The organism is Cohnella mopanensis, assembly GCF_022352055.1.
Classification (GTDB): domain Bacteria; phylum Bacillota; class Bacilli; order Paenibacillales; family Paenibacillaceae; genus Cohnella; species Cohnella mopanensis.
In genome coordinates, this window is sequence record NZ_JAKRWM010000001.1 from 57,672 (window position 1) to 115,342 (window position 57,671).

Genomic DNA, 57,671 nt, shown 5'->3' on the forward strand with positions numbered 1-57,671 from the left:
AGGTTCTATGGGATAGCTTCCAGTTCAAAAATCTGTTAAATAATGCGCTGAGCGGTTTTTCCGGATTGAGTAACTACGCCGAGGTAGTCAAAAACGAGTATTTCGGGACGGCGCTTAAGAATACCGTCGTCTGGACGGTACTATCCGTGGCTGGCGAATATGCGCTTGGAATCGTATCCGCCATCGCGCTGAACCAGCAAATCAAAGGACGTACTTTTTTTCGCGGGATTATTATTATTCCTTGGGTCGTCCCGATCGTCATCGCGGGAATGACTTGGACTTGGATGCTTACGCCGGATTACGGAATTCTTAATCTCTGGATGGTTAAGCTGGGCATCCTCGACGAGCCCTACTATTGGTTGGGAGAATTGAATACGGCTTTGTTGACCGTCGTATTCGTTAATATTTGGAGAAGCTTTCCTTTCTTTACGATAAGCCTATTGGCGGCGCTGCAATCCGTATCCAAAGATATTCTGGAGGCAGCGGCTATTGATGGGGCAGGCGTTCGGCGCCGGTTCTGGCATATCGTGCTTCCGCAACTGAAAACCGTCTCGTTAACGATGATATTCATTCATATTATTTGGACGGCCATTAATTTCGATTTTATTTGGGTAATGACCGAAGGCGGACCGCTTCATTCCTCCGAAACGTTGCCTATTATGATATACCGTTACGCGATGCAAGAATACAATTTCGGCAACGCGTCCGCGCTTGCTTCGATGATGCTAGGCTTTATGATCAGCGGATTTATTTTATATTACTATTTCAGCGTCCGAAAGAACCGGGGGTGATGGCATGCTGATGAGCCGACGCAAACAACGCTTTTTCAAACTATTGACCTACGCCGTCTTGCTTGGGTTTTCCGTATACTGTCTGCTGCCGTTTCTATGGATGTTCGTCACGTCCATTAAACCTACCGATCAGATTCGGACGTTGAATCCGAGCTTCTGGGTCGACAAGCCGACCTGGAAACATTTCGATAACGTACTCAACGGTTCCGCTTTCCTTACGTTCTTCAAGAACAGCTTGTTCGTCGCGCTGGCTACGACGGTCGCATCCTTGATCATCTCTATTTTCGCCGGGTATGCGCTTAGCAGATATGTAAGATTCAAGGGCGTGAAGCTGTTCAGTGTAGCTATGCTGCTGTCGCAGATGATTCCGGGCGTGCTGCTGCTGATTCCGTTATATTTGGTCATGAAAAACCTTTCTTTAATCAACACTTACGCTTCCTTGATTTTGGCCTATACGACGTTCACCGTCCCGCTCTGTACTTTCATGATGAAGAGCTTCTTTGACACGATCGCCTACGAGATGGAAGAGTCGGCGGAAATCGATGGCTGCAGTAGAATCGGCATTATTTTCCGTATTTTGCTCCCGGTTTCGTTGCCGAGCCTCGTCGCTACTTCCTTGTTCGCCTTCTTGAACGCTTGGAACGAGTTTATGTTCGGATTCGTGTTCATTAACGATGAAGCCCATCGGACGCTCACGCCGGGGATCAGCCTATTCAAAGGGCTCTATCAGACGGATTGGGGCAGCATGATGGCGGCTTCGGTGCTTAGCGTTCTGCCGATTGTCATCATCTTCGTATTCTTGCAACGGTTCCTTATCGAGGGCATGACAGCTGGCTCAGTGAAAGGGTAGGGGGATAGGCATCATGAGTGAGAGCAGATGGATTAAACTATCGGAAAATGGCTTGCATCTCCTGTTTGAAGTGACGGAGGCCGGGGATGTCCGGTTGCTCCACTTCGGCGCGAACGAGCCGGAGGGCATCGAGGGATGGCCGGACAAGAAGAGAGCCAAGTACCGATTGCTGGAAGTGCACGCGAGCGGCGAAAATCATGACGACCATCACGGCTCGAAACATACGGGAACTTTGCCGGGCAAACGGCTGACGTTGACTAAGGAAGAAGACGGACGTAATGCGGAAGGCAGGCACGTTTGCTTCTATTTGAAGGATGACCGGACAGGATTGATCGTTCGTTACCGGCTGCAGTTTTACGATGGCATTCAGGTCGTCCGTACGTGGACGGAGCTTGAAAACACCGGGGAAGAGCCGATTGGCCTGGAATATGCGTCTACCTTTGTCCTGCATGGAATAGATAAAGAGGGAACGATGTCCAGGGATCACAAAATGCGGTTGCATGTGCCGCATAATACCTGGTACGGCGAAGCGCAGTGGCGAAGCTACCGATTGCCGGAGCTCGGATTGGAGCAGGTTAACGAATTCTCCATGAAACGTCTGAGCTACGCGAGTACGGGAACATGGTCTAGCTCGCAATTCGCGCCCATGGGATTTCTTGCGAACGAAGAGACGAATACCGGCATCGTGTGGCAAATCGAACATAATGGTTCTTGGCATTGGGAATTGAGCGACATGGCGGATCAACTATACTTGCAATTGAGCGGTCCCACCGAGAACGAAAGCCATTGGTGGAAGGAGCTTGCGCCGGGGGAGACCTTCGTCACGGTGCCGGCTGCGATCGGCGCAGTGCAAGGGGGAATTCAGCAAGCCATCGGCGAGATGACCCGATACCGCAGAGCGATCCGGCGCTTCAATGAAGACAACGTGAAGCTGCCGGTTATCTTCAATGATTACATGAACTGCCTGTTCGGGGATCCGACGACGGACAAGCTGCTTCCGCTTATCGACGCGGCGGCTGCCGCGGGATGCGAGATTTACTGTATCGATTGCGGCTGGTACTCGGACGGCGAATGGTGGGATGGCGTCGGAGAATGGCTGCCTTCGAGGGCGCGTTTTCCGGGCGGAATCGAGGAAGTACTGGCCTATATTCGTTCCAAAGGCATGGTCGCGGGATTGTGGCTGGAAATCGAGGTCATGGGCATCCAATGCCAGCTAGCGGATAAGTTGCCGGATGACTGGTTTTTCGTTCGGCACGGCAAACGGGTGATCGATCATGCCCGATATCAACTCGATTTCCGCAATGCCGATGTGAGAGCTTACGCTGACCGTATCATCGACCGGATAGTGAATGACTATGGGGTCGGTTACATTAAAATGGATTACAACATTAACGCGGGCATCGGTAACGAATTCGAGGCGGACAGCGCGGGCGACGGTTTGTTGGAACATAACCGCGCTTACCTCGAATGGATAGACGGAGTGTTCGGAAGATATCCGGCGCTCGTGATCGAGAATTGCGGCAGCGGCGGGATGCGAATGGACTATGCGTTGTTAAGCAGACATAGCATCCAATCGACGAGCGACCAGACGGATTATCTCAAAAATGCCGTCATTGCCGCGGCTAGCGCTTCCCTTGTGACGCCGGAGCAGGCTGCGGTCTGGTCTTATCCGTTAAAGGAAGGCGATAAGGAAGAAGTCGTCCTCAATATGGTGAACGCCATGCTCCTTCGCATTCACCAAAGCGGGCATTTGGCGGAGATTAGCGCTGACAGACTGGAACTTGTAAAGGAAGCCATCCGGTATTACAAGGAAATTCGCGGCCATATTGCTATCGGTTTGCCGTTCTGGCCGTTAGGATTGCCTAACTTCGAGGATCCGTGGTTTAGCTTTGGCATTCAGGATGAGGGGATATGCTTATTGGCCGTTTGGAGAATGGACGAGTCCGACGCAACGTGTACCATCCCTATGAATCTATTTAAACAGAAACCCATCCAGATTAGAGTCGCCTATCCGGTTCAAGACGAAACCGTCTGGACTTGGGATTCATCCGCGGGCATTCTGGAAGTCTCGTTATTGTCGCCTCGTACGGCTAGGTTGTTCGAGATTATTTATTAATGATCAAGTGAGAATAAAGTGCTTACGCGATGGGTTGTACCAATGATTTCCTATTGGTACAGCCTTCTTTTGTTAGTTCTGACAATTAGTTGGCATAACTGATTATTCTTATGATTTCCCTTACTTTTGTTTATGTCTTTCGCTTCTGTCCTATCCTACAATGAAAAGGCATTCAAACATTAAGGAGGGTTCGCTTCATGTTTAACAAAAAGACAATTACTATGGTTCTACTTGCTTCGATGACAATGTTAGCGGCTTGTTCGAAGAGCGCAGACAACACGAACAAGGAAAGCGCGGCATCGCAGCCAGCAGCTACGTCGTCAGCGGCTAGCGGCAAAAAAGTAGAACTTCGCATGTCCTGGTGGGGTTCGGATGAGAGACATGAAAGAACGCAAAAAGTAATCGAACTGTTCGAACAGAAAAATCCAGGCGTTACAATCACGGGAGAGTATTCCGGATTCGACGGATATATGGATAAGCTGAACACTCAGATTGCTGCGGGCAACGCCCCTGATTTGATTCAAATGGGCGGAAATATTAAAGAATACGTAGACAAAAAAGCATTGCTTGATCTGACACCGTATGTAGGAAACGTCTTGCACGTGGATGACTTTAACGGCGGTTTGGTGAAGGCGGCCACTTTTGAAGATAAGTTATATGGCGTCACGTTAGGCGTCAGCTCATCTTCGTTGTTATACAACGCAAGCATGTTCGAGAAAGCGGGCGTACCGCTTCCGGCAGATAACTGGACTTATGACGATTTCAAAACATCGGTCCTCCAGATCGCGCAGAAACTGGGCAAAGGCAATTATGGTTCGTACGATCTTTCGAGCGATGCGGCTTCACTAGCTTCCTACCTTGGAAGCATTGGCAAGGAAGTCTATCGTGATGGCGAGCGTCACTTCGACAATCAAGATTTGATCAACTGGTTCGCGATGTGGGATGAATTGAGAAAAGCGGGAGCAATCGTGCCTGCGGACGTTCAAGTAGCGAACCCGCCGACTGCCGTTGACAAATCCCTTATCGTTAAAGGACAAGTTGCGATTCAAAGCGCATCGGCTTCCCAGATCTTCGGATTCCAGGAGCTGACTCAAGATAAATTGGGATTGACCGTATACCCGAACGGTCCAGCAGGAAGCGGTATGGTTCCGCCTATCTCCGGACAATTCATTACTTCGTACTCCGGTACCGAACATCCTGAAATCGTCGCGAAATTCATGGACTTCATGGTAAATGATCCTGAAGCAGGCGTCATCTTAGGTAGCACTAGAGGTGTTCCGCCTTCCGGTAAAATTCGGGATGCATTGGCCGCGCAGTCTACGCCGGTGGATAAAGTTCTCTTTGATTTCATTTCGTTAGTGAGCGACACCGCGCCTCCAGTCGTATTTCAACAATTCCCATTGGACAACGAATACATTAAGTTGTTGCAGTTGACAAGCGAGAAAATCGCGTTCGGCGCTAAACCGATCGATTCTTCGGTAGAAGAGTTCATGAAGGAAATGGACAAATTGCTTCTCAAAGCAAAAGCGCAATAATCGTAAATACAATAAGTGCAATATAACGCAACATAAAGAGAAATCGGGATATCGGGGAGCTCATTCACGGCTCCCTTTTCCTAAGATAGGAGAGCTAATCTTATGCAGAAATACAAAACCTATGCAGCCGGGTATTTGTTTCTGTTGCCATGGTTGATCGGATTGATTTTTCTTTACTTAAGCCCGATCTTCGCATCTTTGTATTTGTCTTTTACGAAGTATGACTTGCTTACGGCACCGAAATGGATCGGCTTCGACAACTATAAGACGATGTTTACGGACGATTACCGACTGGGCGATTCAATCAAAGTTACTTTCCAATACGTGTTGATATCGGTTCCTTTCCGATTGGCATTCGCACTCGGACTAGCTATGTTGCTTAATCAAGGCATGAAGTTTCTCGGTGTTTACCGCACGATCTATTACATTCCTTCCCTTCTTGGAGGAAGCGTTGCTATATCCGTACTATGGAAACAAGTATTCGATAAAGACGGAATTTTCAACCAGGGTCTGGCACTTATGGGGATAGAGGGACCTAACTGGATTGCAGATCCGAAATACGCGATTTATTCGCTGATCGGATTATCGGTATGGCAGTTCGGGTCTGTTATGATTATTTTCCTAGCCGGGCTCAAGCAAATACCTCAAGAGTTATATGAGGCGGCTACCGTAGACGGGGCCGGCATTTTCCGGAAATTCTCGCGGATCACAATGCCGCTGCTTACGCCCGTCATCTTCTTCAATCTGACTATTACGTTGATTCAGTCGTTCCAAACGTTCACCAAAGCTTTCATTATAAGCGGTGGTTCTGGAGGTCCGATCAACTCGACTTTGCTTTATTCTTTGTACTTGTATATTAAAGGCTTTACTTTCCTGGACATGGGATATGCTTCCGCAATGGCTTGGCTGTTATTGATCATCATCGCAGCTTTCACCGGCTTATTGTTCCTGACATCCCGTTACTGGGTTTACTATTCGGATGGGAGGAATTGAACGATGGTTATTAATCGACAATTCAAGTCGGTACTCTTCCATGTGATCGTGTTGGGTTGCGGGCTCTTGATGCTGTACCCGGTATTCTGGCTGTTGAGCGCCTCGGTGAAACCGACTACGGAAATCTTTACTTCGCAGGGTCTATGGCCTTCCAACTTTACGTTAGATCATTATTCCGAAGGCTGGTTCGGCTTACGTAACATTCAGTTCGGACGATTTTTCCTGAATTCCATTTTATTGTGCTTGGTTGCAGTCTTCGGGACGGTTCTCAGTTCATCTATGGCGGCCTTTTCGTTCGCCCGTATCGATTTTCCTTTGAAAAACATCCTTTTCGCGCTTATGCTGGGCACGATCATGTTGCCGGGACATGTTACGCTGATCCCTCAATATATTATGTTTCATAAGCTTGGATGGGTCGATTCCTATCTTCCTTTGATGACGCCGAAATTCGTTGGAGACGCCTTCTTCGTCTTCCTGATCGTACAATTCATCAGGGGAATTCCGAAAGAATTGGACGAGAGCGCGAAGATCGACGGCTGCGGCTGGTTTACGCTCTATTTCCGCATCATCATGCCGCTTAGCTTGCCTGCTCTGATGACGGCCGCTATCTTTACGTTCATGGGTACATGGGACGATTTCTTCGGTCAATTGATCTACTTGAGCGATATCAAGAAATTTACCGTTCCGCTCGGTTTGCGTCTCTTCTTGGATTCCAGCGGTAGCTCTAACTGGGGAGCCGTGTTCGCTATGTCGGTTCTGTCCATCGTACCAAGTCTTGTCATTTTCTTCATAGGTCAAAAATACTTTACCCAAGGCATCGCGACAACCGGATTGAAAGGTTAAAATAGTCGTAAAGACTTTTCATGAAGAGGACAATACGCAATGCGCAGACTGCTGAAATATCCGACTAAACTTTTTACGCTTATGGTGCTTTGTTTCATCGGTTTCAATAGCCTTTTACTTCTTGTATCGGGCATCGTGTATTATGAGACTTATTCTAATGTTGCTTACCGCGAAATTCGAGAGACCAAAAAAGAGCTGCTCGATGAGACATCCCAGAAGCTCTCGAATTACGTGGCGGGCATCCAAGATACGGCTCGATTCTTAGTCACGAATACGATGGTCCAGCAAAACTTGTCGGAAGAACCGGAGAACGAGTATGACTTCATAACGAAGAGCCGGGAAATGTACGAAGAATTTCAGAAGCTAGCCACGGTGAAAGAAGGCTTGTATTCGATTGAATTGTATAGCAATTGGTTAGAAGGCCATCCGTCCTTCCTTGGGCAAGTCATGCATACGATGGCCGACGCGCAAACCCAAGGTTGGCTCGGGCGCATGGACAGAACGGACGGGTTCTGGATCGCTTCTCACGACTATTCGGTTTCCGGAGGCTCCATCCGAATGGTCAGTTACGTTCATCGAATCATTGGTAACCGAGGAGAAATCCTTGGTATTGTGAAGCTCAACATTCCCGACAAGAAGCTGTTCGACATCCTGAGCAAACGCGATGCGAATATGGAAACCGCCAACTACTACGTGGTGTTGGACTCCGGCGGCAACTATATCGCTTCCGTCCTTCCGGAAGGCATCGAAGTACTCGGTAATGTGGACGAAATGGTGAGCAAAGTATCGGGCTCGAAATATAGCGTCATTCAATCGGATAAGAACAAACAGTATTGGATGCTCATGCAGCTCATATCCAAAGACGTGCTCAAGCAAAGCGGCAAAGAGATCCGGTTGCTCATTATCGGGCTTTTATTAGCGCTGATTATACTATCCATTCCGCTCGCCTTATGGGTCTCAAGGAAACTGACTTCTCCTATCTATAGGATTGTCGATGGTATGCGAACCGTAGAAAAAGGGGACTTCAACGTTCGGATGGGGACGTCCGGCATTCAGGAGTATCTTCATCTTACGACGCATTTTAACCGAATGGTCCATCGGCTTAAGGCATTGATCGGACAGTTGAATCAGGAGCACCGAGATCGCCGCGAAGCCGAAATTCAATTGTTGCATGCGCAAATCAAACCCCATTTTCTATATAACACCTTGGATCTGATTCACTGGCGAGCGCTCGATTACAATGCGCACGAAATTAGCCAGATGGTCCAGCAATTGTCCAAGCTGTTCCGTATTGGGCTCAGCAATGACAAATGGTACGTTCCCGTGCGGGATGAATTGGCTCATGCCCGTTGTTACATGGCCATTCAGGAATTCCGGCAAAATTTCAGCATCGAATATGTTGAGAACGTAAAGAGCGATTTGTTGGACATTGTGATCCCGAAAATCGTTCTGCAGCCATTCCTGGAAAATGCGGTTATTCACGGGTTTCAACACCGAAGCTACGAGAAAGCGGTTATCCTTGTAACGATTGAACAGCGGGAAGAAGCCGGAAGCGAGCAATTGATCATCACGATTACTGACAACGGAAGCGGGTTGCCGGAAGGATTCGACATCCAAACGACCGGAGGAATCGGAATTCGTAACGTCTTGGACAGGATACAATTGTATTGCGGTCCGAAGTACGGAGTGAAGGTTGTTCCGGGGGAACGGGGGGGCACGCAGGTGATCATGAATTTGCCGCTGATCGGCCATGAGGCGGAAATGGAACAACTGACAAGGAGCCTATCCCATGAATACGATTCTTTTGGTAGATGATGATGACTATGTAATAAACGGGCTGCTTAAGCACATCCCATGGAAGGAAATGGGCGTAAGCATAGTCGGAACGGCCGCGGACGGGATGGAAGGATTGAACAAATTCCGCGAACTGCGGCCGGATTTCATCATTACCGATGTCTATATGCCTGTAATGGACGGTTTCCAGTTAACCGAAGCGATCCATAAGATCGATCCTAACGTCCCGGTCGTCATCCTAAGCGGGTATGACGATTTGGCGAATGCGAGGAAAGCCGTATCCACGGGTATTCACCATTTTCTACTCAAGCCGCCTAGCATATCGGAACTCGAGTTCGTCGTGCGCGAAGTGTTGCAGCAGCTGAATGAATCGCAAGAGCAGGACGAACTACTATCCAGCTATCTGCAACAGCAAGATATTGTACGGAGATCGATGAAAGACGCGTTCTTCCGAGATTTATTATCCACCCGGTATAGGCTAGACGAGCTACCCGGCAATCGAATCGCGTTTATGGGTATGCCTGAGCGGTCATCCGTTCAGGCATTAACGCTTAGTCTCGTCCGATCGGACGTCTCCGCGCGAAGAGAAGAAAGGGATTGGCAGCTGCTGCGTTTCGGGACGGGGAACATTATTCGCGAAATGCTAAATGCCCAATTGGTTAGCCATCCGATCTTGTCCGCGGAAGTGCTGGAATATTCCGACCAAGAGTTTGTCGTTATTTTACTAGGTGCTCAGTCACAGGACGAACAGTTGCAGGAGTTACAGGAATTCATCGTAAAAATGTCGGATGCGATCTTGGAAAATATTCTTCAATATATGAAGCTTTCCGTTCTTGCGGGGCTCGGGACCGTTCGCGAAGGGTACCATGAATTGATGGATTCCTACTTGGAAAGCCGCTACGCGGTAGAGATCGCGGAAATGAACGACTGGAATCGCGTATACGTATATGCGGAATCGAACGAAACGGAGCCTGGCAAGATCGTCTCGATGGATGCCGTTCGTTATCTTCACGATGCGATCTTCCAAAAACAATGGCAAAACGCTTATGATCTATGGAACGTTCTTAGCAAGGATATGGCGGGCGGCAACGTTTCGCTCCCGGTTTGCAGAGGGGTTTGCTCCGGGATCGTTAGCGCCTTGTGGACAGCCACGCAAACCTCCGATATACAGGAGGAATCGGCGGTGCCCGGCCTTGAAGGCCTGCTGCTTAAACTAAACCGATCCAGCTCCGCTAGGCAAATGCTCGAGGGGATGGATGATACGGTAGCCCGACTGATCTCTCAGAATAAGGAAGATCAGGTCGGCAAGAAGAGCAATGCCTTGGTTGAAAGAGTGATTAAGGAATATATAGAAAAATGCTATCACGAGGATATTTCGCTGGAACAGATTGCGGCGAATCTCCACGTGAACCGCAATTATTTGAGCCAACTATTCAAACGGGTTACAGGCGAACCTTTCGTAACCTATTTCAACAAATATCGAATTCGCAAAGCGATAGAATTGATCGGAACGGGCAAATATATGGTCTACGAAATTAGCGAGAGAGTAGGTTTTCAGAACTCGACTTATTTCAGCCAAGTATTCAAATCGATTACCGGATATAGTCCGTCCGAATATAATCGCTAGCGAATCGGACAATGGAGTGTGCGCATATGACTACAGTATTGCGGAAACTGCGGGACAAGGATGCGCTTGGCAAATCAAGGCAACTAAACTCGGGGCTCGCGCAATCGTTTCACGCGGAATTTGCCCGATCGGGTGTTAAATTCGCTGCGTCTCCCGATGGTCTGGAGAATGTATATGATTACGCTGTCGGCAAGTTGGCGGAATGCGTCAAGCCAAACGATCAGGGCAAGCTTATTTTGCAAGAGGGCGGCGTTTATCACGGTTGCTGGCTAGAAAGCACAGGAACGATCAATGCGGAAATTCTTGCACGATTTTGCCCGGATACGGCTCAGTCCACATTCGCGCAGTTTGCGGATCTGCAACGCGAAGACGGATTGATTCCTTACAAAGTAACGGGGGATGGCGCGGTCTTCAAGCAAATTCAATTGGTCACGCCTCCGGCTAGAAGCGTATGGAATCATTACAGGATGAACGGTCAAGACCGCACGTTCTTGAGCAAAATGTATGAAGCGCTTGCGCGATTCGACGACTGGCTGGCGCAATACCGCAATACCCGGGGAACGGGCTGCGTCGAAGCATTCTGTACTTTCGATACCGGGCACGACTTGTCGCCGAGATTCTGGCACGTGCCGGATACGCCGGAGCAAGACGATCCTAAGCGTTATGATCCGAATTCGCCGATCTTGCCTTTCCTTGCACCGGATCTTACGGCCAGCGTCTATTGCAGTCGTACCTATCTGTCGCAGATGGCGGACGAATTGGGACAGGACGACATGGCACGGGTATGGAAAGATAAGGCCGCGGAGACGCTGCAAAGCCTGTACGCTAATTGTTTCGATGAGTCGGATGGCTTCTTCTATGATCTGGACAACAACGACAGATTCAATCGAATTCAGTCCGACGTCCTATTGCGGGTGCTTGCAAGCGAGGTTGGAGATGACGACTTCTTCGCTTCCTCGCTCTCGCGTTATTTACTGAATACGCGTAAATTTTTCTCAAAATATCCATTTACGTCGATCGCCATGGATGATCCTCGTTTTGATCCGTTTACGAGCTACAACACTTGGGGCGGTGCTGTTAATTTCTTAAGCCTGATCCGGACTCCGCATGCATTCGAAAGCCATGGGCGCCATGTTGAGCTGACTTGGGTCATGCAGCCGATTATTTCGGCAATATCGCGAATGACCCGGTTCGGTCAATGCCTTAGCCCTTGGACGGGCGAAGAAGGATATACGGAGACGTATTCGCCGGCCATTCTGTGCGCACTGGATTATATAGAGCGATTGTGCGGGATCGTACCTACTCCGAACAACGAGCTCTGGTTTACCGGCTTGTTGCCGCAGACGTTGGATCATGGACAGAAGATAGCGGATGAAACGGCGTACAGCCGCATTGTCGACGGAACGTTATATGAACTTCACAATACGCGGGAACAATGTTCGATCTATCAAGACGGCCGATTGCTATGCAGCTTTCCGGCAGGCGTTCGCATCGTGACGGATCGTTCAGGAAACGTGGTCAAAATCATCGGCATGTCCGTTCGACCTGTGGAAGGAATCGTGCGATTGAATGAGCAGGACATTCCGTTCCGCGTCGCGGGCAACGAGACGTTGCGATTCGAGAATGGAAGCTTCACGGTCGAATCGACCCCGGGCGTCATTCTCCCAACATACGAATAGTAGTTTAATAGGAAAGGAAAGATTGCCGTGGCGTTGGCCAAAGAACAAATTCAGATGCGCGACCCTTTCGTACTCAAGCAGGAGAGCGAAGGTTGCTATTATTTATACGGTTCTACCGATCCCGATATCTGGAAGGGCAAAGCGATCGGGTTCGACGTATACAAGAGCCGGGACTTAGAGGAATGGGAGGGACCGTTTCCCGCCTTCCGTCCCGATGCCGATTTCTGGTCCGATACGAACTATTGGGCGCCTGAAGTGCACGCCTTCGGAGGCAAATATTATATGTTCGCCACATTCAAGGCGGAAGGCGTATGCAGAGGCACGCAAATTTTGGTGGCCGATCAACCGTTAGGACCTTTCCGTCCTCATAGCGATGGCCCGGTAACTCCCCATGACTGGGAATGCCTGGATGGCACCCTGTTTGTTGACGAGGAAGGCTCGCCCTGGATCGTCTTCTGTCATGAGTGGGTTCAAGTCAAGAATGGAACCGTCTGCGCATCGCGTTTATCTCCGGAACTAGACCGTGCGATCGGAGAACCGATCTTGCTTTTCTCCGCGCAAGACGCGGCATGGGTCGACCCGGTCAAAGGTGGGGCAGGCTATGTTACGGACGGCCCCTATGCTTATCGCTGCGACAATGGCGAATTGCTGCTGTTGTGGTCCAGTTTCCGACAAGGACGCTATGCGCAAGGAATCGCACGCTCGACATCGGGCGGCATTCTCGGCCCATGGGTTCAAGAGCCTGAACCGATTTTCGAGAACGATGGCGGCCACGGGATGATCTTCCGAACGTATGAGGGGAAAATTCTGCTGGCGCTTCACACTCCTAACAGCACGCCGGACGAGCGTCCCGTCTTCATCGAACTTGCGGAAGAAAATGGACGATTAAGCGTTCGTTAATTGAATAGGAAAAAGGGACGAAACAGAGAATGACTCTGCTTCGTCCCTTTTTTGGTCTATTACCGCTATAGATTGTTAGACGAGTGGACTCGTAAATGGATTTATAACGGCTTATTTTGCCGGAATTTTAATCGATTGGATCAATGCGGGAAGCTCTTTATTCGTATAGTTCTCATAAGCTTGGTTAACTAGGCTCGGAAGAAGCTGGTCTTTCACTTCATCAAGCGTGTGGACGACCCGGGATTCGACCTTCATGACATGATAACCGTACTCCGTTTGAACGGGATCGCTGATCTGATTAAGCGGCAGTTCTGCTCCCGCTTTTTTGAACGCTTCGACGAATTGGGTCAAATCTGCATCCGCGTACAAACCTCCCGTATCTTTGGAGCCGGGGTCATCCGAATATTCTTTGGCAAGCGCGGTGAAATCCCCACCCGCTTTAAGTTTAGCTTGTACTTCTTTCGCTCTGACTAACGCGTCTTCAATCTTGCGAATGGATTCGCCTGTTTGATTATCCGTCGTCGCGATCAGAATATGCCGAACGCTTGCGGTGACGAACGCGGCGGAATCCTCTTTGCGCTGGCGATCGTATTCGGCTTGAAGCGTTTTGTTGTCGATCTTGCTTTCGAGCGCTTTTCCCGCCAGGAATTGTCGTTTAATGAACAGCATAAGCTCCGCCTGGGTTAGTTTGGAAGATTTCAATTGCTTGGAAAACTCCTCTACGGAGCCGAAATAAGCGGATATCTGCAGCAGGGCAGATGCAGCTGCGCTATCGGCTTCCTTGGCTAGAGTCGCTTCTTTCTTTGCGGCAAGCAGCTTTAAGGCGATCAATTGTTTAACCCCGAGCTCTTGATCCGTTGGTGCGGATTGTCCGTAGTAGAAGGAATTTGCAGCCACGAAAGTTTCATATTCTTTGGGAGTGATGGTGCCGCCTTTGTAAATCGCGATCTCGGATGCTCCGATGGATACCAATCCGGTCTTCTTATCGAATTTGACTGGTTTACCGAGTGCGCCCGCAACGGAATTAACGGGAACGTATAACGCATCCTTATAGATGAAGCCGGTTGTGCTTGCACTAGGTTTATCCGTTCCATCGATCTTGAACTTCAAATCTTGCAAAATAACGCTAATCGTCTTGCTGCTGGCGGCGTATGCCATGGAGCCGGTAACGAGCGAACCGATCAATAAGCCTACGGCCAAGCCTTTGAGCTTGTCTCTCATTAATATTCATCCTCACTTTAATAGAATAGAAACTATTACCATTGTGCCGTTATAACCCCACATAAATCAATAGAAATCGATACGCGCCGACACATAAACTATATTTCTCCGCCCAAGTTGCTCAAACTCGTTCCACCAACCCGTTCCATCATTCCGTTCCAACAATCCGTTACACCAACCCGTTCCTTCACCTCCAAGCATCGTGAATATCTAAGTGTAAAACCTACATTTAGAATAAGGCCCATCCTCACGCTAAATAAACTAAGTGTAAAACCTACATCTCGTTCAAGCCATCTCCCATCATTAGCTGGATTACCCGCCGACTAACTGCACTTTCTACACTTAGATGCTGAAAATGATGAGAAGAGAGAGTTTTAATTGCACTTTCTGCACTTAGATACTCAGAAGGATGATTTCTGGCTACAATAGCTGCACTTATTCGGCTTAAATGTAGTTAAAGATGGACTTTATGGATTAAGTTGTTTTTTCGGCTTTGGTTAGGAAACTTACAAGCGGGTAGATTGTGACGGCGTTGCAGGGCTAATTCAAAGCGTCCGCCTGAATAGATTCCAACGTTATTGTGTAATCTCTATATAGGAGTTGAGCGAGTGGTTTAATGAATGATCTAAACGAGCTAAAAGCTCTTGATTGGGAGGAATCGGCAGTGGCAAACTTAAAAATAGGAATTGTTTTAGGAAGCACGCGTCAGGGTCGGGTAAGTCCGCAAGTCGGACAATGGGTGAAAGGGATAGCGGACAAGCACGGTTCGGCGGATTATGAAATCGTTGATATTGCGGAATACAACTTGCCCTTCTTAGGTGTGGGAACTGGACAAGAGCCTGGATTAAAAGCTTGGTCGGAGAAGCTCTCCAGTCTGGATGGATTCGTATTCATCGCGCAGGAGTACAATCATAGCATTACGGGGGCATTAAAAAACGCGCTCGATCTGGCCCGCGACGAGTGGAACAATAAAGCAGCCGGAATTGTCAGTTACGGTTCAGTCGGCGGAGCGCGAGCGACCGAACATCTACGCGGAATATTGGGAGAGCTACAAGTCGCAGACGTCCGCGTACATCCAGCTTTATCTTTATTTACGGATTTCGAGAACGGAACGGTATTCAAACCGGCTGAACTTCACGTTAATAACGTTAACGCGATGCTAGATCAAGTGGTTGCCTGGAGCGGCGCCTTAAAAACATTGCGATAATCCCGTCACGCTGATCGGCGACTCAGCCCGGAATTCATTCGGGAAGAGGTCGCCGATTTTTAATGAGACTGTTACAATAAAAATAGGGACATAATAAAAAGGCAGGCGATACATATGCAAACGCAGAAGGTTCCCTATGGCTATGAGCCGCCAGTTAATCGGAATAAAGGCACATTTATATACTATGATTCATTCGAACTGGCGACGGAAGAGGATCTTGATCTTGCCTTACAAAGCGCGACTTCACGTTCCTTCGCGAAGCTCGTGCTATACCCGATCCACGAGGAAACCGTCAAGAGGATGTCCAAGGACTCGATAAGCCCGTATTACAAGCGGGAAAAGTGGCTATACGAATGGAAAGAGATAAGAGGACACGACCAGATTACGATCGATGGCTGGGAAGGGAAGAGAAAGAAATACACTCCGATCGATTCCGCTCTCCGACATTTAACGGAAACGTTGCCTGCCCCGCATTTTCTATATCTCACGCCGGAGATGGCGAACGTGTTTGCTTCATTCGCTTCTTTCGAAGAATGGATCGTCAAGATTCGTTTGTTGTTATCGTCGGATCCCGATAGACAGCATCCACGGTTAGAAAAATATCGTCATCGCTGGGATATTGTTAAATGAAAGGAATAGACGACAAAAGAGGCTAACCCGCTATCAATAACGGATTAGCCTCTTTTGTTATCAACCCTTCCTTATTCGAACGCAATCTAATCAAAGTCTGCATAACCATCGCTCGCGGAACCATCCAAAGCTAAGCAGAACAAGCCGATCTTCGCACCGACCCAACCGCCGGAGCTCGCTGCGAACTCGTCCCCGAGAGGATGGAAGGTGGCTCCCGAGTCGTTGCTATATTGAAGCGTGCACAATGCCCCCTCGGCGACTTTTACGCGCAATAGCCAATTGTCGATAGGGCTGTCCACTGGGAATTCCGACAAGATCCTTTCGCTGGACACTTCGCCTTTCTTTCCGTTACCCTCGGTTAATGCTAACGAGAGCCACGAACTTCTGGCACAAAATATTCGGCGCATCGAATAAAGTGTCATCCCCCGTCTATCTAAAATAGTACGATTGCCGGACGCATGCAAAAGCGCTTTATCGGATTCGTAGGATTGTACATTTTCAATTGATTGTTAGGATTAATTCGCAACAAAAATCTTGATCCTCATCCTACTTAAATACTATTATTTTACAATGGAGCTTTCTAGGGAAATCAGCAATACGAATGAAGGGAGGATTATGAAATGGGAAAATGTTTAATCGTCGGCGGAACGGGAATGTTAGCTCACGCTGTGCGTTCCTTGAACGCTCAAGGTCATCATACGACTGTAATCGCTCGTGACACGGATAAGCTGAATAGCCTGCGGAGCGCTTGTCCATATCCCGATCGTTTCAACGGGATTTCGCTAGATTATGAAGATTATGATCTGTTGAAGCAACGCGTAAAAAACGAGCAACTGGATCAAGATGGGTATGATCTCGTAATCGCTTGGATCCAATCGAACGAATCTCATGCTCTCCAGACGATACTGAACGAATTGGTTGCCGCTCCGGTTAGAATCTTCCACGTCCTAGGGAGTCGCAGCGACTTATCGGCGGTCCAATCGAGCTTAAAGCTTTCGCACAATCATACCTATCATCAAGTACAACTAGGGTTTGTAATCGAAAACGATAGTTCGAGATGGCATACGAATGAGGAAATATCGGATGGAGTGCTCAAAGCGATAGAGAGCGGAGATGAAGATGAAGTTACGTTAGTAGGCACGTTAGAACCACGGGATATGAACCCTTGGCTAAAGACAAAATGAGGGAGGAATCCGGTCTTACAGCTTCCTCGGAAGCCAGAATCAACTGTGCAAGACCGGATTCCGGTCTTACAACATCCACCGATGCTCGAATTAACTGTGCAAGACCGGATTCCGGCCTTACAGCTTCCTCGGAAGCTCGAATCAACTGTGCAAGACCGCTTTCCGGTCTTACAGCTTCCTCGGATGCTCGAATCAACTGTGCAAGACCGGATTCCAGTCTTACAGCTTCCTCGGATGCTCGAATCAACTGTGCAAGACCGGATTCCGGTCTTACAGCATCCAACGATGCTCGATTCAACGCAGCAAGACCGCATTCCGCAACTCATATCCGTAACGAATTATTCAGCTGGCCGTCCGGCAGAAGCCGGAACCTCAACATTCAGAATAGGCACCCTGCCGCCAAATCGCGGATCGAAGATGCGGATACTCTCGCCTAGATTTTGCGTGACAACGAACGGGGCAAAGAGCAACAGATTCTTCGCAGGACGATATTGCATCAACTGTTCCATGTCGACGGGGTCATTGCGGAACGTCTGGATGATCCCGCTCTCGCCGCCGACTTCGTGCCTGCCTTCAACGACGACATCGTCCTTCTTCGCATAATAAGAAATTCCTCCCGGCCATCGGTCCGCTCTAAGCGCCACTTGGGCATATCCTTCCTGTTTCAAATCCAAATACACGTAAGCGGAATGGGCAATCTGAAAACCGACGTAGACGGCTCCGATAACCCAGAACGTACGGAATATCCGCTGCCATTGTTCTTTAGAGCGAAACAGCAGGAAAAAGGGTAGAAGAACAGCTGCGAAAGCCCAGAAGATATACCCTTTGTTGGGGATGATCCCAATTGCATAACGTCGCGATGTAAAGGGCTCTAACAAACCCGTGCCCCATGCGTTCGTCCAATCGCTAATAATATGCAATAGCACTCCTGCCACCGCGACCCAATAGATCCGACGATCTTTCACGCGGAAAACGACGTAACTAAGAAAGGAAAATAGGGCTGCCCACACGGGAACCATGAGGAACGAGTGGGTGATTCCTCTATGCGACATTAAATAATCTGCACCCTCTCTTGCCCATTGAATGTCGATATCCGGGATAACGTTAGCGCCGACAGAAGTGGCGAATAAAGACCATTTTGTTTTCGAATCCATATTTATTTTGCTCAACGAGCCATAGACGGCAATTCCGAACAAGGTGTGCGTCATATAATCCATGGAGAGAAGACGACCTCCTAACATAGCTATCGTTAACTTTAATCATCGTCGATCTGGGCGCAGGAATCAATGTCCACTATTGGGGCATAATACATACGTTCAAGTTGCGTTGATTACATAAGGATAATGAGGCGATGGTCATGCTGGAAAACTTGATTTTATTAGTAGAAATATTGTTGGTCAATATCGTCTTAAGCGGAGACAATGCGGTCGTGATCGCCCTGGCTAGCCGCAATTTACCCGAACATCTCAGAAACCGGGCAATCTGGTTAGGGGCGATCGGAGCCGTCGGATTGCGAATTGTTCTATCGGTCGTAGCCGTCGCGTTGCTCGATTATCCCGCCGTCCAGATTGTGGGCGCCCTTCTTCTGCTCTATATCGCCATTCATCTCCTATTGGATGATGGAGACTCGAAAGAGGTGGAAGGGGTCGGTTCTCTTGGGAAAGCGGTAGGCATCATATTGGTGTCCGATCTGGTCATGAGCTTGGATAACGTTCTCGCCATCGCATCCATCGCCAAGAACAACATCTGGCTTATGGCCGCGGGTATCGCGCTAAGCATTCCTCTCATCATTTGGGGAAGCCAGTTGATACTGAAGCTGCTGAATCGTTTTCCGGCCGTCGTCTGGATCGGCTCAGCCATACTCGGCTATACGGCGGGAGAGATGTTATCGGACACCCAAGCGGTCAGAAACCTTCTTCCCGAATTTGGTGATTGGGGATATGGTTGGTTTCCGGTCGTTTCCGCGATATTCGTGCTGGTCGTCGCTTTTTTATGGCGGAGGATGATTGTCGTTTTGACCGAGAAATCAGCCAAAGAGAAAAGACTATAAGATCAGATTAAAAACATTCGGAAGGGCAGAAGCTTGATTAAGAGGATGAGTGCGCTTACAATAACTCTATGCTAGCCTTAGCAAGTGCCTCAAAAGGAGAGACAGTATTGATGCAACTAGAGAATCGAATGGCACAACAAAAACTGTTTGTCCGTTTAATGATACCCTACTTCTTATTCATGCTTCTTGCTTTGATACTAGGATGGTTGATCTATAGCCAAACCTATCGTTTGGTCAAGGACGAGGTTACCCGCAATAACATGCAATTGCTGGAACAGGTCAAAGACACTATGGATAGCCGCTTCTCCGAGATCAGTCGGATATCAACGGAGCTATCGAGCAATCCGATGGTGCAAAGCTTCCAAAGAGTACATGACCCCTTCAATAGCACAACGACGATAAAAGTGATCGAGACGCAGAAAAACCTGTATTCCTATAATGCCTCGAATAACTTTGTTCTTAATTATTTTGTCGTGTTTAAGAATAGTGATTTGGCGTTATCGACCAATTCGACATATGAACTTCCGGCGTTTTATCGTCATGTGCTCTCCTACAACAATATGGACTACAATGCATGGAGGAGCGATCTGTTCAGTACTTACCGCAATCAAGAATTAATGATGGCCGGTATGACGAATTATGAAGGTAAATCCAGGGGCATGCTGACTTATGTACAGTCTCTAGGGTATCCGAACCGCATCCAAGGTGCCTTGATTTTCCTTGTTGATGAGCAGAAGCTTCGAAATTTGCTTAGCGGCATAGACGTATCCGATGGAGGATGGGCTTACATTGTAGACAATAAGGGGCGCTTGGTCAGCTCTTTGTCCGATGACGGAGCCGTTCCCGACGTGAACATCGGACAATACCCGGCCAACTCGGGAATTATCGAAGCCGGCGCTTCCACGAATGACATGATGGTTACCTATACAACTTCTTCCTATAACGGTTGGACGTATGTTGTCGCGCAACCTCCTCATGTCGTTCTAAGCAAAGTGTTGTCTATCAAACAAACGACAGTTACGATCTTGCTATTGTTTCTCGTTCTAGGGATCGTGATGGCATACCTATTCGCAACGCGCAACGGTAAACCGCTTGTCAAGATTACCTCGACATTGAAAAACCGGTTGAGCGGAGGAGAATCGAAACGACTGAAGGATATGTACGGATATATCCAGAGCTCCTTAGACGTGCTGATAGACAACAATGACGCTCTTCAAGACGCGATCGATCGGCAAGCGCCTATTTTATGGGAGTCTTTCATGGGTCGACTGCTGAAGGGGGATTTCTTATCCCTGAACGAGATTAATTCCTTGTTGAAGCACCAAAGAGCCGAGATCAATGGAACGGGGTATGCCGTGGGCATTCTTCATTTCCACAGCGGCGACCATGGCTTTAACGCCGATGTACTGCACAAACTGGACATTGAACGCGTACTGATCAATGAAGTGTTGAGGGGTACGATTGCGGATGACCAGTTTATCCATAATATCGCGGAAGACAAGATTGCCATGCTGTTCGTGGATTATAGCGATGATAACGACCTGTTCAGGCAAATGATCCAGAGCAATTTAGTGAATATTTCTTCAAGGATACACGATCATATGCAGATTAAACTGCATTTTGCGGTCGGAGGATTCCGTACTTCCTTACTGGAGGTAACCGGCTCTTATGAAGAGGCGAGGCAATCGTTATCCACCATCCATTATGAAGAAGAAGGGCAAACGGTTTGGTTCAGTGAACTGTCGAACACGAACGCCGGATTCTATTTCCCCGGGGACGTAGAAAATCGCCTAATCAATTATACGAAAGCGGGAGAAGTCGAAGAAGTTCAGATGCTTCTTCAGTTGCTCTACCGAGAGAACTTCCAGCAACGGCATCTGCCGCTAGCTATGCAACAGCTTTTTTTCTTTGAGATTATTAGTTGTTTGGTCAAAATACAGGATCAACTCCTGCTCCAGAACCAGGATGACGTTAAGCTATTGATGCAGCAGCTGAGCGCGACTGAAGATACAAAGCGTACCTACAATAAAGCGGTAGAGAAGTTTGTGTCCATCTGCGCGGAGATCGACAAGCGCAAGAAGAGCCGCAACGTGAAGTTGTTCGAAGACATTGTCACTTACTTGCAAGACAATTACGGACAGGCCAGCATGAGTCTGGAAGCCGTTGCGGACCATATGCATATTTCGAAAGGTTATCTATCTCAGTTTTTCAAAGAGCAGATGGGAGTTAACCTCTCCGATTACCTCGAGAACTTGCGAATGGACAAAGCCAAAAATTTACTCGCCAGCACTTCATTGCCTATCGGGGAAATCGCGGAGAAGGTAGGTTATCAATCCGCAAGCACTTTCAGCAGAGCTTTTAAGCGAGGAAGCGGGGTAAGTGCAACTTCGTACCGCGAATCCGCTTATAAGGAAGAAAGTTTAACCTCTTAGCACGGCTAAACCGTTAATATTTCGTAGGTCAGGAGGCAACATTCCTGGCCTTTTGTCATTGTTATTTACTGTTATTTAATCCATAAATACATCGATAAAGCGCTTCATTCTTTAAAAAAGTATACGAAAAGAACGATTGCCAAGCTATTTTCTTAACGATTGTAGAACAAACGGACATCTTACAATTTACACTGAAGACCGCAAGAACCTAATCTGAATCTACGCCGCGAACGACATATTCGCTGCATTGGCCTCGTCCAATCGGAGTCATCTATCTAACGTATAAGGAGGTGAATGGTATTGAGCATGTCTACTATAGGTACAAACATCAAGAGCAATAATGCAACGGATATCAAACGCAAACCGGGGAGATCTCCCATAGTCAAAAAAATAGTTAAGAGTCGACAACTTTATATTTTGATGGCGCTTCCATTTCTATACTTAATCATTTTTAAGTATGTTCCCATGTACGGGGCGCAGATCGCTTTCAAAAATTTCGTCGTCACGAAGGGGATTTGGGGAAGCGACTGGGTGGGGCTCAAAAACTTCGTCCGATTCGTTAACTCGTACGATTTTTGGCGCATTCTTAAGAACACGCTTATACTCAGCTTTTACAATTTGGTTGCCAGCTTTCCTTTTCCTATCTTGTTGGCGCTCGGACTTAATTATTTGCGGAACAGGTTTTTCAGGAAAGTCGTTCAAATGGTCACCTATGCGCCGCACTTTATTTCTATCGTCGTCATCGTAGGAATCATTAAAGAACTTCTGGACCCTAGAATCGGCATGGTGAACAAGATTATCGGATTTTTCGGTTTCGATCCAATCAATTTTATGGGCGAGATCTCCATGTTTTCTTCGATTTACGTTTGGTCGGACGTTTGGCAGCACATCGGTTTTAACTGTATTATTTTTATTGCCGCATTGGCAGCCATCGATCCTGCGTTGCACGAAGCCGCGGTTGTCGACGGGGCGAGCAAGTTCCGCCGGATGTGGCATATCGATTTACCTGGTATCATGCCTATGGCTATTATCTTGCTGATCCTGAACACCGGACACATTCTTGACGTCGGTTTCGAAAAGGTGCTGTTGCTGCAAAATCCGATCAACCTGAAAGCATCCGAAATCATCGACACTTATGTGTATAAGGTAGGTTTGACCGCGCAGGTTGCCAATTACTCCTATTCGACGGCAATCGGACTATTTAAGTCCGTTATCAATCTGGTGCTGTTGTTAGCTGTAAACAAAATCGCGCAAAAAACAAGGCAGGCAAGCTTGTGGTAAAGGAGTGAGGGCATGAATATCGCATTTCGCAACGAGTCGTTACCGGACAAGCTGTTCACCATTTTGAACGGTTTAATCATTACTGTACTTTTTGTAAGCGTTTTTTATCCTATTATCTATATTGTAAGCGCTTCGTTCAGCGACTCTCAGGCGGTTGTATCCGGAGAAGTATGGCTATGGCCGGTCCGTCCGACGCTAGAAGGATATTCAGCGGTGTTCAATTACAATCAAGTATGGGTCGGGTTCAAAAATTCAGTGATCTATACGGTAGCGGGTACGGCTATTAACGTAGGGATGACGGTGCTTGCGGCTTATCCGTTGTCTCGTAAAGATTTTTACGGTAAAAACACGTTTATGATTCTATTTATGTTCACAACGATGTTCACCGGAGGCCTTATTCCGAATTATTTGCTAGTCAAACAGCTTGGCATGCTGGATTCGGTCTGGGCAATGATTATTCCGGGAGCGTTAACGGTATGGAACGTCATTATCGCCAGAACTTATTTTCAAATGTCGATTCCCGATGAGTTGTTGGAAGCGGCGCAGCTTGACGGCTGTAACGATCTACAATTCGTCTGGAAAATCGTGATCCGGTTATCGGGCCCGATTCTTGCGGTAATTACTCTCTATTATGCGGCGGCGAACTGGAATCAGTATTTCAACGCGATGATCTATTTGAAATCGCAAGATCTCTATCCCTTGCAGCTTGTGCTGAAGGATATTCTAGTCAAGAACGATATCGATGTCGCCATGTTAGCGGGAGATCCCGCGGACGCGGCTAAACGAGAAGCGTTAAAGACGCTTCTGAAATATTCGTTAATCGTGATTTCGACTGTTCCATTGCTCTTGTTCTATCCTTTTGTACAGAAATACTTGGTCAAAGGCGTAATGGTAGGCTCACTTAAAGGATAAAGGGGACGAATGAATATGAAAATGAAGAAAATCGTATCGATGGCCATAGCCAGCGTAATGCTGGTTAGCGTTTTGAGCGCGTGTAGCAGCAACGACAAAGAGAAAAATAACGGAGCTGCGGCATCCGATTCCAGCGCAAGCGCGAAAGTAACGGATGCGGGTACTTTCCCGATCGTAAACGAGAAAATTACTCTTCGCGTTATGACCGGAGCGAACCCTTCGGTCGAGAATTTCGACACGAATGCCTTTACAAAGTATTTCGAGGAAAAAACGAACATTCACGTAGAGTGGGAGATTGTCCCGACCAGTATGGTTACGGAGAAGCTGAATCTCGCCCTTGCTAGCGGAGAATTGCCCGATGTGATCATGTCCATGGACGTGACGCCGGAACAGCAAGCGCTTTACGGTCAACAAGGAGTTCTTCTTCCATTAAACGATTATATCGAGAAATACGGGATCAACACGAAAAAAATGTTCTCGGAAAGTCCGCTGATCGAATCTACGATCACTTCTGCCGACGGCAATATCTACGCGCTTCCAGCGCCGAACGAATGTTATCACTGTTCGATGCGCCAAAAGCTATGGATCTATGAACCTTGGCTCAAAGAATTGAACTTGGAAATGCCAACGACGACAGATGAGTTCTATGAAGTCCTTAAGGCATTCAAGACAAAAGATCCGAATAAGAACGGAAAAGCGGATGAAATTCCTTTCTCCGGAGCGCCGCAAGTGTCCCAAACTTCTTTGTTGACGACGAGCGTCGAAAATTTCTTGATGAATTCGTTCACGTACGCTCCTTACAACCGTCTATATGTGAATGATGAGGATAAAGTTACAGTCCCATTCGTACAGAGCGGCTGGAAAGATGGTCTCGCGTTCTTGCACAAGCTGTACGCGGAAGGCTTAATGGATCCTCAAGCATTGACTCGCGATCCCGCTCAACTTGTCCAGCTTGGAGAGAATCCTGATGTCGCTATCCTTGGCGCCGCTTCGGGACCTAATATGAGCGTAATCTCTCAATTGTACGGAGCAAGCGGACGTTGGAAGGACTTCGTTGCAGTTCCTCCTTTGAAAGGACCGGGAGGCGTTCAACTCACCCAATATGATCCTTATCAAGTCGCACCCGGTAAATTCGTCATTACGCGCGAAGCGGCGAATCCCGAAGCTGCATTCCGTTTCGCGGACGCGCTGTACGATCGCGAGATGACGTTGCGCTCGACGATCGGGGAGCCGGACGTGGATTGGCGTTGGGCGAAAGACGGTGAAATCGGCATCGACGGCAAGCCGGCGATTTACAAAGACATGTCCAAATTCGGAGTTACTCAGAACAAGAATCTGTCACAATCGGCGATTACGTTCCGGCCGAACTCCCTTCGCCTAGGAGCGGTAGCTGATCCGGAAAATCCGCTCGAAACGATCCTTTATAACGAAACGAAGACCAAATACGAGCCGTACCGAGCGGATATCAAGAACATTTTGCCGCCGCTGAACTTTACCGTCGATCAATCGCAGGAGCTTGCGGACGTATCCAAAGTCATCTACGACTATACGAACGAAATGATGGCTCGTTTCATTATCGGAGATACAAACTTGGATAAAGATTGGGACAAATACGTCTCAACGCTGGAAGGCATGAATTTGGGCCGTTACCTGGAAATCTACCAAGAAGCATATGAAACGCGTAAATCCGCAATCGCAACTAAATAAGGCGGAATAAGGGAGAGTAGCTCATCTGTGAAGACAACAGGATTTACCGTACCTGACAAATGGAAATGGTTTACCGAAAGTCGTTATGGGATGTTTATCCATTGGGGGCCTTACGCCCAATACGGCCGCGGAGAGCAAGTTCTGTTCCGCGAACACCTTGATCAAAGCGAATATGCCCAAAAAGCTTGTAGCTGGAACCCGGAACATTACGATCCGGAGCTATGGGCGGATACCGCCAAAAAGGCCGGATTTAAGTACGCATGTCTAACGACGAGACATCATGACGGCTACTGCTTGTGGGATAGCGCTTATACCGACTACTCCAGCGCCAAGCAAGCTCCCAAGCGGGATTTCGTCCGCGAATACGTGGATGCCTTTCGTAAGGCGGGGTTGCGAGTAGGGCTCTACTACTCTTGGATCGACTGGCGTTTGCCTGCTTATTTCGACGGACCCGACAAGGATCCTGAGGGCTGGGAGAAAGTACGGACTTATTTGCATAACCAAGTGAAAGAGCTGCTTACGAATTATGGTCGCATCGATTACTTCTTCTTCGACGGAGTTTGGCCTCGTAATGCCGATGATCTGCAAAGCGTGGAGCTTGTCGAAATGATGCGCGAATTACAGCCGGACATTATGATCAACAACCGACTTGGATATTCTCAAGTGCGCGAGGGTTACCGCGCGGACGGCGGCGCAGGCGCGGGAGATTCGGATACGTTAGGAGACTTCGGTACGCCTGAGCATCTGATCTCCGTCGATCAAAACAGGCTGTGGGAATCTTGCCAGGTCGCCACTTGGCGCTTATGGAGCCATGTGTTCGGCGAACGCTGGCGTCCTACGGATTACTTGCTTGATCTATTAATCGAATGCGCGGAGAAGGGCGGGGAACATGGCGGGAATTTGATCCTGAACGTCGGCCCAATGGCGGATGGACAGTTTCCTCCTGAATTCGTGCAGCGGGCAATGGAGATCGGCCGTTGGTTGGAAGTGCACGGCGAGGCGGTATACGGTTCGGATGGCGGCTCCGTAACGGAGTTTATTACAAGAGGACGCCAGACGACCAGAGGAAACAATCTCTACCTGATCATCCGATTCTGGGATGGGCGTCCGGTGATGAGGCTTGCGGACTTGACGACTCCCGTGAAGAGCGTAACGTTACTAACGACAGGCCAGGACCTGGAATTTGAACAGAATGGCGAAGAACTGATCATTAAAGGTTTGCCAAGCGAACCTCCGACTAAGCTTTTCCCGGTCATTCGGGTCGAGTGCGAAAGCAAGCCTATTGCGAACCAGTGGGGAAGGGAACGCCTGTGGGAAGGCGATCCTTCGCGGGTTGCGGCATGGGCTCGCGAGCAACGGGGTACATCGGTATTTGCCGATGGCATAGAAAGGTAACAACGACATCGCCTGCCCGCCTTGAAGGCGGCAGGCGATTGTTGTTATCAGAAGCTTCTTAGCATGAGATCAGGGGGAGGTAGCCCATGAATAATAATCTATCCCAAATGCCATCCGTCGATATTCCCGAGCTGGAGCTGCCGCAAGCCGTTATCAACCGTATGGCGGAAGCCCAACGTTTACTCGCGCACCGACCGAGATTGCTCCGGCAGTTCTTGAACTGTTACCCCAATACGTTGCTGACAACTACGAAAAAAATGGAGGATGGCACGGTATTCGTCATTACCGGAGACATTCCGGCCATGTGGCTGCGGGATTCGGTCGAGCAAATCTTTCCTTACGTGAATGTTGCCGGACAAGATGAACAACTCAGCGATTTGATTTGCGGGCTTATCCGTCGCCATATGAGGTGTATTCTGCTCGACCCTTACGCCAACGCGTTTAATGAAGAAGCAAACGGACGTCACTGGAATGCGCATGACCAGTCCGACATCCCTGTGTCTGATGAAGTTTGGGAACGCAAATTCGAACTTGATTCGCTTTGTTTCAGCGTTCGTCTTGCCTACCATTATTGGAAGGCAACGGGGAACACGGAATTTATGGATGAAACATTCCGTCAAGCGATGCGTGACATCGTCAGAGTGTTCGCTATCGAACAACGCCACAATGAGGCATCGACTTACCGATTCATGCGAACGAAGTGTCCGGCGATGGATACGTTGGCGGAAGGAATAGGCACTCCTACGAGCTACACGGGTATGATCTGGTCCGCATTTCGTCCAAGCGACGACGCTTGCGAATACCATTACAACATTCCCGGCAATATGATGGCGGTTGTCGCGCTGAGACAAATGAAAGAGATGGCCATCGCCTGCGGGGAAGAGCCATTTGTATTAGAAGAAATTTCACGGTTGGCAATATCGGTAGAAGAGGCAATCCAACGATTCGGGACGGTCGAACATCCTGAATTCGGCAAAATATATGTTTATGAAACCGATGGACTTGGAAATTATTGTCTGATGGATGATGCCGGTACTCCGGGGTTATTATCGATTCCTTACTTTGGGTACGCATCTTCAAACGATCCGATATACCGGAATACGCGGCGTTTCGCCTTAAGCAATGAAAATCGGTATTTTTTCCAAGGAAAACAGGCTTCGGGCATCGGCAGCCCTCACACGCCGGACGGATATATCTGGCACATGGCTCTATCCATGCAGGGCTTGACAGCTACCGATTCAAAGGAAATTTTAAAAATGCTGGAATGGCTGGAGGTTACGGATGCGGGCACGGGTTACATGCACGAAGGGTTTCATGCGGATGATCCGAATGTCTATACGCGTCCTTGGTTTGCTTGGTCGAACAGCCTATTCGCGCAATTGGTTATGAAAGCTATGGATGAAGGCATTGTGATATTCAAAGGGGAAGAGGAACAGATATGAGCCATATCGTTATTTTATACGACGCCAGCCTTCCCTATGAAGGCGTTAGACCCGACCAAGCGGCAATAGAATCGTTGTCTCGCATAGGAAAGATAGCGGCGGCGGGGGAATGGGAAGAAGCACTTCGAAGCGCGGACGTAGCGATTCACTTACATGGACCCTATTTCCCTAAAGCGGATTGGCCGGCTTTGGGGGCATTTTTGAAACGGGGTGGTGGCTTGCTGCACGTTGGCGGTGCGCCATTTCGATTCCCTGCGCACCAGGTAGACGGACAGTGGCAGTTGGAGACGGAACAAACGGCTTATCATCAGCAACTGAATATCCATGAAGTGCTTCCTGTCGATCCTGAGCCTATCTTTGCATATGAGGCTTCTTCGGAAATTCCGCTGCTCAAGGGAAGGGAAACCCTGTTCGACATTCAACCTACGTTTGGTTTCGTTTTGCATTTTACGACGCTTGACGACCATCCCGGAGACGGAGGGACATCCGGGCCGATGGATGCGCATCTGTATCCGCTGCTCAAAGGCGTGTCGCGAGATGGCCGGGAAGTCGCCGCTCCCGTCGTGCTCGTAGAGAACACGAAAGCGTCGCATGTCGGGGGCCGCTGGTTGTTCATAAATATGCTAGCCAATGAGCGATTGTGGAGTTCAATGGGGATACGCGCGCTGGAGGAATGGAGCGCATATTGCGCAAACGGAGTGACCGAAATCTGGTTCAAGCCGAATTATGCGAGCTACTATCCTGGCGAACGCCCAACCTTGACGCTGCAGTTGCAACAGCTGTCCCGCTTGCCAGACCGCATAAACCAGCGCAGACGATGGAGCTTTGAAATCGCGGTTTCCAAGCATGGCGACGATAACCTAATCAAGATTTGGTCTGAAGAGTCGTCGTTAACGGAATCGCGGGAGCTTCAGTTCATTAGATTCCCAGTGGACATTCCGATCGAACCCGGTTATTACGAAGCCGAATGCCGCGCACAGGCCGAAGACGGCGAGACTAAGGTGTTTCGGCAAGGGTTCTGGGGCTTCGACGAAAAGCTGCTGCAGGAAGGGGAGTTTCTTTCGCGAGACCGCGATTACTTCCGTCGCGGGAACCGTCCGATGCCGATTGTCGGCATGACCTACATGACCTCCGACGTAGCGCGTAAGTTTCTGTTAATGCCTAACGTTCACGTATGGAATCGCGATATGGCCCAGATGAGCCGAGCGGGCATTAATTTGATTCGGACAGGCATATGGTCTATGTGGCGGCAGACGATGTTTGTCGATGGCCATGCGTCGGAAGAGGTTATGCGATCGATCGACGCGTTCATGCTAACGGCCAAAAAGCACGGGTTGGAGGTTAATTTCACCTTCTTTACGTTTACTCCCGAACGTTGGGAAGGGGCGAATCCTTATCTGGACCCGCGCAGCGTGGAAGCTCAGAGAAGGTTTATTGCTTCAATCGTATCCAGGCACGCAAAGTCTACTTACGTGCACTGGGATTTGATCAACGAGCCCTCCTTGTTCGATCCCAAAAATATTTTCAACGGAGCGCAGACGGCCGGAGATCCTTACGAGCGGAAGTTATATGTCGAGTGGCTCAGCGAGCGCCACGGATCCGATGTACGCGTGCTTCAGGAACGTTGGAACATGTCACCGGACGAATTGCCCGATTACGAGTCGGTACATGCGCCGACGGCAGCGGACATTACCTTCAAGATCACGGGAATTCAACCGCGCCGCAACGCAAGATTGTTGGATTATACGTTGTTCTCCATGGATATGCTTAACAAGTGGACGAGAGAGTTAAGCGAGACGATCCACTCGATTCAACCGGCGCAAATGGTTACGGTAGGACAAGACGAGGGCATATGCAGCCAACGACCGTCTCCGTTTTTCTACGGTCAAGCCGTTGATTATACGACGGTACACACTTGGTGGCAAAATGACGATTTGATGTGGGACGGCATTTTCACCAAAACGCCGGATAAGCCGAATCTCATACAAGAAACGGGTATCATGTATACGGAGACTCCGGAAGGTAAAGCGAAACGATCGGAAACGGAGTTAAAAGCGATCCTCGAACGCAAATACGCCTATGCTTTCGCATCCGGGGGAGCGGGGGCGGTTCAATGGATCTGGAACATCAATCCGTACATGGACAACGTGAACGAGTCCAATATCGGCGCGGTACGCGCGGACGGCACGGAGAAGCCGGAAGCCGACGTGTCGTATGAATTCGGTCGCTTTATGTCGGCGATCAGCCCGCTATTCGAAGGACGTAAGCTGGAAGAGATCGCGGTCGTCTATCCGTTCTCGAACGACTTTTCCACGCGCAAGCTAGCGATGGACGCGACGACGAGGCTGACTCGCACGATGCTGTTCTTACTGAAGCAACCTATCCGGGGATTGTCCGAATACCATCTGGATTCCCTGACCGATCATCCTCCCCGATTGCTGATCGTGCCGAGTGCGCACAACTTCAGCGGCAATGCTCTTGAGAAACTGTTGCTGCACGTCGAGGAACGCGGAGGAACTCTATTGTTTACCGGCCCAATGGGATTGGACGAATACTGGCGGCCTACTCAGAGAATGTCGGGCAGGATCGGAAGCACTAAGCTCGCCAACATCCGTAGAGAAGAAGCGCTTGTACTGGAAGATAAAATATTGCCGGTCTCGTTTCCGAAGCTAAGGTTCGCCGAGGCGTCCAAGGAATTGAGCGATGACCTTGCGAAGAATGGTCCGTCTCATGTAACCGTCAAGCGAATCGGAAAAGGGAAACTGATCCATTGTCCGCTACCGGTGGAATTGAACGAACGCTCGGAGACGTTAGTCGAACTGTATCGGTTCGCCATTCGGGAAGCCGGGGTCCGTTCGGAACTGGAATGGCTTAAGGGCGGCGAATTCGCCGGCATATACGGCAGGAAACTCGATTTCGCTGCCGGAGCGCTATATATTTTCGTATCTGAATATGCGATAGATGAAGAAGTAGAAGTCCGCGATCCGGCGAATGGACGGAGGTACAAGTTCATGATGGAAGCAGAACGAACCGTTATGTTCGCCGCGGATAGAGAAGGAGAAATTATCGGCGTCTATCGACCTGAAGAAGTAAACATTTCTAATGGTAAATATATTTAGTTCAAACAAACCCCGGTTTCTCAAGTGAGGACCGGGGTTTGCGGCATAAAGGCGGATCTTGCACCATTGACACCCCGTACCGATATGACTATAATAATTCTTTGAGTTGAGAATTGTTATCATTCTCATATTGACGAATTCAAGCTATGACAGAGGGGCGTTGTTAGAATGATCATTACAAGCCGACGAGACGTTCTAAGACGGTACACGGCGGTTTGCGCTATCATTCTGATCGCGTCTTTTTTTTGTATGCTGATCATCGCCCCGGCGAGTGCAGCTACAACTGAAGAACCAATCCGTTCAACGATTGCCCAAACCGAGAAAATGATGACCGATATCGAGTCGAATAATCTGGAGCAGGCTTCCGTTGACTTCGCAGCAATCAAGAAATGGTGGACCGGCAATAAGAACACGGTCAAACAAAGCTCGCTGGACATGGCGCTGGAGATCGATCGCCAAATAGCAAGCCTCTCATTGGCCTTTCTGAATAAGGATTTACAAGCGATCAAGGATGAGACCGGAGCGTTGCAATTTTCTCTTCGGAATTATGCGGACGGAGCTTATATCGATAACGACGGGAAGCAAGGGATGACCTTAAGCGTCTACGTCATGAAGCTGCGCGAAGCCGAACAGCTGATGAAGCGGGAATCTTGGACCGAAGCGCAAAGCGCCGTTAAGCTGCTACAGCGCCAATGGTTGTCCGTCGAAGGGGATATCGTCAGTCAATCGCAAACCGTGTACAACCACGCCGAACGCGATCTTGTCTTAATGGATGCCTACTTAAATAGCGCGGACAAACAAGGAGAAGCGGCGGGTATCGCGGACCGCATGATCGTGTCCTTAACTCCGCTCATCGACGCTCAATATTCCTGGTGGGATGCTGCGCTTATTCCGATCCGGGAAGGCATTGAAGCGTTGCTCGTCATCGGTACATTGCTCATGTATGCGAAAAAGTCGAACTCCAAGCCTGCTAGAGCGTGGGTAATCGGAGGTTCAAGCGCAGGCGTCTTATTGTGCATCGGAGTCGGGTTCGTGGTCACGTTCTTATTGTCGTCGAGCGCATTCGGCCACAACAACTCGTTGATTAACGGCTGGACGGGAGTATTCGCAAGCGTACTGCTTCTCTACGTGAGTTACTGGCTGCATCGGAATTCCGATGTGAAGCGCTGGAATCAATTGTTGCAATCGAAGAGCACGCAAGCGTTGTCTAATGGGAAAATGATCTCTTTAGCGCTTCTCGCCTTCTTCGCTATCGTACGGGAAGGATTGGAGACCGTTATTTTCCTCATCGGGATGGTTGGCAAGATGTCCGGAGGCGAGCTTGCGGGAGGCATTGCCGCTGGTTTCGGCATTCTCGCCATCTGCGCGGTCGTGATGATCAAGCTTGGAACTCGCTTGCCTATCCGTCCGGTGTTTCTCGTATCCAGTATCATCGTCTTTTATTTATGCTTTAAGTTTATGGGGTCAGGCATTCATAGCCTGCAGATGGCGGGCATCATTCCTTCCACGGTTGAAGAGTACTTGCCTGAGCACGTTTCTTTCAGCCTTTATCCATCATGGTACAGCACGTTTCCGCAATTGTTGTTCGTAGTATTGGCCCTTGTCGTCATCGTGTATCAGAGAATAAGCAGAAAAATTTCAGGCAAAAGCAGAAAAGCATTAACGACCAAATCAATAAATGGGGGATTACAAAATGAGTAGACAAATGAAATTAGCGAGCGTTATACTTGCGGCAACATTGGTATTGGGCGCATGCGGTAAAGACGATAACAAGGAAGCTGCGGTCAGCGCTTCTCCAACTTCCGAAGCGCAACCATCTGGAGCGGCATCCGGCGAGCAAAGCGCCATTCAACAAGGAACGGCGAAGCTTCAGGAAGAAACGACTAAACTGCAGCAAGCGATCGAGAAGCAAGATGCCGATGAGGTGAAACGTCTAGGCAAATCGATCAACGATGCTTGGTTGGCTTATGAGAACTCCGTCCGTCAAACGTTCCCGCTTGAATATACGGAAGTTGAGAAATACGAGATGCCGATCTTCTCGGCTTCGGCTTACGACAAAGTGGATTTCGAAGCGTTGAAAGTAACGGCCGGCAAACTTCAAGAAGCGCTGACGAAATTGCTTAACGCTAAGGAAACGTCCGGCAGCACGTCGGAGCTTCTGACGAAAGCGGTAGCGAACTATAAGCTGTACGTTGAAGAACAAGCGAACAATCTGGTTAGCCAGACGAAAGTATTCGTTGATGCCGTGAAAGCCGGCGATGTGGAGAAAGCGAAGCTGGAATATTCCAAAGCGCGCGTATTCTTCGAGAACATCGAGCCGATCGCGGAAAGCTTCGGCGACTTGGATCCAAGAATCGATGCCCGTCTTGCGGACGTGGAAGACGAGAACACTTGGACAGGATTCCACCGGATCGAGAAAGCGCTATGGTTGGATAAATCGTTGGCGGGTATGGAGCAATATGCCGACCAATTGGTTAAAGATACCGAAGAGCTGCAACAAAAAGTGAAAACGATCGAATTAGAACCGAAAGCTATGGTTGCAGGCGCTATGGAATTGCTGAATGAAGCGGCGATCTCCAAAATTACCGGAGAAGAGGAAATTTACTCTCATACGGACTTGGTAGATTTTGCGGCTAACGTAGATGGCTCGAAGTCGGTATACTTAGCTATTATTCCTGCTCTGAACGAGAAAAATCCGGATTTGGCTAATCAATTAGACAAACAATTCCAAACGTTAGAAGAAACGCTTCGCGGTCATCATAAAGAGGGGCAATATGTGAGCTACGATCAGTTAACGACGGAACAAATTCGCACGCTTAGCGATCAAATTAGCCAACTCTCTAACTTGATGTCCCAAACAGCTAGCATCCTCTAAAACACAGAAGGGGTGAGAGCATGGACTCCAATAAGAAAAAAGACGGGATATCGAGACTGGATTTTCTGAAAATGTCGGCATCGGTGGGAGTCGGCTTAGCGATTGGCGCTTCCGGAATGGCCGCCATTGAGAAAGTCGTCGCTCCCGCCAGTAAGTCCGCCAATACGACGGGCAACGATTCCTCTGACGACCGCATCTCCATGTATGGCGAACACCAAGCGGGAATTATTACTCCGCAGCAAACTTACATGTATCTGGCTAGCTTTCGGCTCATGGTTAACGATCGATCCTCGCTGATCAAAGTATTGCGAGATTGGACGAGATTCAGCGACCTGAGTACGGCGGGCGGAACGATGCGGACGGGCGATAATCCGCTGCTGCCGCCATCCGATACAGGGGAGACGCTCGATTTGCCTGCATCGAAGCTAACGGTGACGTTCGGGTTCGGACCTTCATTCTTTAGCGTCGATGGTAACGACCGATTCGGCATTGCAAACAAAATTCCGCTTTACCTCAAGGACATTCCCCGTATGCCTAGCGATAAAATCGACCCTCTGTTGTCTGGCGGGGACGTATGTATCCAAGTGTGCGCGGAGGATCAGCAGGTCGCCTTCCATGCGCTTCGTAACTTTATCCGCTTATCCATGGGATCGGCGACGTTGAATTGGATGCAGGAAGGTTTCATTAGCGGAGGTTCGGGGGGGCAAACACCTCGTAATCTGTTCGGCTTTAAGGATGGTACGGCGAATAACCTACATCAGACAACCGATGGGTATAACGACGTCGTGTGGGCGGGCGATAATGAACCGGACTGGATGCGCGGCGGTACTTATATGGCTTATCGTAAAGTACGCATGTTTCTAGAAGTATGGGATCGATCGTCGCTGAGCGACCAAGAAGATACTTTCGGTCGTCATAAAGAGTCTGGAGCCGCTTACGGTAAGAAGGGCGAATTCGATACGCCGGATCCTTCGCAGATGCCGATTGCTTCCCATGTCAGATTAGCTAAGGAATCCAAGCAGCTTATCCATCGAAGAGGTTATTCTTACACGGCTGGCGTCGATCCGCGAACAGGCAATGTGGATGCAGGGCTATTATTCATAAGTTATCAGAGAAATCCGGAAGAGCAGCTGTTGCCGATGCTAAAAATGATGCAGAGCAAGGATGCGCTCAACGAGTATGTGTCCCACGTGGCCAGCGGAATGTTTGCTTGTCCGGGAGGCTTGCGCGAAGGCCAATATATTGGGCAGAACATTTTGGAATCCTAATCCGGGTCAAATAGAAGGTTGAACAGGTGGAACATGCGATCTGTTCAACCTTTTTTTTGTGCAACGATAGGAGGAGCGAGCGCCACAATGTGACATCCGTCACAGTCGCTCTTTCCGGGCGATGGTTTAATAAGAAGACATCTAGGTTATGGAGGAGAAGCATCATGCAAAAGAAATTCGGCATCGTCAAGAAGATGGTTATCGGTATTACGGTCGCTTCTACGGTCACTTACGGGACAAGCGCGATTTTCTTGCTCGTTCTGAAGGATGTATTCTCCTTTATACCGGGCTGGCTTTTTGTTTTATTAACGCTTGTATTCGGGGTATTCTGGACCGGTTTATTCGGATATTTCGCAGCGAAGTGGTTGCTGCGCCCTCTATTGTCGCTTACGCTTGCGGCGCAGGAGGCGGCCAAAGGGAATTTAAAGATCAAGGTCGTGACGAACCCGTCGAACGACGAGATGCAAGCGCTCGGAGAAGCGTTCGAGCAAATGTTGGATCAATTAAGAACGATTATAGTTGGAATCAAAGATAATTCTCGTCTTACGGATGCGCATGTGAAAGAGTTACAGGATGCGATCGGCCACGCGACGGGACAGATCGAGCAGATGACGAACGAATCGGAAGCGATAACTACGGGTACCCAGACGCAAGCGGAATCCGCTGAACGGCTGCACCACGACGCGGAGACGCTGTCGGCCGCGGCGGATCGAATGAGCGAGGAAGCGTCTAATGCCCGCGAACGGGCATGGCATATGAACAAAGCTGCCAAACAAAGCGAAGAAGTGTTTCAATCGCTCGTTGGAGGCATGCGCCAATTGTCCGAATTGAATCGGGAAGCGATGGAAGTGGTGGTAACGCTTAACGGCTACGCGAATGAGATTGGATCGATCTCCAGTGTCGTAGGGGACATAGCCGATCAAACGCATTTGCTAGCTCTGAACGCTTCCATTGAAGCTGCCAGAGCAGGGGAAGAAGGCAGAGGGTTCGAGGTTGTCGCGCAAGCGGTTAAGTCGCTTGCGGATGAAAGCGCCGTTTCCGTAAAAAATATACGTAAGCTCATCCTTCAGTTGCAGGGCGAAGTATCGAGAGCGGTCGGTCACATCCGTACGCAATACGAAGTGTCGGAACGGGAAGCGAAGATGGGCGAGGAGTTCGCAACCGCATTCCATGAGGTCAACGCGGAAGCGCAGCAGGTAGTCGGGATCGTGGAAGCGATGGCGGGCGAGTTGAATCAACAGGCGCAACAAGCGACCGATCAGTTGAACGAAGCGAGGCGAGTCGCCCAAGTGGCGGAGCAAATTCGCGCAGGGGCGCAGCAAGTGTTCTCGGCATCGCAGGAACAGACTGCGGTCATGCAGGAAATCTCGGCATCGACGGACTCCTTGCGTGCCAAGTCGACCGATTTGCGAAGCAAGGCGGACTTCTTCCGATCATAAAGCTATGGGGAGGTGAGGGAGGCTGATGGCGAAGCTTAACGAACAGATGCTGAACGTCAATAATTATAGTTCGAGCAAGTATCGCACGCCGGATGGCGCTCCAGCGGATATCGTCATTTTCACGATTGCCTCCATCGGGCGCAAGACAAAGAAGAAGTCTTTACCTCTAAGAGAGCTTCAAGTGATGCTTGTCCAGAGGAAGCAGTGGCCGTTCGCGGGCCAATGGGCTTTACCGGGCGGGTTCTCGCAGGAAACGGAAACGATTCAGGACTGTGCGAAGCGGGAGCTTCGGGAAGAGACCGGGGTAGATGGCATCCATATCGAGTATTTTAACGTATACAGCAAGCCGGGAAGAGATCCGAGAGGGTGGATGATTTCTCACGCTTTCTATGCGCTAGTGAACGAAGATGTTCTAACAGATCGTAAAGCCTCGGGCGATGCATCCGACGTTAGGCTGTTTTCGATAGAGGAGGCTCTGAAAATGGAGCTTGCCTTCGACCATAACGACATCATTAGAGACGCATTGGAGCAAATTCACACCAAAATGTTGACGACGACTATCGCTAAAGAATTTCTTCCGGAACAATTTACGATGAGCGAGCTATATCAAGTGATAGAGACGGTCGTGCCTGATTTCGAAGAGAAAAATTTTATCCGCAAAATTACTTCAACTCAGAGCCGAAAGGGTATACTGGAAGAGGTGAGGGACCCGTACGGACAGCTTAAAGGTTCCAATCGATATTCTCAACGAGCCGCGCAGTTATATCGGTTCACGAATTGCAAGCCTAAGCTGTCCATCTACAGCTAGGCTTGTTTTTTTTCATGTTGTCCCAATCATTCTATTGCTACGAGAGGATACATTCCCGATGAGCGCTGCGAACTTAACTCTTCATACGGACAAGTACCAGATCAACATGATTTACGCGCATTGGAAAAATGGATCGATGAACGACAGGGCCGTATTCGAGGCTTATTTCCGCAAGCTTCCGTTCGGCAACGGCTTCGCCGTATTCGCGGGATTGGAACGGATCGTCGAGTACATCCGGGCGCTTGCGTTTAAGGAAGAAGAAATTCGGTATTTGCGCATGCAGGAGGAGAATTACGAGGAAGGGTTTCTGGCGGAATTGGAAAACTTCAAATTCACGGGATCCTTGTACGCCATGCCGGAAGGGACACTCGTCTTTCCGAATGAACCGCTTATCCGGGTGGAAGCGCGAATCTTCGAAGCTCAACTGATCGAAACGGCGTTGCTGAACTTTATGAACTACCAGACGTTGGTCGCGACCAAAGCATCGAGAATTAAGCTGGTCGCTCCGAATGAGATATTGCTTGAGTTCGGGACAAGGCGGGCACAAGAGGCGGATGCGGCCGTATGGGGAGCAAGAGCCACCTATATCGCCGGGTTCCATGCCACTTCAAATATGCGCGCGGGCATGCTGTTCGGAATTCCCTCCTCGGGAACCCATGCGCATTCTTGGGTGCAAAGTCATGATAACGAGGAGGAGGCGTTCCGGAAGTACGCGGAAGCGTTGCCGGATAACGTAACGCTTCTGGTTGACACGTACGACACGTTGAAGAGTGGGGTTCCGAATGCGATCAAGATCGCACAGTTATTAGATCGCCAGGGCAAACGCCTGAATGGAATTAGATTAGATAGCGGGGATCTGGCTTATTTATCGAAACGGGCGAGGACGATGCTCGATGAGGCGGGATTCCCCGATGTGAAGATCGTCGCTTCTAACGATCTAGACGAGAATATTATCTCGGAGCTCAAAGCGCAAGGAGCTAAGATCGATATTTGGGGTGTCGGCACGCAATTGATTACGGCATTCGACCAACCGTCTTTAGGAGGAGTATATAAGCTAGTAGCCCGGGAGAAGGAAGGCGCGCTCATACCGGTGATCAAAATTTCCGGCAACCCGGAGAAAATATCGACCCCAGGCATCAAGGACGTTTATCGTTTGATCAATAAGCAGACGGGAATGGCGGAAGCGGATTATATGTGTATGCCCGAGGAAGACGATATCCGTATCGGGCGGCCGATTAAGCTGTTCGATCCTCTTCATCTGCATCGGAATAAGACTTTGGAGCATTACGAGGCAATACCGTTGTTGCAACCAATCTTCGTTAAGGGAAATCTGGCGTATCCATTGCCTGATCTGGAGGAAATGCGGAGTTATCATCGGAAGCAACTCGCCCTATTCTGGCCGGAGCATCTGAGGAAGTTGCATCCGGAAGAATATCGCATCAACTATAGCCGTGAGATCATGGATCTGAAGCAGGAGCTTCTCCACTACTATAAGATCAGGGAATAAGTGGGAAGTTGCTATTGCTTGGAGCGGAATGATAGACTATAACGATAGCCAGAGCGCATACTTACACCAAGTGAAAGCAGGATGACTTTCTTGAACAAAATTAAAGTGGTGACGGATTCAACCGTAGATTTGACCGATGAGATCATACAGGAATATGGCATAGAAGTCGTACCGTTATCGATATGCATTAATAATGAAACTTATCTTGACCGAGTAGATATTACGCCTACGGAATTTATAGCCAAGATGCAACAGTCCAAGGAGTTGCCCAAGAGCTCGCAACCGCCTGCTGGAGCTTTCTTGGAAGTATACGATCGGCTAGGCAACGATGGTAGCGAAATCCTCTCTATTCACATGACCGGCGAAATGAGCGGAACGGTCCGTTCGGCCGAGATGGCCGCCGACATGTCGGATTCGGCCGTAACCGTCGTAGATTCGCGCTATATTACGAAAGCGCTCGCCTTTCAAGTATTAGAAGCGGCAACGATGGCGAAGGTAGGCAAAAGCATGGCGGAAATCGTGGAACGGCTTAAACAAATCCGTGAACAAACGCGTTTATTCGTAGTCGTCGATACGCTCGATAATCTTGTTAAAGGCGGTCGGATCGGCAAAGGCAAAGCCTGGATCGGGTCTTTGTTGAAAATAAAAATTATCGCCTCGCTTGACGGTGGAGAATATACGCCAGTCGCTAAAGTACGGAGTAAAGCGCATGTCATTGATTACTTGGCGAAGGCGTTCGCAGAGGACGTCAAAGGAAAAGCGATCAAAGGAGTCGGACTCGTCCATGCCGCAGGCTTCGAGTTAGCTTCTAAGCTCAAAGAGGCGATTATCGGATTAACCGGATTCGACAATATCAGCATCGAGGACACGACGCCGATTATTAGCACGCACACAGGTGTCGGGGCTATCGGCTTTACCTATTACTTCGAATAGTAGTTGCTTCTATATTTATATCCAACAAATTCAAGTCAATCTTAACGGCCTAAGGCTGTCATAGATTGGCTTTTTTGTTTCATGGGAGGTAATTCCAATTAATTTGTCGAATAGTTGAGTCTAACCTTAACGAACAGGAGAGATTGCTGGTGATATTAATGAAACAACGCAAATGGATATTTATTGGGTTAGCTGTTCTCATCATGTTCGGCTTGGCGGCTCCGCCAAAAGCGGCAGAGGCGAAAGAGGCGACAGTTTCTTCAGCGTTATATATCGATGGGAAGCCGGCAGAGTACAAGAAGTTAAAGGTAGATAATCGGCTCGAGAATATGATCTCGATGAATACCGTGACGACAAAGCTGAACATGAAGCTGAAGTGGGTGACCAAGAACAAGGAATGGATTTTATCGAATGCCGATCATACGATCCGAATGAAATTGGATTCGAAGACGGCCACCGTGGATACCAAGCAACAGAAAATCACGACGCCCGCTATCATGAATAACGGCACGATATATCTTCCATTACGATTTATTGTCGTCTCAGGCGGAGGGGTGCTTCATAATCATTCGGGCATCCCCGTCTATTGGGCTCTTTCCGCGGATCAGGATGCTCTTACTTCTGCGATCATGAGGAACAAGGTGGATGAAGTAAAGACCAGGCTTAAGAATTGGAAAGACGCGACGATCCCGTTTGCCTTAGATGGAACGATGCCTTACATCTATGCTGTGAAGAGCGTAGAAATGGTAGAGTTGCTACTTGATAGAGGGTTTCCCGTCAATTATCAAGAAAACGAGTATGATAACATCCTTTTGCGCAAAGGAGCTTCAACGCTACTCTATCAAGCGGCGACTTACGGAGAGCTCGAAGTTGTGCGTTACTTGCTTGATCATGGCGCAGATCCAACTATTAAAAACTATGGCCGCTGGGATGCAGTTGAGTCCGCCATTTGGGGAAGAGACCAAGTCGGTAGCGAAATATACGAACTCTTGGGATATGATGCGACAGTTGAGGATTTTGACCAGATTATCAAACTGTTGCAAGAAAGAATGAAAAAAAAGGAGGATTAGATTTGCGAAAAATAAAACTAGCCGTATTGATGATTTTCTTATGCATCCTAATCGTGCCAACACTAAGCGCAAATGCGGCAGAGAAGGTTTCAGATCAAACGGTGAATATCGAGTCGGTGAAACCGACCGTTCTGCCTAAGCCGCCCTTCCAATACTACATGAGCAAGTACGCGGACGCGGGCCCGACTGCCAAGAAAACCGTGAAATTATCGTTGATTAAGAAATCGGTTAAGAATCTCCCGTTCGATCAGAGTTATGAGGATTCCGCGGAAGTTGCGGCGAAGGAATATACGGTTCCAAATTCATTTCGGTCGATAGTAGGGAATTTACCCGAAGGTACTCCAACCGAATACCGCGGGGAAATACTCGTTAGGGCAATCAAAGGGAAAAACAGCGTATTTCTCGTCTACGGACAAAATTTCGGGGAAAATCGCTATTTGGTCGCGATGGACAAGACGATGACTAAGACGTTGTACGCTTACGATTTTATCAATTACGCTTACTCACCCCAATACGTGAAGGCCGATTACGATTATATCTATCAACAAATCCAATGGGCTTATGAAGAAGACGGCATCCTCTACGTCTCGAACAGCCATAGAACTTATGCCAAGAGCTCGAAGGGAATGAACGGATATATTACGGCGATCCGTCTCTCCGACAATAAAACGTTATGGAGATCCGCTGCTCTTGTCGGCAATGCCCGGAGCTTCGAAGTCGTCGGGAATGTGATCCTGTCCGGCTACGGCTTTACGGCGGAGAAGGATTATCTCTATCAGATCGATAAGCGGACCGGTAAAACGCTGGACAAAGTCGCCTTGAAGGACGGTCCCGACTATATCGGCAAACAAGGCAATAACATTGTCGTATACGGCTATTCGGTCGTGACCCAATTTCAGATCAAGTAATTTACCCCAGATCGGCGACTTGGTCTCAATGAATAGTATCCGAAAGTTGTAGACTGGCGTATTTGTTGAGCAACTGCACGCGGTTCTTAATTTGCAGTTTGCGAAATACGTTCGATAGATGTCTTTTGACAGTCGCTTCGCTAACATATAGGAATTTAGCAATTTCGTTGTTCGATAGGCCTTTCATTAACAGCTCAATCACTTCCCGCTCGCGATTCGTCAGGGAGAACTCGCGCTCGTTATCGAGCTCTTCTTCCTTCACTAGTCCGAGAGAGGTGACCATTTTAATTAGAAATTCGTGAAGCTTGTTTCCACGGATGTCCATAATGAATATCGGAGCGGGCGTTCGTTCATCGTAATCAAAGTGGACGACGTCGGCAACCTCGGAGCCAAGGCTCTTAAAGATCGCAAACGATAAAGGATGTGGCGGCGGCGAAGCAACGACGAACCCTGAAGATAACATATGGGTAATAAAGGTTATGCCTGAGGATTGCAGCATTGTCGGATCGGCGAAATCGTAGGTGTCTAGCGTCTTAATGAAATATCCTGCTCTTGATGTTCGGGGAACCTTGAAGTCGTTGATTGCGGATTCGGGAAGCTGGCTGAAATAAGCCGAAGATAAAGGTTTGGATATCAAGTAATCCAGCGTATATTCATTGATCGGGATAATGACCGATAATCCGCAGATCGTTCCTTGGGCATTCCGGGTGAGCTTCACGAAATTCCGGTCCAGCTCGGTTAGTTCCTCCAGATCGATATGCTTCAACCCGAACAGGCTATCTTGGGCTGTCATGATGTATTCCGCCGGTTCGTTCGTCTCGGGATTCGGATGGATGATCCGTGATTCCTTAGCGGTTGCATGGCGTTGTAAAATGTAATGTTCCGCTTCGGCTCGATTCGATTGCGAGAGGGGCTCAACGCTGAATGTAATCGAGGGTTGGAAGAAGAACGACTGGATAAGCTTATCTCCTATGTAATAAAACCATTCGGCATTTTCCCAAGCGTCGGACTTGGTTCTCGCCGATTGTTTGATTTTGTTGTAATAATAAACGATGCAGCGTTTTCGCAAATGATCGAAGCACGTCGGATCGAGCACCTTCAAACTGTCGTTGATCGCGTTTCGCATTAGTTCATGAAGCTGCCAGCCGCGTTCCACCTGCCGGACGAAAGAATACCCGACAAGCCTCCCGAAATGTTCCGTCTTAATGTCCTTCCCGATTACGAAGGAAAGGGCTTCGTAATTAAAGTGGCGCAATACCGATGCGGCTTCGACAAGTTCGCGCATATGGGCGTTGGGTACTTCTTTTAACCATATATGAACGATAGGGGCGAAAATATCCTCCTCCGTAAATGACGTTTCCTGCAAACTATGGGCAAACGTCGTGGCTACGAGCATCGATAGGGTTAACGGATGGCCGCCTGTTCTTTTCCAAATCTGCTCGATGATTTCCGCTTGATAAATACCGGATCGTTCCAAGTACTGTTTCACGGAATCGTAATCGAGACCGCTAAGCGGCAGGGAACAAATCTGATGACTCCGCTCGGGAGAGAACCAAGCTTCTTGAAGCCGAGTTCGGCCGGAAATGACAACAAGTACATCGGGAGCAAGTCGGTCAATAAAATGCTCTCGCAACCAGGGCTCCATATCGCCTACCTCTTCGAAAGTATCCAATGCGAGAATAAGCTTGTTCAGTTCGGAAACTCGTTGAATTTCTTCCAAACAGAGGCGAACAAGCAGGTTAAGGTCGGCCATTCTTTCAATAGACTGGACAGGATAGCGGAGCAATCGCAGAAGATGCAGGCAAAATTCGGGAGGATTACGAGTGAAGATGGGGATATCAAGCAAAAGAAACTTGATGCGGGCATTAACGGAAAGCCGACGGAACTCATCTAGCAAATAGCTTTTGCCGATCCCGCCGTTGCCGTATATGTTTAATATTCTTCTTCGAGAGGGGGCGGCCGTCGTTTCCTCGAGGAATAGCCCGATTTCCTTAACACGGCCGACAAGAAGCCGTTGCTCCATTCGCCATCGCATCCTAACTTATTTCGAATAAGAGATCGTGACCGAAGTTTCGCCTTTCACTTCCGTGGATTTGGCAATCGTGAGGTAGAAGTTCCAAGAGGGTGTATTGCCCGTTAAGGAGACGCTATCGGCTACGGGTTCATCTACGTAGTCATACTCCAATTCGGCGAGTTTGTTGCGATAGAGCGACGCTGTTTCTACTAAACTGGTCGTTACTCGGAATGACAGTTGATAGAATCCATTGCCTTTGGTCACTCCGTCTCCCGTCCGAACGGCCGTAATCGCTTTAGCACCGTCTACAATCGGAATATCTTTCGGTAAATCCGCAGGTAGCTCCGAAGCTTGAGAGGTTGCGAGAGCGGATTGTGCCGGAGGCTTCGAGTTGTCGGAATCCAGCAAGCTTGCTAAGCTGCTGCAACCGATGAGAGGGACGATGCACAGTAAGGTGAAGAGGACGAGAACTCCTCGTTTAGTAACCGGGTTCATGGATTCACTCCTGTCTTTAATGGACTTTTATGATACAAATCGTATCAAAAAATCGAAGTTAAAGCAACGTTAGACCAACGGGTACCATAAAAAGTTAGTACTATTCGGTTAACGCTTCTCATCTTATGATTGCATTAACACCAAGCAAGATTAAAGCACTCATCCCTAGGAGGACTTAACATGGAAAACAACATTTCAAATCCGACAGTGCCTGCAAATAACCAACCGAGCCGTTTGAACAACTTTTACCGCCGCAGAAATACACCTACTTATACTTTTATGGCATGGGGAGCTTTTATTCTCGCGTTCGGGTTTGAGTTCGGGGGGATTTATTCCTTGAAACAGCCTCTTTCCGTAAGAGGATATTACGCCGCAGTCGCCATCTTGATTATCATTACATCTTTCGTGTTGCAGAAGGTCATTCGGGACAACGACGAGGATCAATTTCTTCGGGAACAAAACATGCATCATCGCAGACGGAATACTTCGGCCTTTACTTTTCTCTCTTGGGTTGGTTTCGTGCTTGCGGTCGGTTTCGAATTCATCGGGCTGACAACGCTGGAAGAACCCTTCTACGTCATCGGATATTACGCAATCGGAGCCGCCTTCCTTATCGTCACGAGCCTAGTCCTGCAGAAAACAATCCGCGATAACGAGGAAGACAAGCTCAACAATGCGCCTTACGAGAATTAAGCTAAACCTCGACAACGTCCGTGAAACATCCTTCCCGCGCTAACTGCGCGAGAAGGATGTTTGCGTTGTTAACTCAAAAGCTTGTGTAGTCCGGTGAAACCGAAATGGAGTGCGCCTAAGTAACTCACAGAACGTGGAGCGAGCCATAGTGCGAAAGAGTGCAACTTCCGAATCGTTTCTTGGTTACACCTTTCTACTATAACTATGGTTGCATTCATGGACTGCGAGGGCTATAATTCCAAGTGATTGATAGCTTGTCAGAATTGAATAGCCTTCTAAGCCTCAGGGTGCCTTCCCGCTAGCTAGCGGCAAGGTTAAAAGGGAAGCCGGCGCAATTCCGGCACGGTCCCGCCACTGTGAAATAGGATGGATCTCCGATGGACGTTCCTACGTTGAGATAACGAGAGATCCGCAATCTCCTATTAGTCAGATGACCTGCCCAAGGTGTAGCAGACGAAATCCTTCGCGGATAAGGATCCGGCTCACTTGGGAAACTTTCTTATTCCATGACTTCATAACCATTTCCCTGTTTGCTGCCCCTTGTCCGTATCGCTACGGCAGGGGTTTTTCTTTTGTTAGATTGTTTCTGTTGTTCTTCACTAATATTGAGAGGAAGATCATCTATGAGCGCGAATATCCCGCAAAAAATCCAACATATGATCCAATCCATTAAGCCTTTAGATCAAGAAGCTATGGAAGATGCGCAACGCCGGCTAGACAGCTTAACCAAACCGCCGGGAAGCCTTGGCAAGCTGGAAGCCGTCGCTAAGCAGGCTGCTGGAATAACCGGCGAAGGCTTGCCGGATTTGTCGCGCAAAGCGGTAATCGTCATGGCGGGCGATCATGGCGTGTGCGAAGAGGGCATAAGCGCTTTCCCGGCAGAAGTGACGCCGCAGATGGTGCTCAACTTCCTTGGAGGCGGCGCGGCGGTAAACGTGCTCGCCCGCCACGCGGGAGCCGATGTCGTCTGCGTCGACATCGGAGTAAACGCGGACCTCGCGCACCCGAATCTCGTGTCGCGCAAGGTCCGCAAAGGCACGTCTAACATCGCCCGCGGGGCGGCGATGTCTCGCGAAGAAGCGGTCCTAGCCATCCAAATTGGCTATGACCTCGTGTCAGAGCTTGCCGCGAACGGAACGCGCGTCTTCGCCACGGGAGAGATGGGCATCGGCAACACGACGCCGAGCGCCGCCATCTTGATCGCTCTGGCGGGGTTGTCGCCTGAGCAAGCGGTTGGCCGCGGCACCGGCATCGACGATGCCCGCCTGATCCATAAGCGCAGCGTCATCGAACGCGCGCTGCAGGTCAATGCCGCCGACCCGGCGGATCCGCTGGACGTCCTCGCGAAGCTCGGCGGCCTGGAGATCGCCGGCCTCGTCGGCGTCATCCTCGGCGCAGCCGCGAATCGGGCCGTCGTCGTCATCGACGGCTTCATCTCTTCCGCGGCCGCGTTAGTAGCCAGCCGGTTAGCTCCATTATCGATACACTATATGATCGCTTCGCATATGTCGCTCGAACAAGGCCATACCCGTATGCTTGAAGCGGTCGGGTTGTCCCCGATGATACAGATGGATATGCGATTAGGCGAAGGTACAGGAGCGGTACTGTGCTTCCACTTCATTGACGCGGCAGGCAAGATCATGCGCGAAATGGCAACCTTCGAGAGCGCCGGGGTATCGCAATCATGACGTTACAACCGTTTGCGGGAGTACGCCCAGCGCGTACGTTGATGATCCAAGGCACGGCATCGGATGTCGGCAAAAGCATCATCACGACGGCATTATGCCGAATTTTGGTTCAAGACGGCTTGTCCGTTGCTCCTTATAAATCTCAGAATATGTCGTTGAACAGCTACGTAACGCCGGATGGCAAAGAGATCGGGCGAGCCCAAGGGATGCAAGCGGATGCTTGCGGTATTCCGGCTACGACGGATATGAATCCGATTCTTCTCAAGCCGACGACGGATCGCGCATCTCAAGTCGTCGTGCATGGCAAGCCTTATCGCACGATGGATGCCTATAGCTACCGGCACGAGTATTTGGCCGAAGCGGGAATGATTGCGCGCGAAGCGCTCGATCGGTTGCGGTTGGAGCACGATATCGTCGTGCTAGAAGGCGCGGGCAGCCCGGCGGAAATCAACCTCAAGGACCGCGATATCGTGAACATGCGAATGGCAGGCTGGGCGGACGCTCCGGTCATTCTCGTGGCGGATATCGATCGCGGAGGCGTATTCGCTTCGATCGTCGGCACGATGGAATTGCTAGAGCCGGACGAACGGGCGCGAGTGAAAGGTTTCCTCATTAATAAATTTCGCGGGGATGTCGCCTTGCTGCAACCTGGACTCGATTGGCTTGAGCAGCGGACGGGCAAGCCAGTGCTTGGTGTCATTCCCCATATCGATCGCTTGAAATTGGAGTCCGAAGATTCTTTGTCGATCCAGAAGCTCGCGACAGCACCGCATCCAAACGGAGAATTGCTCGATATTGCGGTCATTCGATTTCCGCGAATCGCTAACTTTACGGACATCGATCCTCTCATCGCCGAGCAGGATACTTCGGTTCGTTATGTCACGAGGCCCGAGGAGTTCGGGACGCCCGATGTGGTTATTCTCCCGGGTAGCAAGAACACGGCGGAGGATCTTCTGTTTGTTCGTGAAATGGGACTAGAACCATTACTTCGGGCTCATCAAGAGCGAGGGGGATGGATTGCCGGAATTTGCGGCGGTTACCAGATGCTCGGGCAGCAATTGCGCGATCCGAATCGCATCGAATCGGACAACGAAAGCTTGCCTGGATTAGGTTTCTTTCCTATGGAAACCGTATTCGCGACCGACAAGAAAACCGAGAGAGTGTCAGGACAAGCGGTAGGTTGGCTGCTATCTAACGAACAAGCGGCGAACGATAGTGAACGTACGAGCTTCTTAATCGAAGGCTATGAAATCCATATGGGGAGAACTTCTTTCCTGCTCGAGACCGAGCATCCGATGACGGTCGGAATCTTACGGGGAACGACAGAGGAGCCGCCTCATCAAGAAGGCGCTCGCTCTACGGACGGCAAAGTATGGGGAACGTACATTCACGGCATTATGCATAACGATGAGTTCAGACGCAACTGGCTTAACGCGATACGCGTGGATAAAGGTTTAACGCCTCTCGCAGTAGAACTGCGATTCAATCTTCTAAGGAAGGCCGAATTTGATCGCTTAGCCGATCATGTTCGCCAGCATATTAACCTTCAGCTCGTCTATAAAATTATGAATCCGAACGAGGAGGCCGATCAATGAGCGGCAATCATACGACAAGCGAACTTGAGCCTTTCGGGCATGGAGGAGATATCGAAACAGCCTCTAGCCGCTTCGGAATTCAAGCGAACGCTTGGCTCGATTATAGCGCGAACATTAATCCTTTAGGACCGCCCGTTCAAGTGATGGACGCCCTGAATGACGCTTTCCGTTCCATCGTTAATTATCCCGATCCGGCTCATCGTCAGCTTAAGCGGTTGTTAGCCGACAAGCTCAACGTCAGTACGGACAACCTCTTAATCGGAAACGGCGCGGCGGAATGCATGGCGCTAGCGCTCTTAGGCTTGGATATTCATAAAGTCGGCATTGTTGCCCCCTGCTTCTCCGAGTACGCTCAGTTAGCGGACGATTATGGTGCCGAAGTATTAACGGTCATCGGCAAGGAAGAAATCGGCTTTCGCGCGGATATTGCCGACTTGTTGCCGCTTCTATCCGAAGTGGATTTGCTTTTCCTGGGACAACCCAACAATCCGACGGGCCTCACCTATTCGTTGGAGCAGCTGAGAACGATCGCTAGAAGAGCGGAGCAATGCTCCACCTATATCGTTTTGGACGAAGCATTTATTGATTTCATTGCGCCCGATCAGAGAGAGACGCTATTACCTGAGCTGGCAAACTACCCGCACGTGATTCTCATTCACTCTATGACGAAGTTTTATGCAATTCCCGGTTTACGCTTAGGTTACGCTATCGCTGAGCCTCGGCTCATTCAGCGGATGGCGCGCAAGCAAGTGACTTGGAGCGTCAACGGATTGGCGCTTCTGGCCGGGCAAGCTTGCTTGCAACCGGAGGTAGCCGCGTATGAAGCGCATACGCGAGAGCTGATTGGGGTAGAGCGGAAATTTCTGCAGGAGCAATTGACCCATCGGCTAGGATGGCAAGTGTGGCCGGGAGAAGCGAACTTCCTACTGGTCAGGGTTGCCGAACCTTGGACGGCAAGCTTGCTACAGCAAGCTTTAGGGCCTAAAGCGGTCATGATTCGAAGCTGTGCCATGTACGAGGGCTTGACGGAAAGGGATATCCGCATCGCGGTGCGCGGTAGAGAAGATAACGAGCGGTTATTGCAAGCATTCCAGGATGTCGATCGGATAAGGAAGGAGTCACGGTAAATGAAGCTGTTCATGGTTACCGGGGGCGTCCGCTCCGGCAAAAGCGCTTATGCCGAGAAGCTAGCCCTAGAGCAATCCGGCCTATTTCCTAATGAAGCTAAGGTTCTGTACGTAGCTACGGGTATGCGTTCGGATGGCGAAATGAATACGCGAATCGATGCTCATCAGCTTCGTCGCCCTTCATCTTGGGCTACGCTGGAAGCGCCGGATGAATTAAGCGCAGCATCTTATCGCGATTACGATGTCGTCCTTGTCGATACGTTATCGGCATGGATCGGGAATCGGTTGATGGCCGTTCCGGAGGAGCAATGCAGGGACAGAAGCACGACATCGTTTGTTCAATCGCAAATTGAAGCGTATTTAGACGAACTAAAGCATTCCAACCTCCGAATGGCCATTATCGTTACGGATGAAGTGGGCTGGGGCGGCGTTGCGATGTCCCCGCTGGGCCGTTGGTATCAAGATGTGATCGGCGAAGCGAACCAACGGTTGGCTGAACAGGCCGATGAAGCCATTGCCGTCATTAGCGGCTTACCTTGGAGGCTGAAGGGATGAACGCATTCTGGCAGGCGCTGGGCTTCTTGACCCGATTTCCCGTACCGGCGAGAGCGCAGACGACGAAAGGCTGGGACAATAGCCCGCGATATTATCCGCTAGTCGGACTATTGCTCGGGGCGGTTTTGTGGCTCGTGAGCTGGGTTGCCCAGCTTGGCTTCGGCGAGCTCGGTTTCACCGTTGCCGCCGTGGTGATTGTCGCTTCATGGATTTACTTAACGGGAGCTCTCCATCTTGACGGCTGGATGGATCTAGCGGACGGAGTAGGCAGTCATCGAAGCCGGGAGCGGATGCTCGAGATTATGAAAGACAGCCGAGTGGGAGCGATGGGGGTAGTCGCGGCAATCGTGCTCATCGGGCTCAAGGTCGCAGCCTTGCAGCAATTGGCTATCCAAGACAAGCTAGGCATACTCTTGTTCGTTCCCGCGATGGCGCGGTTTGCGCTTCTTGGGGCGATTTATGTATTCCCCTATATTCAGGCGCAAGGGTTAGGAAGCGGCTTGAGGAAGGGCGTCAACAGTTGGAGCTTGTCGTTGAATCTGATTCTGATTCTCGTGATCGCGTATTTCGTTGCCGGATGGAACGGAGCAGCGGTGCTCGCCGGCATGCTTGTTGCAGCTTGGCTATTCGGACGATCGATCGTCCGCAAGCTGGGAGGTTTTACCGGCGATGGTTACGGGGCGATGGTCGAAGCGATGGAGACGTTCGTCCTCTTGCTATACCTTATTTTAATAAACCATCCTATTTAATAACGGAACAGGAGATCGAGAGACCGACATGAGCCAACCTTTTCGCGACACTACCGCTACGATCTATCGTTCCCCGCTATGGCCGGAGCTACGGATTCAGCATGATAGAGATCATGTGCTCATTCAAAGCGAGATCGCCTATGAAGTTCTCAGCAATGCGCCCTATAACGGAGGATTCAGCAACGGTAACCATTTCGTGAATTGGAAGGTTCCCCGAAGCTACGATTGTTCTGATCCCGAAGCGATGATGGCGGACGAGTTGAAGACGTGGGGATATCCGATTCAGTCGGCAATAGGCTTGCAGACCGCGGCGCATCTTACGCACACTTCGTTCGCCGAGGAAATCGGAGACGAATTTAAGCTGCTCGTATGTGCATCGGCCGGCACCGGAAACGCGGCAAGAGCCGGACTTGTCCGAAAAACTTTCTCCGCGTATACGCCAGGGACCGTCAATATCATGATCTTCGTCGAAGGCAGAATGACGCCAAGCGCGATGGTCAATGCGGTCATAAGCGCAACGGAAGCCAAAAGCGCGGCGCTAGACGATCTAACAATTAAAGATTATAGCTATGATTGCATTGCAACGGGCACGACAACCGATACGGTGCTTGTCGCCGTGAGCCAATCGGATTCTTATATCCCGATACATCGATATGCGGGGGCGGCTACGACGATCGGCAACGCCATCGGCCGTTTAGTTTATGCGACCGTGCACGAAGCGGTAAAGACGCAAGGAGAAGACGCCTCATGATCGAAGCAGCCATTATTCTAGCAGCCTATGCAATCGATCTGCTAATAGGCGACCCGAGGGCTATCCCTCATCCGGTAGTCGGGATGGGGTATGCGATCCGTAAGCTGGAGCAGCCTATGCGGCATATAGCCAGATGGAGAGGGTTTCAAAAGTTAACGGGTTCTGCAGGATCTTCAGATACGGAATCGGCTAATCGAGCGCTTAAGGTGGTTGGTATCGGATATCCGATCGTGTTAGTAGGAGGGTCCTTCGCCCTTGTATGGTTGGTGCTGGAGTTACTCGGCCGCATTCATCCGTGGCTCGCCTATGCGGTTGAGGCCTGGCTGATCTCGACGACGATCGCGACCAAAGGGTTAGCGGATGCCGGAATGGAAATCTACCGTCTACTAAAGCAAGGGGATTTGCCGAAAGCCCGTTATTCTTTGTCTATGATCGTCGGCCGCGATACGGAGTCTTTGAACGAGGGCGAGATTACGCGCGGCGCCGTAGAAACCGTAGCGGAGAACATCGTCGACGCGATTCTTTCGCCGCTGTTCTTCGCGCTTATCGGCGGGGCCCCCCTAGCGATGGCTTACCGGGCAGCGAACACCCTAGACTCCATGGTGGGATACAAGAACGACAAATACCTTCATCTGGGTTGGGCATCCGCGCGGTTCGATGACTTGGCGAACTGGATTCCGGCGCGACTGTCCGCTTTGTTCATCGCGAGTGCGAGCTTCGTATTACGGTTACCGTTCAGAAGGCCTCTGCGCACCGTTTCTCGTTTTGCCCGTCTTCATCCAAGTCCGAACAGCGGTTTTCCCGAATCGGCGGTAGCGGGTGCGTTAGGCATTCAACTCGGAGGCCTTAATTATTATAAAGGCGTTGCTTCCGATCGGGCCAGAATGGGAGAGCCCCTGCAACCGCTTGAAGCGGAGCATATTCGTTGGACAGTTAGGCTCATGTACGTAAGTTCGGCGTTGTTCGCATTGTTTGTCGCGATGCTTGCTACTCAGCTTCATAGAATAATTTAATGAATGTTATCTACATAATTTTCCTGTTATCCGCCCACACTGTTTACGAGTAAATTCGTGGAAATGGGCTGATAACCATGTGTAATCGTTTCTCGCTAACGGCGGAACTGTCGGATTTAACCGAAAATTTTCGGATCGATCGCGTCCATGTCCCCTATCTGCTTCGATACAATATAGCGCCAACCCAACAGATCCCTATCATTCAACAGATCGGGGATGAGCGCTGTTTGAATCAACACCGGTGGGGGCTCATGCCTTATTGGGGCAAAAATTCGATCAATGCCAACGTCGATACGTTAAGAGATCGGAAATATTTGCTCTCGATGCTGACGAAGAAGAGATGCGTCGTTCCATGCAGCGGATTCTATCTATGGAAGCAGGAAGGGAAAAGCAGAAGCGCGTGGAGGGTCGTAGATCGGAACAAATCCATATTCGCGATGCCTGCCATTTACGACGTATGGTTGGATTCGGACAAGAACGAGTTTCCGATGTGCACCGTCATTACCCGAGGAACCTCATTCGATACGGGACAACCGTTACCGGTCATTCTGGACGACGAATCGTTAGAGCTATGGCTCAATCCGGAGGAAACCCGGACGGATGTGCTTCAATCGATGCTTCAGGCGTTACCGGATGCCGATTTCAGAACCTATCCGGTTACGCCGTTCGTCGAGAATGCGGCTTGGGAAACGCCGGATTGCATCGAGGAGGTTCATCCGTCGTTGGCTTTGGTTAAAATTTAACGAAGAAACACAAATGCAGCTACGCCAGTTCAGGGCGGAAGCTGCATTTTTTGTATGCGGGTAGTGACGGAAGAAGTCGAATTTTGTTGATTAAACACGATAATTATGGTTCAATTTGGATTGAATCTCGCGAAAATATTTCCAGCTGATTACGTAGGAAATCGTACTCGATGTGCTGGAAAAGGAGAGGTAACGATATGGAGCACGTCCATGGTTCTTACGACAACTTATTAATTATTTTCTCGTATATCGTAGCTGTTATGGCTTCATATACGGTTTTGGATTTAGCGGGAAGGGTGACCGAGACGACGGGAAGAAGCCGTTGGTTGTGGCTCTCTTTCGGTGCTGTGGCGATGGGAATGGGCATCTGGTCCATGCATTTCATCGGAATGCTGGCTTTCTCCTTGCATGTTCAGGTCGCGTACGATCTCGTTATCGTTTTCGTGTCCGTACTCGTGGCGATTATCGCCTCTTTTATCGCCTTATATGTAGTTAGCCGAGGGCGGCTAACGATTGGCAGTTTGCTTGGAGGTGGGCTATTGCTCGCTACCGGTATTTCTGCGATGCACTATATCGGAATGGCGGCCATGCAGATCGATATTACGTATGATCCGTTCTTTTTCATACTTTCCATTGTCATTGCGATTATCGCCTCCGTAGCGGCTTTATGGCTAGCATTCTATTTCCGTAAGGAAGTAGGGAGCGGCGAAGTATGGAAGAAGCTTGGCAGCGGATTGATCATGGGAGCTGCGATCGTCGGGATGCACTATACGGGCATGACGGCTAGCCACTTTCATCTGGGCGGTAAGTCGCTGATGTCCAGCGGCATGATCCTCGATCAGAAATGGTTGGCGTATTTTATTGCCGGAGGCACTTTATTTACGTTAGGGTTGTCGCTGCTAGGGATATTCATCTCGAAGCGTTTCTCCCACAAGGATTCGGAGCTCCAGAAGAAACAGAACGAAATTTATTTCATTAACCAAGAGCTTCGGGAGCTTAATGAAAATTTGGAAGCACTTGTGGCGGAGCGCACGGCGCAACTGGAGAAAGCCCATGATGAGGCGATTCAAGCCAATATGATCAAAAGCCAGTTTCTGGCCAATATGAGCCATGAGCTTAGGACTCCGCTTAACGCGATTATCGGATACAGCGAAATGCTTAAGGAAGAGGCGGAAGAGCTAGGGGAACCGACCTTCACCGAAGATCTAGGGAAAATAAGCAAATCGGGCAGGCATCTGCTCGCGCTGATCAATGATATCTTGGATATTTCCAAAATCGAAGCCGGTAAGATGGATCTGTATTTCGAGCCTTGCCAGCTGTCGGAGCTGCTACAGGACGTCATTGTTACCGTCAAACCGCTTGTCGAAGCGAATGGAAATCAATTAAGTACCCGGTTCGCGACCGGAGAGATAATCGTCGACGTGACGAAGCTAAGGCAAATTCTGATCAACCTTCTAAGCAATGCAAGCAAGTTTTCCAAGAACGGGACGATTGCTTTCGAGGTCGTAAGCCAGAAGAACGAAGGAAGAGACGGATTCGGCTTCAGCGTGAAGGATACCGGAATCGGCATGTCGCCTGACCAAGTCGCCAAGCTGTTCCAGCCTTTCTCGCAGGCGGATTCGTCCACGACACGCAAGTATGGAGGCACGGGACTGGGACTCGCCATCAGCCAACGCTTCTGTCATATTATGGGCGGCGACATAAGCGTCGAAAGCGAGCCGGATCAAGGGAGCACCTTTAAGTTTTGGCTTCCCGTCATTCCACCTGGAGAGTCCTCCTCAACGGAATTAACGGAGAGGGACATAGAGGATCATCAAGTCGATGCGAGCCAAGTGAGCATTCTCCTAATCGACGATGAGCCGATCAATCAACAGATTTTGCAAAGTTATCTGGCTAAGGAAGGCTGGACGCTGGCGTTCGCGGAAAGCGGTCAGGATGGAATCAGGCTGTCGAAGCAACTGCGTCCCAAAGTGATCTGCCTCGATATTCTCATGCCGAGCATGGATGGTTGGAGCGTACTTACGGCGCTTAAGAGCGATCCGGAGCTAGCCGATATTCCTGTCGTCATCATGTCGATGACAAGCGATAAGCAATTGGGATACTCGCTCGGGGCTTCCGAGTTTCTAACGAAACCTTTGCAACAAGAGCGGCTAATCGCGGTGATGGACAAGTATATTTCCAACCAAAAGGATCATTCCGTACTCGTCATAGAGGACGATGCGACGACTAGCGATCTTATGACAAGGCTGTTGCATAAAGAAGGGTATAGCGTGAGGCAGGCCCCTAATGGACGTCTTGCCTTGGATAGCATGGCCAAGGAAGCCCCGTCATTGATCTTGCTCGATCTAATGATGCCGGAGATGGACGGCTTTCAATTCGTAGAAGCTCTGCGTAAGCAGGAAGTATGGAGTTCGATCCCGATCGTTGTCGTGACCGCGAAGTCGATTACTACCGATGACCGCTTGAAATTGAACGGTTACGTGAAGAGCGTTATTCAGAAAGGGTCATTCGATCACAAATCGTTGTTGACCGAAATTCGCCAGTTCATGACAGGCGCTTAAGGAGGATGGACGATATGCATACCGTACTTCTAGTCGAAGACAACGAATTAAACCGGGACATGTTGTCCCGACGGCTCATTCGCAAGGGCTATCGGATCCTTGTTGCCGAAGACGGCCAACAAGGCGTCGAGCTTGCCATAGCGCAACGTCCGGACTTGATTCTGATGGATTTGAGTTTGCCGGTCATGGATGGTTGGGAAGCGACGCGATTACTAAAGAGCTCATCGGAGACGGACGGAATTCCGATAATTGCATTAACCGCTCATGCCATGGCGGGAGATAAAGAAAAAGCATTTCAAGCCGGGTGCGACGATTTCGATACGAAGCCCATCGAGCTTAGCAGGTTGCTGGAGAAAATGGAATCGGCTTTGGCCAATAAGAAGTGAACAGGCATTGAGGAAAGGTGAGAGTACGATGGATAAGCTCGAGCTTCATATAGCGAAAATATTAATCGTGGACGATCAAGAGTATAACATAAGCCTAATGGAACGAATTCTCGTTCGAGCCGGCTTTACACACATTCATAGCACGATGGACCCGCTACGTATCGAGCTTATGCTGAAGGAAGTAGAACCGGATATCGTCCTTCTCGATTTGCATATGCCCGGCATGGACGGGCTACAAGCGGTGAAGATGATTCGCGAACGTTCCGGTATCGAGGGTTATTTGCCCGTGCTGATGTTGACCGCAGATATGACCCCCGAAGCGAGGCAGCAAGGATTGCTTGCAGGGGTAAACGATTTTCTAACGAAGCCTTACGACCGGGGGGAAGTCATTCTTCGCATCAACAACTTGTTAAGAACGCGGTTTCTTCATCTGGAGCTTCGGTACAACAATAGTACGTTGGAAGAGAAAATTCTAAAGCGGACGAATGAGCTGCAGCTCGCGAAGTTCGAAATTTTGCAGGTGCTAGGGCGTGCGGCGGAATACCGGGATGACATGACCGGTCAGCATACGCAAAGGGTTGGGGAGCTGTCGGCGCTGATCGCAGGCCAAATCGGGCTTCCCGAACAACATGTTGCTTTGATTCGCAAGGCGGCCCCGCTGCACGATATCGGCAAGATCGGAATACCCGATGACCTGCTCTTGAAACCGGGCAGGTATGAGCCCCATGAATTCGAGCGGATGAAAGCCCACACGACAATAGGGGAAGGAATTCTGCAGGGTAGCT

At 49.5% G+C, this 57,671-nt stretch carries 46 protein-coding genes, 2 pseudogenes and 1 riboswitch (2 of these 49 cut by a window edge); of the genes and pseudogenes, 43 read left to right on the plus strand and 5 right to left on the minus strand.

Annotation, left to right across the window (positions count from 1 at the left end):
* The 10 genes from L3D05_RS00220 to L3D05_RS00265 all read left to right on the plus strand — a co-directional run.
* Window positions 1–791, plus strand: partial view of a carbohydrate ABC transporter permease gene (locus L3D05_RS00220; protein WP_239613535.1) — the 3' portion only. The gene continues 100 nt to the left of window position 1, outside the view; only the last 791 of its 891 coding nucleotides appear in the window; its start codon lies off the left edge, out of view; its stop codon occupies window positions 789–791.
* 4 nt (window positions 792–795) lie between these two features.
* Window positions 796–1,641 (plus strand): carbohydrate ABC transporter permease, encoded by an 846-nt coding sequence (locus L3D05_RS00225; RefSeq protein WP_239613537.1) that lies wholly within the window; start codon window positions 796–798, stop codon window positions 1,639–1,641.
* Window positions 1,642–1,654: 13 nt separating this feature from the next.
* Window positions 1,655–3,757, plus strand: a complete 2,103-nt coding sequence (locus L3D05_RS00230; RefSeq protein ID WP_239613539.1) for a glycoside hydrolase family 36 protein — start codon at window positions 1,655–1,657, stop codon at window positions 3,755–3,757.
* 197 nt (window positions 3,758–3,954) lie between these two features.
* The gene (locus L3D05_RS00235; protein ID WP_239613541.1) at window positions 3,955–5,292 is read left to right on the plus strand and encodes an ABC transporter substrate-binding protein; all 1,338 of its coding nucleotides are present in this window, start codon (window positions 3,955–3,957) and stop codon (window positions 5,290–5,292) included.
* Between the two features lie 102 nt (window positions 5,293–5,394).
* Entirely contained in the window at window positions 5,395–6,285 is an 891-nt protein-coding gene (locus tag L3D05_RS00240; RefSeq protein ID WP_239613542.1) for a carbohydrate ABC transporter permease, read from the plus strand.
* Window positions 6,286–6,288: 3 nt separating this feature from the next.
* Window positions 6,289–7,128 (plus strand): carbohydrate ABC transporter permease, encoded by an 840-nt coding sequence (locus L3D05_RS00245; RefSeq protein WP_239613544.1) that lies wholly within the window; start codon window positions 6,289–6,291, stop codon window positions 7,126–7,128.
* A gap of 39 nt (window positions 7,129–7,167) precedes the next feature.
* On the plus strand, window positions 7,168–8,943 hold the full coding sequence (locus L3D05_RS00250; RefSeq protein ID WP_239613545.1) for a cache domain-containing sensor histidine kinase: 1,776 nt from the start codon (window positions 7,168–7,170) through the stop codon (window positions 8,941–8,943).
* A complete protein-coding gene (locus L3D05_RS00255) occupies window positions 8,918–10,549 on the plus strand; it encodes a response regulator transcription factor (RefSeq protein ID WP_239613547.1) in 1,632 nt (543 codons plus the stop codon). The genes L3D05_RS00250 and L3D05_RS00255 overlap by 26 nt, the downstream gene beginning before the upstream one ends.
* Window positions 10,550–10,575: 26 nt before the next feature.
* Window positions 10,576–12,228, plus strand: a complete 1,653-nt coding sequence (locus L3D05_RS00260) for an MGH1-like glycoside hydrolase domain-containing protein (RefSeq protein WP_239613549.1) — start codon at window positions 10,576–10,578, stop codon at window positions 12,226–12,228.
* A gap of 27 nt (window positions 12,229–12,255) precedes the next feature.
* On the plus strand, window positions 12,256–13,128 hold the full coding sequence (locus tag L3D05_RS00265) for a glycoside hydrolase family 43 protein (RefSeq protein WP_439647923.1): 873 nt from the start codon (window positions 12,256–12,258) through the stop codon (window positions 13,126–13,128).
* Window positions 13,129–13,239: 111 nt separating this feature from the next.
* Here L3D05_RS00265 and L3D05_RS00270 read toward each other — a convergent pair whose 3' ends face one another.
* Entirely contained in the window at window positions 13,240–14,349 is a 1,110-nt protein-coding gene (locus tag L3D05_RS00270) for a peptidylprolyl isomerase (RefSeq protein WP_239613550.1), read from the minus strand.
* Window positions 14,350–15,013: 664 nt separating this feature from the next.
* Between L3D05_RS00270 and L3D05_RS00275 the strand changes: the two genes are divergently transcribed.
* Together L3D05_RS00275 and L3D05_RS00280 are read left to right on the plus strand one after the other, a co-directional pair.
* Window positions 15,014–15,556, plus strand: a complete 543-nt coding sequence (locus L3D05_RS00275; protein ID WP_439647924.1) for an NADPH-dependent FMN reductase — start codon at window positions 15,014–15,016, stop codon at window positions 15,554–15,556.
* A 114-nt stretch (window positions 15,557–15,670) separates the two neighbouring features.
* Window positions 15,671–16,186 carry a hypothetical protein gene (locus L3D05_RS00280; protein WP_239613554.1) on the plus strand — a complete coding sequence of 172 codons (516 nt, stop codon included), beginning with the start codon at window positions 15,671–15,673 and terminating at the stop codon, window positions 16,184–16,186.
* Between the two features lie 86 nt (window positions 16,187–16,272).
* On the opposite strand, the gene L3D05_RS00285 is transcribed toward L3D05_RS00280, so the two are convergent.
* Window positions 16,273–16,593 carry a beta-xylosidase family glycoside hydrolase gene (locus tag L3D05_RS00285; protein WP_239613556.1) on the minus strand — a complete coding sequence of 107 codons (321 nt, stop codon included), beginning with the start codon at window positions 16,591–16,593 and terminating at the stop codon, window positions 16,273–16,275.
* 213 nt (window positions 16,594–16,806) lie between these two features.
* Here L3D05_RS00285 and L3D05_RS00290 point away from each other — a divergent pair, with 213 nt between their 5' ends.
* Entirely contained in the window at window positions 16,807–17,370 is a 564-nt protein-coding gene (locus tag L3D05_RS00290) for a Rossmann-fold NAD(P)-binding domain-containing protein (RefSeq protein ID WP_239613558.1), read from the plus strand.
* A gap of 338 nt (window positions 17,371–17,708) precedes the next feature.
* Here L3D05_RS00290 and L3D05_RS00295 read toward each other — a convergent pair whose 3' ends face one another.
* Window positions 17,709–18,587 (minus strand): metal-dependent hydrolase, encoded by an 879-nt coding sequence (locus L3D05_RS00295; protein ID WP_239613560.1) that lies wholly within the window; start codon window positions 18,585–18,587, stop codon window positions 17,709–17,711.
* A gap of 140 nt (window positions 18,588–18,727) precedes the next feature.
* On the opposite strand from L3D05_RS00295, the gene L3D05_RS00300 reads away from it, so the two are divergent.
* From L3D05_RS00300 to L3D05_RS00380, 17 genes are all read left to right on the plus strand, one after another.
* Window positions 18,728–19,420, plus strand: a complete 693-nt coding sequence (locus L3D05_RS00300; RefSeq protein ID WP_239613562.1) for a TerC family protein — start codon at window positions 18,728–18,730, stop codon at window positions 19,418–19,420.
* Window positions 19,421–19,530: 110 nt separating this feature from the next.
* Window positions 19,531–21,852, plus strand: a complete 2,322-nt coding sequence (locus L3D05_RS00305; protein ID WP_239614719.1) for a helix-turn-helix domain-containing protein — start codon at window positions 19,531–19,533, stop codon at window positions 21,850–21,852.
* Between the two features lie 306 nt (window positions 21,853–22,158).
* Entirely contained in the window at window positions 22,159–23,133 is a 975-nt protein-coding gene (locus L3D05_RS00310) for an ABC transporter permease (RefSeq protein ID WP_239614720.1), read from the plus strand.
* A 12-nt stretch (window positions 23,134–23,145) separates the two neighbouring features.
* Entirely contained in the window at window positions 23,146–24,045 is a 900-nt protein-coding gene (locus tag L3D05_RS00315) for a carbohydrate ABC transporter permease (RefSeq protein ID WP_239613564.1), read from the plus strand.
* A gap of 15 nt (window positions 24,046–24,060) precedes the next feature.
* Window positions 24,061–25,752, plus strand: a complete 1,692-nt coding sequence (locus L3D05_RS00320) for an ABC transporter substrate-binding protein (RefSeq protein ID WP_239613566.1) — start codon at window positions 24,061–24,063, stop codon at window positions 25,750–25,752.
* 27 nt (window positions 25,753–25,779) lie between these two features.
* Complete coding sequence (locus L3D05_RS00325) at window positions 25,780–27,147, plus strand: alpha-L-fucosidase (RefSeq protein ID WP_239613568.1); 1,368 nt, start codon at window positions 25,780–25,782, stop codon at window positions 27,145–27,147.
* An 86-nt stretch (window positions 27,148–27,233) separates the two neighbouring features.
* Window positions 27,234–28,589 (plus strand): glycoside hydrolase family 125 protein, encoded by a 1,356-nt coding sequence (locus tag L3D05_RS00330; RefSeq protein WP_239613570.1) that lies wholly within the window; start codon window positions 27,234–27,236, stop codon window positions 28,587–28,589.
* On the plus strand, window positions 28,586–31,708 hold the full coding sequence (locus L3D05_RS00335) for a beta-galactosidase (protein WP_239613572.1): 3,123 nt from the start codon (window positions 28,586–28,588) through the stop codon (window positions 31,706–31,708). Before L3D05_RS00330 ends, L3D05_RS00335 begins: the two co-directional genes overlap by 4 nt.
* Window positions 31,709–31,876: 168 nt before the next feature.
* On the plus strand, window positions 31,877–33,409 hold the full coding sequence (locus L3D05_RS00340) for an FTR1 family iron permease (protein WP_239613573.1): 1,533 nt from the start codon (window positions 31,877–31,879) through the stop codon (window positions 33,407–33,409).
* Window positions 33,402–34,583 (plus strand): iron uptake system protein EfeO, encoded by a 1,182-nt coding sequence (gene efeO, locus L3D05_RS00345; RefSeq protein WP_239613575.1) that lies wholly within the window; start codon window positions 33,402–33,404, stop codon window positions 34,581–34,583. Before L3D05_RS00340 ends, efeO begins: the two co-directional genes overlap by 8 nt.
* A gap of 20 nt (window positions 34,584–34,603) precedes the next feature.
* A complete protein-coding gene (gene efeB, locus L3D05_RS00350) occupies window positions 34,604–35,851 on the plus strand; it encodes an iron uptake transporter deferrochelatase/peroxidase subunit (RefSeq protein ID WP_239613577.1) in 1,248 nt (415 codons plus the stop codon).
* A 164-nt stretch (window positions 35,852–36,015) separates the two neighbouring features.
* On the plus strand, window positions 36,016–37,290 hold the full coding sequence (locus tag L3D05_RS00355) for a methyl-accepting chemotaxis protein (RefSeq protein ID WP_239613578.1): 1,275 nt from the start codon (window positions 36,016–36,018) through the stop codon (window positions 37,288–37,290).
* 25 nt (window positions 37,291–37,315) lie between these two features.
* Window positions 37,316–38,098 (plus strand): NUDIX domain-containing protein, encoded by a 783-nt coding sequence (locus tag L3D05_RS00360; protein WP_239613580.1) that lies wholly within the window; start codon window positions 37,316–37,318, stop codon window positions 38,096–38,098.
* Between the two features lie 58 nt (window positions 38,099–38,156).
* Entirely contained in the window at window positions 38,157–39,605 is a 1,449-nt protein-coding gene (locus tag L3D05_RS00365; RefSeq protein ID WP_239613582.1) for a nicotinate phosphoribosyltransferase, read from the plus strand.
* A gap of 90 nt (window positions 39,606–39,695) precedes the next feature.
* A complete protein-coding gene (locus L3D05_RS00370) occupies window positions 39,696–40,538 on the plus strand; it encodes a DegV family protein (RefSeq protein ID WP_239613585.1) in 843 nt (280 codons plus the stop codon).
* Window positions 40,539–40,696: 158 nt separating this feature from the next.
* The gene (locus L3D05_RS00375; RefSeq protein WP_239614721.1) at window positions 40,697–41,608 is read left to right on the plus strand and encodes an ankyrin repeat domain-containing protein; all 912 of its coding nucleotides are present in this window, start codon (window positions 40,697–40,699) and stop codon (window positions 41,606–41,608) included.
* 2 nt (window positions 41,609–41,610) lie between these two features.
* Window positions 41,611–42,516 (plus strand): hypothetical protein, encoded by a 906-nt coding sequence (locus L3D05_RS00380; RefSeq protein WP_239613587.1) that lies wholly within the window; start codon window positions 41,611–41,613, stop codon window positions 42,514–42,516.
* A gap of 25 nt (window positions 42,517–42,541) precedes the next feature.
* Here the strand turns inward: L3D05_RS00380 and L3D05_RS00385 are convergent, their stop codons facing one another.
* Together L3D05_RS00385 and L3D05_RS00390 are read right to left on the minus strand one after the other, a co-directional pair.
* Window positions 42,542–44,539: a helix-turn-helix transcriptional regulator gene (locus tag L3D05_RS00385; protein ID WP_239613589.1), complete on the minus strand. Its 1,998-nt coding sequence runs from the start codon at window positions 44,537–44,539 to the stop codon at window positions 42,542–42,544.
* Window positions 44,540–44,557: 18 nt separating this feature from the next.
* On the minus strand, window positions 44,558–45,025 hold the full coding sequence (locus L3D05_RS00390) for a hypothetical protein (protein WP_239613590.1): 468 nt from the start codon (window positions 45,023–45,025) through the stop codon (window positions 44,558–44,560).
* Window positions 45,026–45,304: 279 nt separating this feature from the next.
* Between L3D05_RS00390 and L3D05_RS00395 the strand changes: the two are divergent.
* The 13 genes and pseudogenes from L3D05_RS00395 to L3D05_RS00455 form a co-directional block, all read left to right on the plus strand.
* Window positions 45,305–45,466, plus strand: a pseudogene (locus tag L3D05_RS00395) (YiaA/YiaB family inner membrane protein); the annotation flags it as partial.
* A 63-nt stretch (window positions 45,467–45,529) separates the two neighbouring features.
* A pseudogene (locus L3D05_RS00400) lies at window positions 45,530–45,718 on the plus strand (YiaA/YiaB family inner membrane protein); the annotation flags it as partial.
* Between the two features lie 267 nt (window positions 45,719–45,985).
* Window positions 45,986–46,175: riboswitch (cobalamin riboswitch) on the plus strand.
* 166 nt (window positions 46,176–46,341) lie between these two features.
* Window positions 46,342–47,406 (plus strand): nicotinate-nucleotide--dimethylbenzimidazole phosphoribosyltransferase, encoded by a 1,065-nt coding sequence (gene cobT / locus L3D05_RS00405; protein WP_239613592.1) that lies wholly within the window; start codon window positions 46,342–46,344, stop codon window positions 47,404–47,406.
* Window positions 47,403–49,001, plus strand: a complete 1,599-nt coding sequence (locus L3D05_RS00410; RefSeq protein WP_239613593.1) for a cobyric acid synthase — start codon at window positions 47,403–47,405, stop codon at window positions 48,999–49,001. Before cobT ends, L3D05_RS00410 begins: the two co-directional genes overlap by 4 nt.
* The gene (cobD, locus tag L3D05_RS00415) at window positions 48,998–50,128 is read left to right on the plus strand and encodes a threonine-phosphate decarboxylase CobD (protein WP_239613595.1); all 1,131 of its coding nucleotides are present in this window, start codon (window positions 48,998–49,000) and stop codon (window positions 50,126–50,128) included. Before L3D05_RS00410 ends, cobD begins: the two co-directional genes overlap by 4 nt.
* Window positions 50,129–50,683 (plus strand): bifunctional adenosylcobinamide kinase/adenosylcobinamide-phosphate guanylyltransferase, encoded by a 555-nt coding sequence (locus L3D05_RS00420; RefSeq protein WP_239613597.1) that lies wholly within the window; start codon window positions 50,129–50,131, stop codon window positions 50,681–50,683.
* Complete coding sequence (gene cobS / locus L3D05_RS00425; RefSeq protein WP_239613598.1) at window positions 50,680–51,432, plus strand: adenosylcobinamide-GDP ribazoletransferase; 753 nt, start codon at window positions 50,680–50,682, stop codon at window positions 51,430–51,432. The genes L3D05_RS00420 and cobS overlap by 4 nt, the downstream gene beginning before the upstream one ends.
* 28 nt (window positions 51,433–51,460) lie before the next feature.
* Window positions 51,461–52,183 carry an adenosylcobinamide amidohydrolase gene (locus L3D05_RS00430; RefSeq protein ID WP_239613600.1) on the plus strand — a complete coding sequence of 241 codons (723 nt, stop codon included), beginning with the start codon at window positions 51,461–51,463 and terminating at the stop codon, window positions 52,181–52,183.
* Window positions 52,180–53,196 carry an adenosylcobinamide-phosphate synthase CbiB gene (gene cbiB, locus L3D05_RS00435; protein WP_239613603.1) on the plus strand — a complete coding sequence of 339 codons (1,017 nt, stop codon included), beginning with the start codon at window positions 52,180–52,182 and terminating at the stop codon, window positions 53,194–53,196. Before L3D05_RS00430 ends, cbiB begins: the two co-directional genes overlap by 4 nt.
* A gap of 77 nt (window positions 53,197–53,273) precedes the next feature.
* Window positions 53,274–53,939, plus strand: a complete 666-nt coding sequence (locus tag L3D05_RS00440; RefSeq protein ID WP_239613605.1) for an SOS response-associated peptidase — start codon at window positions 53,274–53,276, stop codon at window positions 53,937–53,939.
* A 197-nt stretch (window positions 53,940–54,136) separates the two neighbouring features.
* A complete protein-coding gene (locus L3D05_RS00445) occupies window positions 54,137–56,500 on the plus strand; it encodes a response regulator (RefSeq protein ID WP_239613608.1) in 2,364 nt (787 codons plus the stop codon).
* A gap of 14 nt (window positions 56,501–56,514) precedes the next feature.
* Window positions 56,515–56,886 (plus strand): response regulator, encoded by a 372-nt coding sequence (locus L3D05_RS00450; RefSeq protein ID WP_239613609.1) that lies wholly within the window; start codon window positions 56,515–56,517, stop codon window positions 56,884–56,886.
* Window positions 56,887–56,914: 28 nt separating this feature from the next.
* Window positions 56,915–57,671, plus strand: the 5' portion of a protein-coding gene (locus L3D05_RS00455; protein ID WP_239613611.1) for an HD-GYP domain-containing protein. It continues 311 nt past the right edge of the window; the window shows 757 of its 1,068 coding nt (coding positions 1–757); the start codon lies at window positions 56,915–56,917; the stop codon falls past the right edge of the window.

Excerpts from the sequence above, each read along its gene's own strand:
- L3D05_RS00260 (WP_239613549.1), top strand. The coding sequence starts at position 10,576 with ATGACTACAGTATTGCGGAAACTGCGGGACAAGGATGCGCTTGGCAAA.
- L3D05_RS00360 (WP_239613580.1), top strand. The coding sequence starts at position 37,316 with ATGGCGAAGCTTAACGAACAGATGCTGAACGTCAATAATTATAGTTCG.
- L3D05_RS00285 (WP_239613556.1), bottom strand. The coding sequence starts at position 16,593 with ATGCGCCGAATATTTTGTGCCAGAAGTTCGTGGCTCTCGTTAGCATTA.
- L3D05_RS00250 (WP_239613545.1), top strand. The coding sequence starts at position 7,168 with ATGCGCAGACTGCTGAAATATCCGACTAAACTTTTTACGCTTATGGTG.
- L3D05_RS00270 (WP_239613550.1), bottom strand. The coding sequence starts at position 14,349 with ATGAGAGACAAGCTCAAAGGCTTGGCCGTAGGCTTATTGATCGGTTCG.
- L3D05_RS00300 (WP_239613562.1), top strand. The coding sequence starts at position 18,728 with ATGCTGGAAAACTTGATTTTATTAGTAGAAATATTGTTGGTCAATATC.
- cobD (WP_239613595.1), top strand. The coding sequence starts at position 48,998 with ATGAGCGGCAATCATACGACAAGCGAACTTGAGCCTTTCGGGCATGGA.
- L3D05_RS00230 (WP_239613539.1), top strand. The coding sequence starts at position 1,655 with ATGAGTGAGAGCAGATGGATTAAACTATCGGAAAATGGCTTGCATCTC.
- L3D05_RS00235 (WP_239613541.1), top strand. The coding sequence starts at position 3,955 with ATGTTTAACAAAAAGACAATTACTATGGTTCTACTTGCTTCGATGACA.
- L3D05_RS00340 (WP_239613573.1), top strand. The coding sequence starts at position 31,877 with ATGATCATTACAAGCCGACGAGACGTTCTAAGACGGTACACGGCGGTT.
- efeB (WP_239613577.1), top strand. The coding sequence starts at position 34,604 with ATGGACTCCAATAAGAAAAAAGACGGGATATCGAGACTGGATTTTCTG.
- L3D05_RS00445 (WP_239613608.1), top strand. The coding sequence starts at position 54,137 with ATGGAGCACGTCCATGGTTCTTACGACAACTTATTAATTATTTTCTCG.
- L3D05_RS00240 (WP_239613542.1), top strand. The coding sequence starts at position 5,395 with ATGCAGAAATACAAAACCTATGCAGCCGGGTATTTGTTTCTGTTGCCA.
- L3D05_RS00295 (WP_239613560.1), bottom strand. The coding sequence starts at position 18,587 with ATGGATTATATGACGCACACCTTGTTCGGAATTGCCGTCTATGGCTCG.
- L3D05_RS00245 (WP_239613544.1), top strand. The coding sequence starts at position 6,289 with ATGGTTATTAATCGACAATTCAAGTCGGTACTCTTCCATGTGATCGTG.
- L3D05_RS00320 (WP_239613566.1), top strand. The coding sequence starts at position 24,061 with ATGAAAATGAAGAAAATCGTATCGATGGCCATAGCCAGCGTAATGCTG.
- L3D05_RS00280 (WP_239613554.1), top strand. The coding sequence starts at position 15,671 with ATGCAAACGCAGAAGGTTCCCTATGGCTATGAGCCGCCAGTTAATCGG.
- L3D05_RS00255 (WP_239613547.1), top strand. The coding sequence starts at position 8,918 with ATGAATACGATTCTTTTGGTAGATGATGATGACTATGTAATAAACGGG.
- cobS (WP_239613598.1), top strand. The coding sequence starts at position 50,680 with ATGAACGCATTCTGGCAGGCGCTGGGCTTCTTGACCCGATTTCCCGTA.
- L3D05_RS00290 (WP_239613558.1), top strand. The coding sequence starts at position 16,807 with ATGGGAAAATGTTTAATCGTCGGCGGAACGGGAATGTTAGCTCACGCT.
- L3D05_RS00375 (WP_239614721.1), top strand. The coding sequence starts at position 40,697 with ATGAAACAACGCAAATGGATATTTATTGGGTTAGCTGTTCTCATCATG.
- L3D05_RS00225 (WP_239613537.1), top strand. The coding sequence starts at position 796 with ATGCTGATGAGCCGACGCAAACAACGCTTTTTCAAACTATTGACCTAC.
- L3D05_RS00450 (WP_239613609.1), top strand. The coding sequence starts at position 56,515 with ATGCATACCGTACTTCTAGTCGAAGACAACGAATTAAACCGGGACATG.
- L3D05_RS00410 (WP_239613593.1), top strand. The coding sequence starts at position 47,403 with ATGACGTTACAACCGTTTGCGGGAGTACGCCCAGCGCGTACGTTGATG.
- L3D05_RS00305 (WP_239614719.1), top strand. The coding sequence starts at position 19,531 with ATGCAACTAGAGAATCGAATGGCACAACAAAAACTGTTTGTCCGTTTA.
- L3D05_RS00330 (WP_239613570.1), top strand. The coding sequence starts at position 27,234 with ATGAATAATAATCTATCCCAAATGCCATCCGTCGATATTCCCGAGCTG.
- cobT (WP_239613592.1), top strand. The coding sequence starts at position 46,342 with ATGAGCGCGAATATCCCGCAAAAAATCCAACATATGATCCAATCCATT.
- L3D05_RS00420 (WP_239613597.1), top strand. The coding sequence starts at position 50,129 with ATGAAGCTGTTCATGGTTACCGGGGGCGTCCGCTCCGGCAAAAGCGCT.
- L3D05_RS00440 (WP_239613605.1), top strand. The coding sequence starts at position 53,274 with ATGTGTAATCGTTTCTCGCTAACGGCGGAACTGTCGGATTTAACCGAA.
- L3D05_RS00390 (WP_239613590.1), bottom strand. The coding sequence starts at position 45,025 with ATGAACCCGGTTACTAAACGAGGAGTTCTCGTCCTCTTCACCTTACTG.
- L3D05_RS00355 (WP_239613578.1), top strand. The coding sequence starts at position 36,016 with ATGCAAAAGAAATTCGGCATCGTCAAGAAGATGGTTATCGGTATTACG.
- L3D05_RS00315 (WP_239613564.1), top strand. The coding sequence starts at position 23,146 with ATGAATATCGCATTTCGCAACGAGTCGTTACCGGACAAGCTGTTCACC.
- L3D05_RS00430 (WP_239613600.1), top strand. The coding sequence starts at position 51,461 with ATGAGCCAACCTTTTCGCGACACTACCGCTACGATCTATCGTTCCCCG.
- L3D05_RS00310 (WP_239614720.1), top strand. The coding sequence starts at position 22,159 with ATGTCTACTATAGGTACAAACATCAAGAGCAATAATGCAACGGATATC.
- cbiB (WP_239613603.1), top strand. The coding sequence starts at position 52,180 with ATGATCGAAGCAGCCATTATTCTAGCAGCCTATGCAATCGATCTGCTA.
- L3D05_RS00365 (WP_239613582.1), top strand. The coding sequence starts at position 38,157 with ATGAGCGCTGCGAACTTAACTCTTCATACGGACAAGTACCAGATCAAC.
- L3D05_RS00385 (WP_239613589.1), bottom strand. The coding sequence starts at position 44,539 with ATGGAGCAACGGCTTCTTGTCGGCCGTGTTAAGGAAATCGGGCTATTC.
- efeO (WP_239613575.1), top strand. The coding sequence starts at position 33,402 with ATGAGTAGACAAATGAAATTAGCGAGCGTTATACTTGCGGCAACATTG.
- L3D05_RS00335 (WP_239613572.1), top strand. The coding sequence starts at position 28,586 with ATGAGCCATATCGTTATTTTATACGACGCCAGCCTTCCCTATGAAGGC.